Consider the following 57,671-nt stretch of genomic DNA (forward strand, 5'->3'; position numbering starts at 1 on the left):
CCCCGAACATCTCACCCGAGGCCGTGCGCCGCGACGCCCGTCCGGAAACAGTGCGTCGCACGGCACCCCGCACCGGGCACCAGGCTCCGCACTATCAACGCTAACTAGGCTTGCTGGAGTGGCCCCCGAAACTCCACACCGTCCACCCACCGCAGTCATCACCGGCCCCACGTCGGGACTCGGAGAGGGTTACGCACGCCGCTTTGCGGCCGACGGCTACGACCTCGTCCTGGTGGCGCGCGATGTCGATCGACTGACGGCGCTGGCCACCGAGCTGACTGATCGATTCGGTCGCGATGTCGAGATACTGCCGGCCGACCTGGCCGTCGCCGCGGACCGGGCCGCTGTCGCACAACGGGTGTCCGCCGGCGTCCGGGTGCTGGTCAACAACGCCGGTTTCGGCACGTCGGGGGAGTTCTGGTCTGCCGACCCCGCGGTGCTCCGATCACAGCTGGACGTCAACGTCACCGCCGTGATGGAACTGACCCGGGCCGCACTGCCGGCAATGCTGGACAACGGCGCCGGCACCGTCATCAACATCGCCAGCGTCGCGGGCCTGGTACCCGGCCGGGGGTCGACCTACTCGGCATCGAAGGCCTGGGTGGTGTCGTTCACGGAGGGCCTCGCCGGTGCTCTGACGGGCACCGGCGTCAGTGTGCACGCCGTCTGTCCCGGCTTCGTCCGGACCGAGTTCCATCAACGCGCCGGGATCGACATGTCCGGCACCTCGTCACTGTGGTGGCTCGAGGTAGACGATGTGGTGCACAACAGCCTCGCCGCCGTCGCCAAGGGGGCGGTGGTGATCGTGCCGGGCTGGCAGTACAAGCTACTGACCGGCGGCGGCCGGCTGATACCCCGGAACCTGGTCCGGGCGCTCGCCAACCGAGTGGGAAACGGCCGTGGGCGAACCTGAGACACCAACGAACCAAGACACCGACAAACGTGAAGCACCGACCAACGTGAAGCACCGACCAACGTGAGGCACAGGTAATGGCAGCACCCGAAATGACCGAAACCGACCGCGCGGAACTCGCCGCCCTGGTGCGCGAGCTGGCCGTGGTGCGAGGCCACGTCGTGCTGTCCTCCGGCAAGGAATCCGACTACTACGTCGACCTGCGCCGGGCCACCTTGCAACATCGGGCATCGCGCCTGATCGGATCGCTGCTGCGTGAGCTCACCAGCGACTGGGACTACGCGGGCGTGGGCGGGTTGACGCTCGGCGCCGACCCGGTGGCCACGTCGATCATGCATGCGCCAGGCCGGCCGATCGACGCGTTTGTGGTGCGTAAGGCTGCGAAGACCCACGGCATGCAGAAGCTCATCGAAGGGTTCGACGTCGCCGGTCAGCGGGTGCTGGTCGTCGAGGACACCAGCACCACCGGCGCGTCTCCACTGACAGCGGTCCGCGCCGTGCGCGACGCCGGGGGCGTGGTGGTCGGAGTGGCCACCGTCGTGGACCGGGCCACCGGCGCCGCCGAGATCATCGAAGCCGAAGGGGTTCCGTACCGCAGTGCACTGGGGCTCGGGGACCTGGGGCTGGAATGAGTGCAGGCAGGGCCGCGCGTAGCCGGACACACCGCAAACACGACGCGCGCACCTCCTCGACCGGGGACCGGCATACCGCGTCCGCTCCCGAGGATGCGGACGCCGACTGGGACGCAGCCGATGGCGTCGACAGCTGGGACTGGGACGACGATGTGGACATCGTCTGTGTGGGCCACGGCAGGCTCCGCACCGCGGTTGCCCTGGCAGCGACGCGGGCCGGTCTCGACGTCCTGCTGGCCGAACCCGCCGCACCCGCCGCACCCGCCGAATCGGCGGAAGCGGCCGTACCCGCCGAACCCGCGGAACCGGACAATCCGTTGGTAGCTGCGCTCGGTAGCACCGATGAGGCCACCGCCACCTACCTGCGTGCACTGAGCGAGGACTTCGAGCCGCAGCCCGCCCCTGCCGTCGAGGTACGCCACGTCGAGGGGCCGTTGCGCCGGGAGTTGGCGAAGAGCCGGATCGCCACATTCCACGGTGTCGCCCTACGGGATTGGGGGAGGTCCTGCGTGTCGTCCCCGTACGGATCGCTCTATACCCGGGCCACCGATCACCAGCTGAAGGCGTCGTACACGTCGGCGGCGGGCCCGGTCGAGATCACCATCGTGGACACCGTTGACATCGATCCGCTACACCCCGCCGACAGCCTGGAACGCTGGCTGGCCACCCTGGAGCCGGACCAGGAGCCGGGTTCCTTCCAGCGGTTGGTCTTCGACAACGCCGGCGCGGTGGTCGGAGCGGTTGTGGAATGGGCCGACGGCCCCCGCACCGTTCGCGTGCGCCACGGGGTGATGTTTGCGCTCACCGATGACAGCAACCCCGGTGTCGCCGGAGCCGACCTCAACCTTTGCGAAACCGGTGAAGTGGCCCTGGTGTCGTGCCCGGCGAGCCGGTTCGGTCGGCTGGAGTTGCTGGTCCGCGAGTCGCGCTGATCAGTGCGACAGGATGGGGGCCACGATTCGCTTCTTGGCGAACATGGCCTCCATGGCCGAGCCCACCAACGGGCGGGACAACAGGTAGCCCTGGGCCCGATTGCAACCGTGCTGTACCAGCGTCCGGGCGGCCATTTCCGTTTCCACACCTTCGGCCACCAACTCCAGGTCGAAGGCCTCCGCCAGGGCGATGACGGCACGTACGATCGCCAGATCGCCTGCGCTGCTTCCTAAATCGCGGACAAAGCTCTTGTCGATCTTGAGGGTGTCGACCGGCAGGGACTTCAGGTGCGACAGCACGCTGTAACCGGTGCCGAAGTCGTCTATCGCGATCTGCACTCCGACCGCCTTCAATGCCGCCAGCGTGATACGGGTGGTCTCGATGTCCTGCACGACAACGCTTTCGGTGATCTCCAGGCACACCGATTCGCCGGCCAAGTCGAACTCGGTGAGGATGCCGGCGACCGTTTCGGCGAAGCCGTCGGCGACCAGCTGCACCGGTGAGACATTGAGGCGCAGTACCGCATCCAGCGCCACGCCGCGCGAGTGCCACTGGCTGAACTCGGCGCAGGCGGTCCGCATCACCCAGCGGCCGAGCTCGCCGGCCAGGTTGATGGACTCCGCGACGCCGATGAACGAATCGGGGTACAGCAGGCCGCGGGTGGGATGTTGCCAGCGCACCAGCGCCTCGGCGGCCAGCACTTCGCCGGTCCGCATGTCGATCTCCGGAAGATAATGCAGTACCAGTGAATCGTTGTCGATGACGCCCTGCAGATGGAGTTCGATATCGTTTCGGAACGCCGTCTTGAGCGACATGTCCTCCGAGAAGACGCTGATCCTGTTGCCGCCGGCACTCTTGGCGTTGAGCACGGACTGGTCGGCTTTGCGTAGCAGATCGGATGCAGAGTCGTGACCCGGTTCGCCCAGCGCCACACCGACACTGACGGTGCGGGTCAGCATCTCACCGTCGATCGCGACACGCTCGCGCAGCGCGGACTGCAGCTGGTGAGCGAGTTCCTCAGCGGCACACACCCCCATCGGTTCGTGGGGAACGACCACGAATTCGTCGCCGCCCAGCCGGGCGATGAGGCTGTCGCCACCGGCTTTGGCGCGCAGCCGCTCGGCGAAGATCCGAATGAACCAGTCGCCGGCGCTGTGACCGAGATAGTCGTTGACGGCCTTGAGCCGGTCCAGGTCCAGGAACAACACTGCCACCGGCCCCGGTCGGCCCGCCTCCAGCCGCCGCTCCAGATGTGCGATCAGCGCACGGCGGTTGAAAGCGCCGGTCAGATCGTCATGATCGGCCAGGTAACGCAATTGGTCCTCGGCCAGGATGCGCGCCTGCACCTGAGCGAACAGCGACGCGATGGCCTTGACGGCGTTGAGTTCCTCGGTGCTCCATTCGCGATCGCCGATTTTGATGAAACCCATTGTGCCGGTGGTTATATCGCCAGAAAGTAGCGGAACGAATGCCCCCGAGGTGGCGACGATGCCGCTGCCCTCTTCGATGGTCTTCTGATAATCCGGCGTCGAGGGTGGCCGGATCACCAACGGTTCCTTGGCGGTCTCGGCGAGCGCAAACACCGGGTCCGCATCGGCGAAATACACCAGGCCGATGGGGTCCGGATCGGGAATCGAGGGCCGGGGTGGCCACTCGGCGATCAACTTGGTGGCGCGGATCTCGTGATCGTTGTAGCGCAGGAAACTGATGTCGACACCGAGGTACTCGACCAAGTGAGCCAGGACCTGGGTGCTGATCTCCGCGGAGGTTTCAGCGTTGGCCCCCATCAGTCGCGTCGCGACGGAAGTCACCAAGAGGTCTAAGCGTCTGGACATATTCGTTACGCCTCGACCATTTTCCTAGTGTAGGCCTCCCGGCGACTGCGGAATGGCGCACGTGGGGTGTCGGAGAGCCGCAACACCAGCGCGCTACGGCTACCGGTGGTGCCGGCGACGGTCTGAAACGCCGTTTGGAGGTGACCCAGTTGCTCGGCGAATTGTGGTGACAGCGTGGTCAGATCGCTGTTGTCGTGGGCATACAGGAACACCGGGGACACCGGCTGCACGCCGAAGCCGAGTTGTTGCGCGGCGATCCAGACTGCTTCGACGGCCGCGCCGCCACGGGCGTAGTCGGTGAGACTGTCCCCGTCGATGGTGACCACGGCCAGTGCTGAACTCGACGTCACCCGGTCGAAGGTGTCGTCGCCCAACGACGAACCACCCTCCCAGGCGGCCAGCCAGTCCATCACATCGTGGCGGCGCAGGATATCCAGCATCACCAGGTCATTGCGGTCCAGGCCGAGGCTGATCACCTCGATACCCCGGTTCGGATCCGGATCGTCGGGCCAGCGCAGTTCGGAGATCATGTCGCGGTGCAGATTACCGGTCAGATAGCGAATCCGGTCGGCTGCGGCCAGGATTCTGGCGGCATCGGTGATGGTGTCGCGGTCGGTGAGCAACCGTAACGCGGCTCCTTCGCCGGTGGCCGCTGCCGCCAGCAACTCGGCGGTGCCGGCGGACGGTTTGCGGGGCGTGCCGAGATGCCGGTTGGTGCTCCGCGCCAGCATCGGTTCGTACAGCGCTGCCAGCCCGGTGTCGGCACTGGTGGACAACCGGACGGTGGCCGACAGCGGCCACCTGTCGTCGTCCTGTGAGGGTTCTGTGAATTCGACTGTCGCAGTGCGCTGCAGAGCTGCGGCAGCGACGCGCGCATTGAACACCGATGCACCCAGTGCCACCGCGCTGGCGCGGTATTCGACGTCCATCAGCGACGTGCGCTCGGGTGCGATTGCCACGGTGAGCGTGCCCGGGGAGGCCGTGATGCGCCAGGGCTGGGTATTGCCGCCCGAGGGGGCCCGGACCGCGGCGTCTGCCAGGACCCCTACAACGTCGTTGCTGTCGGGGTCGCCTGCCTCGTTGCCACCGGCGCCGCCGGGTTCCGAGACCGGCTCGGCAGCGGGGAAATCGACCGGCATCTCGGGTTGCTCGAGGTTATCGAGTGCCGCCCCGATATCGATGCGAATCCGGCCGGATCGCAGGTCTTCGCCGAGCCCGATCCGCCGGACACCCTCGACAACCGAGGTGGCGCCGAGAATCACTTCGCCCGCCAGCTGAGGCCATGTGGTCAAGGTCGAGTTCACCTCGAGCATGGATGCCGCCCCGCGTGCCGATGAGCGCGATACCTCGAGGAAGCGGAGCAAGTGTGGGATTTTGTCACGGGTGGACAGCCCGGCCAGGTGGGCCGACTCGAGTCCCCGCAACAGATCGTGCAGGATCGGGCGTTCTGGCTCGAGGTCGAACCGTTCCACGTCGAGGAGTCCACGGTCGCCGGTGGACATCAACACCGGAATACGACGGGCCCGGGCGGCTTCGCGGACGACAAGCTTCATGTCCAGTGAGTCGCACTCTTCGATCACCACGTCGAGACCGTCGAGAAAGTCGTCCACGGTGTCCGCTGACAGTCCGCCGGTGGAAGCTTCCACCGGTAGATACGGGTTCAGCTCGGCGATCCGCCGAGCCGCGATGATCGCCTTGTTGACGCCCAGGTCGAAGACCGTAGCCGGAACCCGATTCAGATTCGACAGCTCCAACTCATCGAAGTCGGCCAGACGCAGCCGGCCGGCCACTCCCTGTAGGGCGATGGTGTGCGCGATGGCATGGCCGACGCTGAGTCCGACGACTCCAACTCGCAGCTGCCCGAGACGGTCCTGTTCGGCGGCCGTGATCAGATTGCGGTTTCGGTCGAGCCGTAACAGGGCGAACGAGGCCGGCCCCAGGATGCTCACGACGGTGCGCCGCCACGGATAGTAGGCCCATCGGTGTGGTTCGTCTCGGAGCTGCTCGGACACCGCGGGGCGTAACCGGGCCAGGGATTCCCGTTGCTGTTCCAGGGTGTCGATGAATTCGATTCCGGCGTCGGCGCGCAGCTTCTCGAGCAGCTGCCGGTCCTCTTGATCGCGCTCGTCGAGAAGTGTTGCCGTATGCGGCTGTTCGTGGATGTCGATGGTGCCTGGGCTTCGGCTCACTGGCGAGATCCGGCGGAGGTTGTTGGGACCGAGTGCAGTCGATGGCTCACGGGAGCAAGGTACGCGGCCTCGGTGAGCACCTTGGCCACCTGGTGCGGTTCGGCGTGGTTGGCATACGTGCGGCGATCCCAGAACATGATCTTGGTGCGGTACCGCGCATCGGGATAAGGGGTCGCCGGGATGCGGGACACCACAACGCCTCCAGAGGACTGCCAACGCTCGAGGACATGGGCCGCTGCTGTCGCCATGATGAACTGGATGTCGAGAATGGACATGGTGTGCATAGCCGTGCGGGCCAGCGTGGTGGTCAGTGCGCGACTGCGGCCCGGGTCGTCGGACACCCATGCCGTCTTCATCTCGGAAAGGCCGAAAGGGATCCGGTCGCCGATCATTTTGCATACAGTGCTGTGGCCGGGCTGGCCCTCCCATTCCAGAACAGCGTGGGATTGGTCGGCGGTGTAGTACGGGTCTTTGGCTCGGGTGCCGCCGACAACTTTGCCGGATTTGTCAATTGCGGCAAAGAACAAGGCGGTGTCGCCGCCATCGGCGATCTCGTCCCAGTCCAATGCCGCCTCCACGCCGTATTTCTGGTAGCTACGTTCTGCACCGAGCAGGTACTCGGCCCACAGTTCACGTTCCACGTGGGGCTCTGAGACCACAATCGTGCAGTCGGTTTCATCGTCGTACCAACTCGGACTCGTCGGCATGCGGAGCGACTCGGTGTTGACAACATCGTACTGAATGGTCACGGTGAAATCCGTTTCGTTTGGGCTGCGGCCAGGGGTTTGCCGAAGCTGTATGGGGTTTGCGCGTACTTTCGGTACGTCAATGTGCTGAATCAATTATTGCCCGGGTGGTGTCTGATATCCGAGTGTTAGTGCAGTTCAAGCCACTTTGTGCATGTCCGGCGGTATTTCATCCAAAGGATTTGCGTTCATTCTTGTGTGTTTGCCATCTGAAGTAGTGGGTAGGCGATGCCAAGGCCGGTGGACCGGCAACTTGCAAGACGCGAATTCGTAATTTGCGGGAGCGTCAACAAATGGATCGTCGGGACCGGCGCGCGGACGCTTCGGCGCATCCGCAATCCCTGTCCGGCCGACGCAGTTCCGTCGGTTGTGCGATACGGCGCATTCGCTGCACGAGCGCGCGGCGAGTCCGTTCCCTAGGGTGGTACCGGTGGTATCGGCGCGGCTGAGCCGTGGCGTGCCGGACAGTGGGCTCGGTACGGGCTAGAGTTTGCTGTTTTGGGTATGAGCGCAGCGGCTCTCGAGTTCGGCTCGGCGCCGAAACGTGACGTGGTCGCCTGCATCTAGCGAATTACCTGCCTGCCGGGCGCGAGATCGGTCGATCGGCGAGCACCGTACAGTGCAACGGGGATCTCGTCCACCAGACCAACGAGCCCGACCAACCCATCTGCAGCTGGAGGACTGTGCACGCTTTCCGAGTACTGCATCGCCGCTTCCTGCCGGTGCTGCTCAGCCTGGTGGTCGCGGTGCTCACAGTGGCCGGGTGCAGCGGCGATGCCGCGCCGCGACCGTATGGTGCCGGTGAAGTCCGACTCGGGGAATCACAGACCCTGCTGGGCTGGAATGTCTCCGTGGCCAACTTGCGCTTCGAAGCCGACCACGTGCTGGTCGACATCGATGCCGCTCCAACTGATGACGCGGAACCCCACGCGGCGCCGCCGGACTTTCGGTTCGGCCTCTACGGTGCGCTCGTCCACCCGATCGAGAGAACCGGACTCGGCAGCTGTGACGGGGTGCTCGGTGCCGCCATCACGCCGCTGGCAACGCGCACACCCGAAGGCCTGACCGGAACGGTATGCCTGGGTCCGATCCGTGATCAATCGCAGGTCCGCGGGGTATACGCCTACTCACCCGCCGAACGGCTATCCGGCACGGCCGCGGCCTACGCGGCTGCGTTCCCGGTGGGACTGCCGCCGACGAACAGCAACGACACGGGGTTGAAGATCAGCACCACCAGCGTCGAGGCGTGGCGGGCCGACGGTGCCGCGCTCACCGCGCAGTCGCTGGGCGACCCGACAGCCTTTGTCGGCAACGGCTACATGCTGTTGGGGTTGCAGATCGATGCGGTGGCCGCCGCGTACCGCGACGAATCCGCGAGCCGAGAGGGCCCGATGATGATTGTTGTCTCCCCGACGCTGCCGCCGCCCGGAATCAACCCGGCCTGCTCGACCTACGGGTCGTCGGTGTTGGTGCTGCCCGACGCCTCGCTGAACTCGGTGCACATGAATGTCTCGTTGTGCACCCAGGGGGAGATCAACGCCGCCCTGCTCTACTCGACCGTCACAGTGGTCGGCACTCGCGCCGCGGTGTGGACAAAATGACCGAACCCGGCCCCACCGAATGGGGCATTTCACCCGGCGGCGTCGGCCCCTGGGAGGGGCCATGGCCCGTCGACGCCCGCTACGACGACGATCTGCTGCGTAACGGAGACACCCGCAACGTCGTCGACACCTACCGCTACTGGACGCGGGAAGCCATCGTCGCCGATATCGATCGTCGTCGACACCCGCTGCACATCGCGATCGAGAACTTCGGCAACGACTCGAACATCGGCGGGGTGGTGCGCACCGCCAATGCGTTTGCGGTCGACACCGTGCACATCGTCGGCCGCCGCCGCTGGAATCGGCGAGGTGCCATGGTGACCGATCGCTACCAACGACTGCAACACCACGACAGCACCGCCGACCTGCTGGAATTCGCCGCAGCCGCCGAGTTGACCGTCGTCGCCGTCGACAACGTGCCCGGCGCCACCCGGCTGGAGGAGACCGACCTGCCGCAGCGGTCACTGATGATCTTCGGCCAGGAGGGGCCCGGGATCACCGAGGCTGCGAGCGACGGCGCCGCGCTTGTCGTCTCCATTGCGCAGTTCGGTTCGACGCGCAGCATCAATGCGTCGGTCGCCGCCGGTATCGCCATGCACTCCTGGATCCGGCGTTGGGGTGACATCGAACGCGCTTGGTAGGGGAAGATGCCAGGTATGGACCAGGTATGGGCCAACCGCGCGGCGTCCGCGGAAGCCGCTGTCACCACCCGCCACCTCGAGAAGCTCCTGCGCCTGCCGGGCACTCAGCTCGGTGTTGTCGCCTGGCCGCCGACAGCACGCGACAAACGCTTCCTCACCTGGCACTACTGGTGGCAGGCGCACCTGCTGGACTGTCTGGTCGACGCGCACGTCCGCAACCCGGGCCCGGAGCGCGTGACCAGGATCGCCCGCCAGGTCCGGAGCCACCACCTCCGCAACATCCTGCGGTGGACCAATGACTACTACGACGACATGGCGTGGCTGGCGCTGGCGCTCGAACGCGCGGGACGACTCGTCGGAGTCTCCAAACCCAAAGCGCTGGAAACACTTTCGCGGCAGTTGGTGAATGCCTGGGTGCCCGAGGATGGCGGCGGTATCCCGTGGCGAAAACAAGACCAGTTCTTCAACGCCCCCGCCAACGGGCCGGCCGGAATCTTCCTGGCCCGCTACGCGGACCGGCTACGTCGCGCCCAACAGATGGCGGACTGGATCGACCAGACGCTCATCGATCCCGAGTCCCACCTGGTGTTCGACGGCATCAAAGCCGGCTCTCTGGTCCGCGCCCAGTACACCTATTGCCAGGGTGTTGTCGTCGGCCTCGAGACCGAGCTCGCAGTGCGCACCCGAGATGACCGGCACGCGGCCCGGGTGCGCCGACTGGTCGCGGCGATTGCCGCCGAGATGGCACCGGCCGGGATCCTCAAAGGTGCCGGCGGCGGCGACGGTGGCCTGTTCCACGGGGTGACGGCGCGATACCTGGCCTTGGCGGCGACCACACTGCCCGGAGATACCGACGCCGACCAGGCGACCCGCGAACTGGCCGGGTCATTGGTGCTGCGCTCGGCGGAATCGGCATGGGAATATCGACAGACGGTCGACGGGTTGCCGTTGTTCGGCCCGTCCTGGGATCGGGCCGCAGTGATTCCGACCGAAGGCGGCAAAGAAGCCGAGTTCGTCGAAGGTGCGGTAAATCCTTCGGAGCAGCCCGAGCGAGATCTGTCGGTGCAACTGTCGGGCTGGATGTTGATGGAAGCCGCGCACACCCTCACGGCTGAGACGGAGAGCGAGATCGATGGCTGAAACCGGGAGCTGGATCCAGTCGCGTCGAGCGCCCGCGTGACCGATACCACCGATCAGTCCGACTCGTCAGGCGGCTCCCGATTCATCCGGTTGCTTCCGCGCCGCTTCGGCCAGGACCCGACAGCGCCGCGAAATGGTGAGAACACCGCTGCGGCAATGCTCCTGGTGTTCACCGTCGCAGCCATCGTGTGGGCCAACTCGCCGTGGGCCGACTCCTACACCGCGTTCTGGGACATCGACGTCGGGTTGAACTTCGGTGACGCCCACGTCGAACTCACCATGAAACATCTTGTCAACGACGGCCTGATGGCGTTCTTCTTCTTCATCGTCGGGCTCGAGGTGACCAGCCAGTTCAAGATCGGCGAACTGACCGATCGGGCCCGGGCCGTGGTGCCGGTGGTGGCCGCACTCGCGGGGCTGGTCCTGCCCGCCGTGGTGTTCCTGGCCTTCAACCCCAGTGGCGACGACGCACTGGCCTGGGGGGTGGTGATCTCCACCGATACCGCATTCCTGGTCGGTGCGCTGGCCATCATCGGCCCCAAGTTCCCGGCCCGATTGCGGACCTTCCTGTTGACGCTGGCCGTTGTCGACGACGTGGGCGCGTTGTTGGTGATCGCGTTCTTCTACTCGGATGAGGTCAGGGTGGTGCCGTTGGTGATCGCGGTACTGCTGCTCGGGGCGATCGCACTGGTGCGACACCTGCCCAAGGGGCGGGGGCCGGTCTACCTGGTGCTGGCCTTCGCGCTGTGGGTGGCGCTTTTCAACGGGGGAGTGCACCCCACCCTCGCCGGAGTGGGTGTGGCACTGCTGATCCCGGTGTTCACCCCGCAGCGGCAACGGGTCGAGGCCGCCGTCGACGTGATCCGCGCGTTCCGGCAGTCACCCAATTCGGAGTACGCCCGCGAGGCCAGTCGCAGTCTGCGCGAGTCCATCTCCATCAACGAGCGGCTCCAGACCGGCTTCGGACCGTACGTGTCCTTCCTGGTGTTGCCGTTGTTCGCATTGGCCAATGCCGGGGTTCGGCTGGACGGGCAGACCATGTCGGCGGCACTGGGCTCCTCGCTGACCTGGGGCATCATCGTCGGTCTGGTGCTCGGCAAGCTCGTCGGTATCACCGCTGCCACCGCCGCGGTCCGCTCCCTGGGCGTCGGAGAGCTGGCACCGGGTCTGACGTTGCGGCGGGTCGCCGGCGGTGCCGCACTGTCCGGTATCGGGTTCACCATCTCCCTGTTCATCATCGACCTGGCGATCGAGGACCCCGTCAAACAGGACGAGGCCCGGGTCGGGGTGCTGGCGGCCTCGCTCACGGCATTTGCCCTGGGTTGGGCGATCTTCCGGGTCACCGACCGGCTCAGCCCACCGAAGGCCGTGGGCGCCACCCTGATCCGTCCTGTCCAGGCCTCCCGCGACCACATCCGGGGAAACCCGGACGCACCGCTGACACTGGTCGAGTACGGCGACTACGAGTGTCCCTTCTGTAGCCGCGCCACCGGAGCCATCGACGAAGTACGGGAGTACTTCGGCGATCGACTCTGCTACGTGTGGCGGCACCTGCCGTTGGAAAAGACCCATCCCCGCGCGATGGACGCTGCGCTGGCCGCCGAAGCAGTCGGGCTACAAGGCAAGTACTTCGAGATGGGCGCGATGATGTTCGAGTTCCAGGACTACCTGGAATGGGAACACCTGTACCGCTACGCCGACAGCGTCGGTTGTGACATCCGGCAGTTCGACGAGGACCTGCAGTCGTCGAAGGTGCTGCACCGGGTCGAAGACGACGCACAGGACGCCGAGTTGATGGACCTGCAGTCGGTGCCGACATTTTTTGTCAACGGGCGACGGCACAAGGGGCCGTGGGACGCCGCCAGCCTGATCCGGGCCCTGGAGAAAGACCTTTGAGAGCTTGGCTCAACTCCACAGTGTTACATGCACTTTCGGGCGGAATCGGGCCACTCCCACGCCGGATCCACGGATCATCGCCTGTGTGCAGCGCGGAGTGGTGATGAACCGGATCAGCTCAGAGACCGCGGGTTGCCGCGAGGCCGGTGGCAGCGTCATGGCCGACCATTCGCCGGGCAGCTGCAACCCTGGACCCTTCACCTGAACCAGCCGGCCGGCGGCAAGGTCCTTGGCGACCGTGAAGCCGACGGTCAGGGCGACACCGCCAACACGCTGCAGTTCTTCCAAGGCGGCCGCTTCACTCTGGAAGATCCGCTGGGCAGCCTCGGGGATGGCGAGATTGCGGAGCATCACCGCGATTTCGCCGTCTGCGCTGCCGGCTGACGGTCCCAACATCCACTGCTGCTCACGAAGCTGCGCCACCGTCGGGTTTGCGGTGGCAAGCGGATGGTCCGGTGCGGTGACGGTGATGATCTGATACTTCAGGAATGGTCTGATGGCGATGGTGGCGCCCGCATCTGCCATCCCGTCGGCGACCGGTCCCAAGGCGACGTCGACCGCACGTGACTCGATCAGATAGCGGAATCGGCTCGTGGGATGCACCGACAGCTCGACGGACAGATCGTCGGCCCGTGCCGAGAACAGTTCGATCAGGCCTGGTGCGGCATGCTCGGCGAATGCGCCGGAGGCGGCAATGCGCAACAGTCGCCGACCATGAGCGGCCTCGGTGACCTCTTTTGCCGTCTGTTGCTGAAGCCCCAGGATCTCGATGGCGCGGCTGGCCAGCCTGAGTCCACCGGGCGTGAACGCCAGCCCGGCGGCGGTACGACTGAACAGCGGGTCGTCGAGCTCCTTGCGCAGCGCCGTGACATGCATCGACACCCCGGGGTCGGACATGCCGAGTTCCTCGGCGGCGGCGTGCACCGATCCCAGCCGAACCACCGCCGAGTAGGCACGAAGCTGCGCAGGTGTCACGCCGTCGAGACTACGACGAAGCACGGTCCGGTCTGGATTGAATTGATGTCACGGCCCACGGCAGCCTTGTCCCGCCCGCTCCCTGGATGCGACGGATTTTCACGGCGACCACACAAAACCGGAGTTGGGCTTAGATTGAAATGGTGCGTGAGGTACTCGACGAGCTGATCGCGGTGTGGCGCGCCGGTGCAACCGTCGGCGTGGGCACCGTGGTGCGAACGTTTCGGTCGGCCCCGCGCCCGGCAGGGGCGTCGATGGTCGTCACGCCGGACGGCATTGTCAGTGGGTCGGTGTCCGGCGGGTGTGTCGAGGGTGCGGTCTACGAACTGGCCACCGAGGTGGCCGCCACCGGTGTGCCGGTGCTGCAGCGCTACGGCGTCAGCGATGACGAGGCGTTCGAAGTGGGGCTGACCTGTGGCGGCGTGCTCGACGTGTTCGTGGAGCCGATATCGCAGGTGACCTTCCCCGAATTGGCCTCTCTGGCTGACGATATCGCCGACCATCGCCCGACGGCGGTGGCTACGGTGATTGCACATCCGGACCCCGGACGGCTCGGTCGGCGCCTGATCGTGCGATCAGATGAAGTGCTGGGCAGCCTCGGCTCGGTGCGTGCCGACGACGCGGTGGCCGACGACGCCCGGGGGCTGCTGGCCGCGGGACGCACCGACGTGCTCACGTACGGCCCGGACGGGCAACGCCGCGGCGAGGGCATGGAAGTGTTTGTCGCCAGCTATGCGCCCCGGCCGCGAATGCTGGTGTTCGGTGCGATCGACTTCGCCGCCGCAGTGGCTGCGCAGGGGACGTTCCTGGGTTACCGGGTCACAGTGTGTGACGCTCGCCCAGTCTTCGCGACCGCCGCGCGATTCCCCACCGCCGACGAGGTGGTGGTGGACTGGCCGCACCGTTATCTGGCCGTCCAGGCCGAGTCGGGCGCGATCGACGCCCGCACCGTGATCTGTGTGCTCACCCACGATCCCAAGTTCGACGTCCCGCTGCTCGAGGTGGCGCTGCGTCTCCCGCAGGTGGCCTACATCGGCGCGATGGGGTCCCGGCGCACGCACGTCGACCGACTGGAGCGACTGCGCGCGGCGGGTCTCACCGACGCGGAACTGGCGGGGCTGTCCAGCCCGATCGGACTTGATCTCGGCGGCCGTACCCCAGAAGAGACGGCGGTGTCCATCGCGGCGGAGATCGTCGCCAGGCGGTGGGGTGGCCAAGGCCGCCCACTCGCTGAAACGGACGGCCGAATCCATCATGAGCAGGGCATACCGCGTGAGTTCAGTGATTCCTTAACCCCCTATTGACGGCGCTGTCGCGTGGGCCGACACTGACGTCATCCCGACGATTGTGAGGCCCATCACATGCAGGTTCCCGGCCCCTTCGAGTACGAGCGAGCCACCAGCGTCGACCAGGCGATCGGCCTTCTCGACCGCCTGGGCGACGGGGCGCTGATCGTCGCAGGCGGGCACAGCCTGCTGCCGATGATGAAGCTGCGCATCGCCAACCCCGAGTACCTGGTCGACATCAACGACCTGGCGCCTGAGTTGTCCTACGTGATCACCGGCCCTGCCACGCCGAATTCGCCGGACCGGTCTGCGGGGATTCGGCTCGGTGCGATGACCCGCCACCGGGAAGTGCTCGACTCCGAACCGCTGGCGGCCCGGTGCCCGATCTTCCGGGATGCCGAGCGGGTCATCGCTGACCCGGTGGTGCGAAACCGTGGCACCGTCGGGGGATCGCTGTGTCAGGCAGATCCCGCCGAAGACCTGACGACGGTGTGTACGGTTCTCGACGCCACCGTCCTGGCGCGCGGGCCGGCCGGTGAACGCGAAATCGGGATCGACGATTTCCTGGTCGGTCCCTACGAAACGGCGCTGGCACACAACGAGATGGTGATCGAGGTTCGGATTCCGTTGCGACCGAACACCTCCAGCGCCTACGCCAAGGTGGAACGGCGAGTGGGGGACTGGGCGGTGACCGCCGCCGGGGCGACCGTCACCGTCGAGGACGGTCTCATCACGGCGGCGCGGGTCGGACTGACCGCGGTGGAACCCGACGCCGAAGCGCTGCGAGAACTGGCGGCCGCGCTGATCGGGAAACCCGCCACCGAGGACACTTTCGCCGAGGCTGGCCGCGCCGCCACTGAAGCGTGCACACCGGTGTCCGATATGCGCGGCAGTGCCGACTACAAGCGGCATCTTGCCGGTGAGCTGACCATCCGTACCCTGCGCAGCTCGGTGGATCGGGTGCGCAGCGCCTCGATGCCGAGCGGTAACTGAAGGAGACTGCCCGACCATGCATGTGAAGATGACCGTCAACGGTGACCAGGTCAGCGCCGACGTAGAGCCACGAATGTTGTTGGTGCACTTCCTTCGTGACGAGCTACGGCTCACCGGTACCCACTGGGGCTGCGATACCTCCAACTGCGGGACCTGTGTGGTCGAGGTCGACGGCCAACCGGTCAAGTCCTGCACGATGCTCGCCGCGATGGCTGACGGGCGCTCCGTGGTGACCGTCGAAGGTCTGGAAGTCGACGGCAAGCTGGACCCGGTGCAAGAGGGCTTCATGCAATGCCACGGCCTGCAGTGCGGATTCTGCACCCCCGGCATGATGATCACCGCCCGAGCGTTGTTGCGGGACAACGCCGATCCGACCGAAGCCGAAATCCGCGAAGCGATTTCGGGGCAGATCTGCCGGTGCACCGGCTACACGACCATCGTCCGCTCGGTGCAGTGGGCGGCCAAGCACCAGGACGCCCAGGAGGTGAGCCAGTCGTGACCATCCTGGAATCCCCGGAGGACCTGGCCGACAACAACAAGAAGCCGTGTGGCTACGGCCGGATGCTGCGCAAGGAGGATCCCCGCTTCATCCGGGGCCGCGGCACCTACGTCGACGACGTGAACCTGCACGGCATGCTGCACCTGGCGATTCTGCGATCGCCTTATGCGCATGCCCGGATCACCTCCATCGACACCTCCGCGGCGCTGGCACACCCGAAGGTCAGGGCCGTGGTGACCGGCGCCGACCTGGCGGCCAAGGGGCTGGCGTGGATGCCGACCCTGTCCAACGATGTGCAGGCGGTGCTGGCCACCGACAAGGTGCGCTTCCAGGGACAAGAGGTGGCCTTTGTGGTCGCCGAGGACCGATACTCGGCGCGAGATGCACTGGAGCTCATCGACGTCGACTACGACCCGCTGGATCCGGTGATCGACGTCCGGCGCGCCCTGGACCCGTCGGCCGAAGTGATCCGCACGGACCTCGAGGGTAAAACCGACAATCACTGCTTCGACTGGGAGACCGGCGACGCGGCGGCCACCGAGGCGGCCTTCGCCAAAGCCGACATCGTGGTAAAACAGGAGATGGTGTATCCGCGGGTGCACCCCGCCCCGATGGAGACCTGCGGTGCCGTCGCGGATCTGGATCCGGTGAGCGGCAAGCTGACACTGTGGTCCACCACCCAGGCCCCGCACGCACACCGCACGCTCTACGCATTGGTGGCGGGCCTGCCCGAACACAAGATCCGGGTCATCGCCCCCGACATCGGCGGCGGGTTCGGCAACAAGGTGCCCATCTACCCCGGCTATGTGTGTGCCATCGTCGGCTCCCTGCTGTTGGGCAAGCCGGTCAAGTGGATGGAAGACCGCAGCGAGAACCTGACATCGACCGGATTTGCCCGCGACTACATCATGGTCGGCGAGATAGCCGCCACCTCCGAGGGCAAGATCCTGGCGATCCGGTCGCACGTGCTGGCCGATCACGGGGCGTTCAACGGGACGGCGGCCCCGGTGAAGTACCCGGCCGGATTCTTCGGTGTGTTCACCGGAAGCTACGACATCGAGGCCGCGTACTGCCACATGACGGCGGTGTACACCAACAAGGCGCCGGGTGGTGTCGCGTACGCCTGTTCGTTCCGGATCACCGAGGCGGTGTATTTCGTCGAGCGGTTGGTCGACTGCCTGGCCTACGAGATGAAGCTCGACCCGGCAGCGCTGCGGCTGCAGAATCTGTTGAGACCAGAGCAGTTCCCCTACCACTCCAAGACCGGGTGGACCTACGACTCGGGTGACTACGAGACCACCATGCGGCTGGCGATGGACATGATCGGCTACGAGGAGCTGCGAGCCGAGCAGGCCCGCAAGCGAGCCGACGGTCAGCTGATGGGAATCGGCATGTCGTTCTTCACCGAGGCGGTGGGCGCCGGACCTCGCAAGGACATGGACATCCTGGGGCTGGGCATGGCCGACGGCTGTGAGCTGCGGGTACATCCCACCGGCAAGGCCGTTGTCCGATTGTCGGTACAGACGCAGGGGCAGGGGCACGAGACGACGTTCGCTCAGATCGTTGCCGAGGAGCTCGGCATTGCCCCCGACGACATCGACGTGGTGCACGGCGATACCGATCAGACGCCGTTCGGGCTGGGCACCTACGGAAGCCGGTCCACACCGGTGTCCGGTGCCGCCGCAGCGTTGGTGGCGCGCAAGGTCCGGGACAAAGCGAAGATCATCGCCTCCGGCATGCTCGAGGTGTCGGTCGCCGATCTGGAATGGGAGAAGGGCAGCTTCCACGTCAAAGGTGATCCGACGGCCTCGGTGACGATCGCCGATATCGCGATGCGCGCCCACGGCGCGGGTGATCTCCCGGACGGCATCGAAGGCGGCCTCGACGCCCAGATCTGTTACAACCCCGAGAATCTGACGTACCCGTACGGTGCCTACTTCTGCGTGGTGGACATCGACCCCGGGACCGCTGTGGTCAAGGTGCGGCGGTTCCTGGCCGTCGACGACTGCGGCACCCGGATCAACCCGATGATCATCGAGGGCCAAGTGCACGGCGGGCTCGTCGACGGTATCGGCATGGCGTTGATGGAGATGATCGGCTTCGACGAGGACGGCAACTGTCTCGGCGGATCGCTGATGGACTATCTGATCCCCACCGCGATGGAGGTGCCCCATTTCGAGACGGGCCACACGGTCACACCGTCGCCGCACCATCCGATCGGCGCCAAGGGAATCGGCGAATCGGCCACGGTGGGATCCCCGCCGGCAGTGGTCAATGCGGTGGTGGATGCCCTGGCGCCCTTTGGTGTCAGACACGCCGACATGCCGTTGACCCCGTCGCGGGTGTGGGAGGCCATGCAGGGCCGAGCCACCCCGCCGATCTGAACGGGCAGGGCTGCGATGAGATCCGTGCTTGCCATGAGAGAGCGTGCCCAGCAGTTGCGCCGGGACCGGACGCCCTTTGTCCACGCCACCGTGGTGCGGGCGGAGCAGCCCACCTCGGCACATGCCGGCGATGAAGCGATCCTGTTGCCCGACGGGACAATCGAAGGGTTTGTCGGCGGTCAGTGCGCCCAGACTTCGGTGCGCCGCGCCGCGATGGGAGCGCTGCAGGCCGGGGAGAGTGTGCTGCTGCGGGTGCTGCCCGACGGTGACGTGCACTTCCCGGAGGCGGCCGGCGCTTGCGTTGTGGTGAACCCCTGCCTCTCGGGTGGTGCACTGGAGATCTTCCTGGTTCCGGAGATGCCGGCTCCGCTGGTGCGGATCTGCGGCGCGACGCCGATCGCCGATGCGCTGGTGGAACTGTGCAACACGTTGGGATATGCCGTGACTCGTGACAGCGACCCGGAATGCGACCGGTTCGCCGATGCGACTGCGGTTGTCATCGCCAGCCACGGAGGTGCCGAGGCCGAGACCATCGCCACGGCGTTGAACGCGGGAGTCGGCTATATCGGACTGGTGGCCAGCCGGGTTCGCGGCGCGGCGGTACTGGCCGGGATGGCGCTGACGGAGGAGCAGCGGGCTCGGGTGCACACTCCGGTCGGGTTGTCGATCGGAGCCAGGACGCCGGCCGAGATCGCGGTGTCGATTGTGGCAGAGGTGATTCGCGGTATCCGGGTGGAGGGTCTGTCCGGCGCCACTGCCCACCCGGCGGCGGTGGAGACGACAGATCCGGTGTGCGGCATGACCGTCGTCATCGGTCCCGCCACCCCCTACCTGCTGGTGGCCGGCGTCGAACACTGGTTCTGTGGCGTGGGCTGCCGTGAGGCGTTTGCGGCCGCGAGTGTGGACATATGACTGTATTCGCCGACGTTCAGGATGTGGTGCGGCGCTTCGACTCCCGTGACTACCTGATCGACGACGGCACCGCGGCGGCGTTCTATCTGGCGGCCACGATGGGTCGCCCGCTGCTGTTGGAGGGGGAGCCGGGGGTGGGTAAGACCACGGCGGCCAAAACTCTTGCTGCCGTGATTGGTTCGCCGTTGATACGGCTGCAGTGTTACGAGGGTTTGACCGCTGCGGAGGCGCTCTACGACTGGAACTACCAGCGCCAGTTGCTGTCGATCCGGCTGGCTGAGGCCCGTGGCACCGGGATCACGGAGGAGGATCTGTACACCGAGACCTACCTGGTGGACCGGCCGATCCTGAAATGTGTCCGAGCCGTCGGCCCCGCACCGCCGGTGCTGCTCATCGATGAGATCGACCGCGCGGACGACGAATTCGAGGCGCTGCTGCTGGAGTTCCTTGCCGAGTCCGCGATCACCATCCCGGAACTCGGCACCCTGGTGGCACAGCAACCACCGATCGCCGTGCTGACCTCCAACCGTTCCCGCGACCTGCATGACGCGCTGCGCCGCCGCTGCCTGTACCACTGGATCGACTACCCGGACCCGGCTCGGGCGGCGGCGATCGTGCGGCGCACGGTGCCGGGTGCGACCACCGCGCTGATCGAGCGCGCCACCCAGTTCGTGGGTGGGGTCCGCGACCTGGATCTCGACAAGGCGCCAGGAGTGGCCGAGACCATCGACTGGGTGGCGGCACTGGTGGTGCTCGGAGTCGCCGACCTCGTTCCCGAGACCGCACCCGCGGCACTGGTGAGCCTCGGCGCGCTGGCCAAGACCCCGGATGACCGTGACCTCATCGCTGACGCGTTCGCCCAGTTCTGACCCAGAGCGACCCGAGCTCTGACCTATGAAAGGACCACCTGCAGATGAAGATCGCCAACGAGTTCACCGTCAGCGCACCGATCGATCAGGCCTGGGATGTGCTCAACGATCTCGACCAGGTGATCCCGCTGATGCCGGGTGCGCAACTGGTCGGGCACGAAGGTGAGGACGTGCTGGGTCGGGTCAAGGTCAAGGTCGGCCCGGTCACCAGCGAGTTCAGCGGCAAGGTGCGGTTCGTCGAACGGGATCGTGCCGGCTACCGCGCGGTCATCGACGCCAAGGGCAAGGAGGCCCGTGGCACCGGCAACGCGGCCGCAACGGTGACCGCGCAGCTGTACGCGACCGGTGAGGCCACCCGCGTTGTTGTCGACACCGACCTGAAGATCGTCGGAAAACTCGCTCAGTTCGGCAGCGGGATGCTCCAGCAGGTCTCGGAGAAGCTGCTCGGTCAGTTCGTCGATTCGCTGGAGGCCAAGCTGGCTGCCGACCACGCGCCGGACCCCGAACCCGAATCCGAGCCCGCTGCCGTATCCCTGGCTCCGGTACCTCCGGCGGCCGAGCCCGCGCCGATCGACTTGCTGGACCTGGCGGGCGGCACCGCGCTGCGGAAGTATCTGCCCCCGGTATTGGCTGCTTTTGCCGCGGCCGCCGCGCTGTTCCTCGTCGGCCGGCGGGTGGTGGCCCGCAAGGGCTGCCGCAGATGACCGGCGCGGTGCTGCTGCGCGGAGTGGACCGCGCCGCCTTCGCCGTGGGGCTGGTGGCGCGGTTGCGATCCGAGGGCGTTGTGGTGTCACCCAGTGGCTCCGCGGCGTTCGTCGAGTCGCTGAGCCGGCTGGCACCGCGCACCCGCAGTGAGCTGTACTGGGCGGCCCGTCTCACCCTGGTGAACCGGGCCGACGACCTGGCCCACTTCGATTCGGTTTTTGCCGCGGTGTTCGGCGACGCGGTGCTGGGCCTGGACCCGCCGAACCTGCGATCGTCACTGAAATACACGGTGTCACCCGCTGAGGGGCACGCCGATTCCGGGGCACCCGAGGTCGGCGGCGGCCTCCCGTGGGTGACGCGCTCGGCCGCTGCCGCGGCCGCGGTGTCGGTGCGGTCGGAGTCGGACTCGACGATCACCATTCCCGAGGTCTTGCCGAGCAGGTTACGGGCCCGCGCCGAGGAGCCCTTCGATTCCTTCGACGACGCCGACCTCCGGCTCATCGGCACCTGGCTGGAACGGGCCAGCGTCAACTGGCCGCGGCGACGCAGCCAGCGCTCGATGCGCAGCCGGCACGGTTCGAGGATCGATCTGCGCCGCACCCTGCGGGCGTCGCGTGCCACGGAGTGGGAACCGGTGCAGCTGGCCACCGTTCGGCGGTGCGAGCGGCCGCGCCGGGTGGTGTTCCTGTGCGATGTGAGCAGATCGATGCGTCCCTACGCCACCGTGTACCTGCACCTGATGCGCTCCGCCGTTCTCAATGCCGCGACGCTGCGGCCGGAGGTGTTCGTCTTTGCCACCTCCGTGCACCGCATCACGCCGGTGCTGGCTCATCGTTCGGCCGAGGCGGCACTGGCCCGGGCGAATGCGACAGTCGTCGACCGGTACGGCGGCACCCACCTCGGGGCGAGCGTCGCCGAGATGCTGACGTCGACCCACGGTCAGGCGGTGCGCGGCGCGGTTGTGGTGATCGCTTCCGACGGCTGGGATTCCGACCCGCCGGAGGTGCTCGAGAAAGCGATGGCCAGATTGGCGCGCCGGGCTCACACCGTGGTGTGGCTGAATCCGAGGGTTGCCGCCGCCGGATTCGCTCCATTGGCCGGATCGATGGCGGCCGCACTGCCGTACTGCGATGTGTTTCTGCCGGCCAATTCGATCGAGGGACTGCGTGAATTCCTGGTTGCGATCACCGGGACGCCGTCAGGGCGGACCCGCGTCGGGCCATGTGTGAGCTAGGGCTGCTCGGGCAGCGCGGTCGGGTTCACGGCGGTGTCGGTAGGTGCCTGGCTTCGGCCGCGGGACCGCTTCACCACCTCGAGGACGATCGGGATGATCGACACCAGCACGATCCCGATGAAGATGTAGTCGACGTTGTTCCTGATGACACTGATCTGGCCCAGCAGGTAACCGAGTGCGGTCAGCCCCGCGCCCCAGACGATGCCGCCCAGGATGTTCCACTTGATGAAGGTGCGGTAGCGCATGTTGGCGGCACCCGCGACCAGCGGGGCATAGGTGCGCACGATCGGGACGAAGCGGGCCAGGAAGATCATGGCCGGACCGTGGCGGTCGAAGAACGCGTGGGCCTCGTCGAGGTAGCTCTGTTTGAAGACCTTGGCGTCCTCTTTGAAGAGTCGTTCGCCGCCCGATTTCCCGATCCAATAGCCCACCTGATCACCGAAGATCGCGGCGACCGGGATGGTCAGCATCAGCACCCACAGCGGTGCGAAGGCCGGAACCTCTTCAGAACCGCCCGCCGCCACCAGACCCGCGGTGAACAGCAGCGAATCGCCCGGCAGCAGCGGGAACAGCAGGCCGGATTCGATGAAGACCACCAGCAGCAACCCGGCCAGAGTCCAGCTGCCGAACGAGTTGAGCAGCGTCACCGGCTCCAAGAACCCCGGTAAAAGGGCCAGATTGGTCACGGTTTCGGTCGAAGCCAACACTGTCACGGCGACCAGAGTACCGGCGAGACACCCTTGACCCGGTCCAAGCTGGTACCTGCAGGAGCTCCTTGAGATACTGCTGGGGCAGACAGGTAAGCCGCCGCAAGCAGCAAGAAGGAGTTTTTCATGCCTATCGCCACACCCGAGGTATACGCCGAGATGTTGGGCCGTGCCAAGGAACAGTCCTACGCGTTCCCGGCCATCAACTGCACGTCCTCGGAGTCCATCAACGCCGCGCTCAAGGGCTTCGCCGACGCGGGTAGCGACGGCATCATCCAGTTCTCCACCGGTGGCGCCGAGTTCGGATCCGGCCTGGGCGTCAAGGACATGGTGACGGGCGCGGTGGCATTGGCGGAGTTTGCCCATGTCGTCGCCGACAGGTACCCGATCACCGTCGCGCTGCACACCGACCACTGCCCCAAGGACAAGCTGGACACCTACGTTCGTCCGCTGTTGGCCATCTCGGCCGAGCGGGTGGCCAAGGGTGCCAACCCGCTGTTCCAGTCGCACATGTGGGACGGCTCGGCGGTGCCCATCGACGAGAACCTCACCATCGCCCAGGAGCTGCTGAAGCTGTCGGCAGCAGCCAAGATCATCCTGGAGATCGAGATCGGTGTGGTCGGCGGCGAAGAAGACGGTGTGGAAGCCGAGATCAACGACAAGCTGTACACCTCGCCTGAGGATTTCGAGAAGACCGTCGAGGCGCTGGGAGCCGGCGAACGCGGCCGGTACCTACTGGCAGCGACCTTCGGCAACGTGCACGGCGTCTACAAGCCGGGCAATGTGGTGCTGCGCCCCGACATCCTGGCCGAGGGCCAGAAGGTGGCGGCGGCCAAGCTCGGTCTCGCCGAGGGCTCGAAGCCGTTCGATTTTGTGTTCCACGGCGGCTCGGGCTCACTGAAGTCGGAGATCGAGGACTCGCTGAAGTTCGGCGTGGTCAAGATGAACGTCGACACCGACACCCAGTACGCCTTCACCCGGCCCATTGCCGCGCACATGTTCTCCAACTACGACGGCGTGTTGAAGGTCGACGGCGAAGTCGGCAGCAAGAAGGTCTACGACCCCCGCAGCTACATGAAGAAGGCGGAGGCGTCGATGGCCGAGCGGATCATCGAGGCCTGTAACGACCTGCACAGCGCGGGCCGCAGCGTCACCGCCGGCTGACCCCAGGCAGTTTGCTCACGATTTCGGCGCGCTCACAGCCGTTTCCAGCCGGCTGAGCGCGCCGAAATCGTCACTGCGCGGCTTGGCAGATCTTCCACTGCTGGTCGCGGAACTCCAGGTCGAGGCTGCGCGTCGAGCGGGTCGCCGGATCGAAGGCCATGAAGGTCGTCACGTTGGCCTCGGCATGTTCGCCGTTGACGACCACCTGGTCGATGCTGGCGACGACCGGGTACTGCTTGGCGGCAGCCACCTTGGTGTGGGTGTCCGTCCACCGACGATCGTCGTACTTGACGTAGCTGTCGGCCGTCTGGCCGCAGGTGATGCTGCGCAAGGTCGCGATATCACCGCTCTGGATGGCGGTGTCGAAGTTCTCGATGGTCTGCCGTACCAGGTCCTCTTGGCTGGCGGCAGTGTCCTCGCCCCGGGTCAGCAGGATGGTGCCGAGGACGGCCACCGCCGCCAGGGCCGCGATCACCAGGATTGCCGCCACCAACCAGCCCCAGCTGCGTTTCTTGCCGGGCAGCTTGGGCACATCGGAGCGGGGCGGGATCGATTGCGGGGCGGCCGGCCGCGGCGGTACCCCGGGCGTCTGGGCAAAGGCCGGGTCGGTGGCACCTGCGCCGCCGGGAGGCACCGCGAAGATCTCGGTGGCCGGCTCGGGGGTGCGGCCGATGATCTGCGTGGAGCCCGCATCCATGCCCGACGGCGCGGTGAAGCGCCGTTCACCCGGGTTGATCGCGGGTTCGGTCTGCTGTGTAGCGGTGTCGTCGGTGGTGGCGAACACCTCGGTGGCGGGCTCGTCGTGAGCCTGGTTGACCTCGGTGTCCGGATCGGGTGCGGCGCCGGTGGGGACGGTCGGATTGGCGTCCTGGTCGGGCCCTGTGGGGTCTGCCATGGATCTGCGGTCCTCCCGTGCTGCGTACCTACTGATGAGTGGTTTCTTGATGCGGATCGAGTGCATTCGAGACTAGTGCTCGGGCCGGCCACCGGCCCGCACATCCTGCCCACTCCCCGCACGGCACAATAGTCGCCATGACTCGCATGGGTGATCTTCTGGGACCGGATCCGGTGTTCCTGCCGGCTGACGACGAGGCCGAGGGCGATCTGGCGGCCGGAGAGAACCCGGCGATCGTCGCCGCCGCACATCCGTCGGCGTCGGCGGCGTGGGCGGCGCTTGCCGAGCAGGCGCTCGACGATGACAAGGCGATCACCGCTTATGCCTACGCCCGCACCGGTTACCACCGCGGTCTGGACAAGTTGCGTCGCAACGGATGGAAGGGCTTCGGGCCGGTGCCGTTCGCGCATGAGCCGAATCAGGGGTTCCTGCGGTGCGTGGCGGCGCTGGCACGGGCTGCTGACGCGATCGGGGAGACACCCGAGTACGCGCGGTGCCTCGATCTGCTCGACGACTGCGACCCCACGGCCCGCGGGCAGCTCGGTCTGGCCTGACCTCGGTCTCAGTGCTTGTGGCCGGGCTTGTGCTCGGTCACGGTGTCGGGCGGGGACTGGCAGTCCGCGGTGCAGCCGGGTGGTTCCACCTGGACGGTGGCGTGGGCCAGGCCCCGCGCGGCCAGTACGGCTCGCGCATCGTCGAGCACCCGCGCTGAATCTGCGCTGCTGGTCAAGTGGGTGGTGGCCATGTCCTTGCCGGGGACCAGCGTCCACACGTGCAGGTCGTGCACCTCGGTGACATCGGGGATGGCGGCCAGCGCCTGCCGTAGTTCGTCGACATCGATGTGCGCGGGTGAGGACTCCGACAGGATTCGCAGCGCGGACCGGGCGAGGGAGAAGGCCCGGGGCAGGACCCAGATGGCCACGAAGACTGCAACGACCACGTCGGCGTAGGGCCAGCCGGTCGTCACGGTGACGATGCCCGCGATGAGGACGCCGACACTGCCCACCGTGTCGGCGAGGACCTCCATGTACGCACCCTTGACGGCCAGGCTGTTCTTCGAGTCCCCGCGCAGCAACATCACCACCGCGAGGTTGGCCAGCAGGCCGACCAACGCCACCACGATCAGCGGTACACCGGGGACTTCCGGGGCGTCACCGAGACGTTCGAACGCCTCGAAGAGGATGAATCCGGCGACGCCCAGTAGTAGCACCGCGTTGGCCACGGCCGTGAAGACCTCGGCGCGGTGCCAGCCGTACGTACGGGCTGCCGACGCCGATCCGCGCCGGGCCATCAGTACCGCGGTCAGCCCCATGAACATCGCCACCAGATCGGTGAGCATGTGGCCGGCGTCGGCCAGCAGGGCGATGGAGTTGATCGTCAGGGCCGTGACGAGCTCGACGATGAAGAAGACGGTGAGGATCGCTGCGCCGATCAGCATGCGGCTGACGCGGGTGTCGGCGTGACTGTGATTGTGTCCGGCACTCATTGCAGCAATATATGCGCATTACCGCATGTATCGCAACGGGTGGTCTGCGGCGCCGAAGTTGCATACGCGTCGGAATGTAATGTGGGATCTGTGATCCGGCAGAAGGTGCGGCGGCGCAGCCAGGAGGAGCGCAGCGCCGAGACCCGCACCCGCCTGCTCGATGCGACCATCGAGTGTCTGCTGCGCTACGGCTATGCGGGTACCACCACGCCACGGGTTGCCGAACTGGCCGGGGTGACGCGGGGGGCCCAGGTTCATCACTTCGGCACCAAGAACGACCTGATGCTCGCCGCGCTGCAGCACCTCACGGCCAAGCGGATCTCCACCGAGGTCGCCCGGTTCACGCTGGACTTCGGCTCGGCCGATGACCCGATCGACGCCATTCTGCAGCTGGTCTGGGATATTCACAGCGCACCGATCTTTGTCCCCATCGTCGAGCTGTGGGTGGCGGGCCGAACCGATGCCGCCCTGGGCCGCGAGGTCGCCAAGTTCGAATCGGTGGCCAACAGCACGCTGATGGCGGTGGTCGCGGAGTTTGCGCCCGAGGGTATCCACCATGCGATGGCCGACTTCGTGTACACCGCGATGGACGCACTGCGCGGCATCCTCATCTCGAGCTTCGTCGACAGTGACTCGACCCGGGCCCGGCGCCGCTGGGAGCGGGCCGCGACCAACCTGCGGCGGATCGTCGCCCCGGAGATCGCCGAGTGGGCTGTTGTCCAAGCTGGTGCCCAGCGTACGAGTTAAGCGGGACTGGACCACTTACATGCAGGACTGTATGTTTGTGTGCGCCTGTGGCGGTGTACGAGGTGACATCTGTGAGGGCGGCACGATGGAGGGGGTCGTGTGTGCCGGCGAGGGGTCCGATGACACTTCTGGCGCACCGTCACAGGCGCCACGCATCGCTTCCGGGTAACGGCCTAGCGCTGAAAACGGATCAGAGCCACGGCGACCAGAACCTGGTGAGCTGTCCGCCGACGGCGGACAGGTAGTTCGACACCCCGGACAACTCGTACACCCAGTACACCGCGCCGAAGAACCACTGGTTGAGCGCCGGGGCCAGCAGCAACAGCACCAGCACCAGGAAACCCCACGGCTTGAACCTGTCCAGCGCGCGCTGGCTATCGGGACTCAGATGAGGTTCCAGCGCCCCGTACCCGTCGAGACCCGGCACCGGGAGCAGGTTCAACAGCAGCGCTGTCACCTGCAGGAAAGCCAGAAACGCCACACCGGACCAGAACACGCCGTGTGCGTCGTCGTAGAACAGCCGGATTGCCGTCAGCAGCCCCACGGCCAACAGCAGGTTGGCCAGCGGGCCGGCCAGACTCACCACGCTGCGCTGGCGCGGGGTCATCGACGAGGTGCGGACGTACACCGCGCCGCCCGGCAGGCCGATCCCGCCCAGGGCGATGAACAGCAGCGGCAGCCCCAGGGACAGCAGCGGGCTGGAGTACTTGAGTGGATTCAGGGTCAGATAGCCGCGGACAGCCACGTCATGATCGCCGTACCGCCAGGCGGTGAATGCGTGGCCGAACTCGTGCAGGCACAGCGAGACCACCCAACCGGCGATCACAAAGAGGAAAACCCCGACATAGGCGAGCGTGGACACCGTCCCGGCGGCCAGCCACGCCAGTACCCCGCCCACCGCGGTGACCGCGAGGATGGCCAGGAACACCGGGCTGGGCCGAACGGACTGGCCCACGAGGCGTCTGCTCACGTCAACCGAGACTACTGGTCCCCAGCTCCGGCTCCTCGATCTAGCCGACTCGCAACCAGCCCTCGATGTGGCGGTAGAACGTCGACCGCCGCACCGGCCGAGAGGCCGCCACGCCGTCGCGCACCACGATCGCACCCGGCGTGCCCAACTGGGCGGCGCGCCCGCTCACCCACGGACCGGAGCGCCAGCCGGTGCCCACCACCCGGGCCCGCAGGCCGGGCATCTCGGGCAGTGCCTCGATCTGGACCCCGGTGACGGCGCCGTCGAACAGCACCGTGTCATCGACGATGCCTTCCCCTTCGAGTTGCTCGCCCTCGACAGCTGCCTGCCAGCGGGCACGCCCGACGAGCACCCGGCCGGTCTCGTCCCTGATCAGCGGAATGCGTTGTGTCCCAGCCGATAACGCGCGTCGGGCGGCGCCCCGGCCGCTGGGGTGGGCCACTTCGACGCCGAGTCGGTCAAGGCGCAGCAGCCGGGTCAGGACGGTCGCCAGATCGATATCGGAGCCCAGCACCACCACCCGGGATGCGCTCTGCACCACCTCGTCCAGCAGCGCCGGATCGGTCACCTCGACCGTCGGCTGGGAGGCCAGTGACCGCGGTATCGGCCCGTTGCCGAAGCGCAGCACGACGGCGCCGACGGGTGTCAAGTCAACTCCTCGCAAACATCGACGGTCCATCTCCGATAGGGTGATCTCCCGGCTTGACACGTCATCAGGCAAGTACGCAAAAGATGCGAAGGATTCTGCCATGCCGGCAATCGTCCTGATCGGCGCCCAGTGGGGCGACGAAGGTAAAGGTAAGGCCACCGATCTACTCGGTGGTCGCGTGCAGTGGGTTGTGCGCTATCAAGGAGGGAACAACGCCGGGCACACGGTGGTGTTGCCGACGGGCGAGAATTTTGCCCTGCACCTGATCCCGTCGGGGATCCTCACACCGGGGGTCACCAACGTGATCGGCAACGGTGTGGTGGTCGACCCGGGGGTGCTGCTCACGGAGCTGTCCGGGCTCGAAGAGCGCAAGGTCGACACCTCGCGGCTGCTGATCTCGGCGGACGCGCACTTGCTGATGCCCTATCACGTGGCCATCGACAAGGTGACCGAGCGGTACATGGGGAGCCGGAAGATCGGCACCACCGGCCGCGGAATCGGCCCGTGCTACCAGGACAAGATCGCCCGGATCGGCATCCGGGCGGCCGACGTGCTCGACGAGACGCTGCTGGCGCAGAAGATCGAAGCGGCCCTGGAGCTGAAGAACCAGATCCTGGTCAAGATCTACAACCGCAAGGCGCTGGATCCGGACGAAGTGGTGCAGGCGCTGCTCACCCAGGCCGAGGGTTTCAAGCACCGCATCGCCGACGCCCGGCTGCTGCTCAACCAGGCCCTCGAACGAGGCGAGACGGTGCTGCTGGAGGGGTCGCAGGGCACCCTGCTCGACGTCGACCACGGAACTTATCCGTTTGTCACGTCCTCGAACCCGACCTCCGGTGGCGCGGCCGTCGGCTCCGGTATCGGCCCCACCCGGATCACCACGGTCCTCGGCATCCTGAAGGCCTACACCACCCGCGTCGGCTCGGGCCCGTTTCCGACGGAGCTGTTCGACGAGTACGGCGCGTACCTGAGCAAGACCGGCGGCGAGGTCGGTGTCACCACCGGACGGGCTCGGCGCTGCGGTTGGTTCGACGTCGTCATCGCCCGCTATGCCACCCGGGTCAACGGCATCACCGACTACTTCCTGACCAAGCTCGACGTGCTCTCCAGCCTGGAGACCGTGCCGATCTGTGTCGGCTACTCCGTCGACGGCAAGCGCACCGACGAGATGCCGATGACGCAGAGCGACATCGCCAAGGCAGAGCCGATCTACGAAGAGATGCCCGGCTGGTGGGAAGACATCAGCTCGTGCCGATCCTTCGACGACCTGCCCGCCAAGGCGCGTGACTACGTGCTGCGTCTGGAAGAGCTTGCCGGAGCCCATGTTTCGTGTATCGGTGTGGGTCCGGGGCGGGACCAGACCATTGTGCGGCGCGACATCCTGGCGCCGCGTTCGTGACAGACCGGACGCCGCTTGACCTGGACAGCCACGGCGGCTTCCCGGTCTTCGAGCCGGCGCATCCAGGGCCCGGCTTCGGCCGCTTCCTGGCGGCGGCGCGCCGGCTGCAGGACCTGGCGGTCAGCGCCGACCCCGGCAGCGATACCTGGGATGACGCCGCCGAGCGGGCCGAGGCCTTGGTGGCTCTGCTGGCCCCGTTCGAGGCGGCCGAGGGAGTGGGGCCGGCCAACCGGGTCCCAGAACTGCCCGGTGGCGGCAGTCTGCTGATGCCGCCGTTCCAGATCACCACCTTCGAACCCGCCGGGGTGGAGCTGGCCGTGCAGTTCAGCCGCTTCCACGTCGGCGGTAACTACGCGGTGCACGGCGGGGTGCTGCCACTGCTGTTCGACTCGGTGTTCGGCATGGTCATCCACGCCGCGGGCAGGCCGATCAGCCGTACCGCATTCCTGCATGTCGACTACCGCTCCGTCACGCCGATCGACGCCCCGTTGACCGCCCGCGGCTGGATCCGTGAAGCGCAGGGACGTAAAGCGTTTGTCAACGCCGAGCTGCACGACTCCGAGGGCACCTTGCTTGCCGAAGCCCACGGTCTGATGGTGCGGCTGCTCGCCGGGCAGCCCTGACCGGTGATTCAGCGCCCCGACGGGCGCAACCTCTGTCACCATGACCCGGTGAGTTCTCGACCTGCACCACGGTCTTTGCGACGGCTGTCGACTCCGCGCGCCGCGGGCTTGGCCGGTGTGCTGTTTGCGGTGCTGTTCGGCACCGCGATCTCGCTGATCCACACCGCGCTTCCCGAAGGCGCCCGACCTGGTACGCAGTGGGTGGACGGGTCGGCTGATCAATTGCGGATCGCTGCCATTCTGATGCCGTTTGCCGGCATCTGCTTCTTGTGGTTCATCGGTGTGGTGCGCGACGGGCTGGGCCGGTTCGAGGACAAGTTCTTCGGGTCGGTGTTCCTGGGCAGCGGGCTGCTGTTCCTGGGGATGATCTTCGTGGCCTCGGCGGTAGGGGTGGCACTGGTGGCCAGCCGTGGCGCCGGTGTTGACGACACCGCGGTGCGCACCTTCGGTCAGGCGTTGATGATCACGCTGTCGAAGACTTACGCCTTGCGGATGGGCGCGGTGTTCATGATCTCGTTGGCCACCATCTGGCTCAAGACCGGGCTGGTGGCCCGCTGGCTGGTGATTCTCACCTACGGGTTGGCGGTGATACTGCTGGTGGCCGGCGACGTGTCGATGTGGATGACACTGGCGTTCCCGTCCTGGGTGCTGGTCGTCAGCCTGATGGCACTGAACAAGGCCGGGGTCATCGATCTGCATCGCGACGACGACTGACCCTCGCCGAGTTCGACGAAATGGCGCGTCGCACTCGCACAATGTCGCCCAAACGTGAGTTTGGGCGTTTCTTCAGTCCACGCTCAGTCCACGAGCTGCAGTGCGCCCGACGGGCACAGCTGCACCGCCCGACGGGCATTGTCCTGCTCGTCGACGGGAACCTCGTCAACCACGACGAGCACGATGCCGTCGTCGTCTTGATCGAACACCGCCTCGGTCTGCATGACACACATCCCGGCGCCGATGCAGACGTCGCGGTCCGCGGAGACCTTCACCAGGACACCTGCAGCGACTGCAGGCCGTAGATGAAGTGGAAGGACCGGAACGCCACGTCGTCGAACGGCTCGGCCAGCTGCAAGGACGGGAACCGGCGCAGCAGGGCGGGGAAGGCGATCCGCATCTCCATGCGGGCCAGCGGTGCGCCCAGACAGTGATGCACACCGTGACCGAACGCCAGATGCCCCATCGCCCCGCGGCTGATGTCGAGATCCTCAGGGTTGTCGATGGATGCCGGGTCGCGGTTGGCTGACGGGAGTGACACGAACACCAGCTGGTGCGCGGGAATCGGCACCCCGGCGACCTCGGTGTCGACGGTGGTGATCCGTGGAATTCCGGAGTGGACGATCGACAGCCACCGCAGCAGTTCCTCGACCGCCGGGCCCACCGAATCGGGATCGTCGCGGACGGCGGCCAGTTGATCGGGATGCCGCAGCAGCGCCAGCGTGCCCAGACTCAGCATGTTGGAGGTGGTTTCGTGGCCGGCCACCAGCAGCAGGTTGGCCACGCCCACCAGCTCGTCGTCGGTGAGCTCGTCGCCGTGCTCACGCACCAGCATCCCGAGCATGTCCTCGCCGGGGTCGCGACGGGTCTGGGTGACCAGCGCAGCCATGTACTCGCGGCCCTCACGCTGCAGTGCAAACCGCTCTTCGATGGGGATCGACAGATCGAGCTGGCGTGCCGTGCGGTGCTGGAAGCCGTCCCGGTCGTCGTACGGCACGCCGAGTAGCTCGCAGATCACCAGCGACGGGATGGGCAGGGCGAAGTCGGTCACCAGGTCGCTCGGCGGCCCGGCTTTCTGCATCGCATCCAGATGGGTGTCGACGATCTGCTGGATCCGCGGCTCCAGCCGTTTCATCCGGCGGCCGGTGAACTCGCCGGTGAGCATGCGGCGCAGCCGGGTGTGCCGGGGTGGATCCAGACCCAGCAGGTTTCCGGACTGGGCCGCGCGCTGCTCTTCTTCGGTCATCGGCGGGGCCCCGGGTAAGACAAAGCCGGGGGGACGTTCGTTGGAGAAGACCTGCGGGTCGGCGAGGACGGCTTTGACATCCTCGTGACGGGTCACCAGGTACACCGGCATTCCGAAGGCGTTGATGACGGTGCGGACCCCGGTGCTCTCGCGGATCTCCCGCAACTCGGGGACGGGGTTGAAGTCGGTGCGACGCATGTGCAGGGGCGGCAGGGTGGGAGCGGGGCTGGTGCCGGCTGTCATGTCATCGACGCTACGCGCGCCGGTGCTGGGCGCGCCCGCGCCGAGCTACGGGTTCGATGCGCGCCGGCCACCACACCCGCGGACCGATGAGTGTGAACAGGGCCGGAATGACCACGGTGCGGACCAGGAAGGCATCCAACAGGATGCCCAGACCGACGATGATGCCCAGCTGGGTCAGCACGATCAGCGGCAGAACGCCGAGCACACAGAACACCGCGGCCAGCACGATTCCGGCGCTGGTGATGACGGCGCCGGTCGCCGACACCGCACGGACGATGCCGGCCCGGGTGCCGTGGTCGTGGGTTTCCTCACGGGCGCGGGTGACCAGAAAGATCGTGTAGTCCACGCCCAGGGCGACCAGGAACAGGAACGCAAACAGCGGGGTGCTGTTGTCCAGGCCGGGGAAGCCGAACACGTGCACGCTCAACCAGCCACCGAGCCCGAGCGCCGACAGTGAGCTGAGCACCGTGACGCCTACCAGGAGCAGCGGCGCCACCACCGATCTCAGCAGCAGTACGAGCACGGCCAGCACGACGGCCAGGATGGCGGGGATGATCAGCAGCCGGTCATGGGCGGCGGCATCGCGTGCGTCCAGCGCCTGGGCGTCGGACCCGCCGACCAGGGCCGCGGGGTCGGCAGTGCGTACCGAATCGCGAAGGGCGGCAACGGTATCGAAGGCATCGTCGGTGGCGGGTGCGGCCTCGAGGACAACTGACCATCGGGTGAGTCCGGCCGGGGATCGGCCGGCCGGGGCGGCCGACACCACGCCGGGGGTGTTGTCGATCGCCCGTTGCATCTCGGCGGCGCGGCTGGTGGCGCCGACGACGGAGGTGGGGTCGGTCAGCCCGCTGGGAAAGTGGGCGGCCAGCGTCTCGAACCCGGTGACGGACTCGGCTTTCACGCGGAACTGTTCGGTCTGCGACAGTCCGACGTGCAGACCGAACAGGCCGCAGGCCAGTACCGAGAGCACAGCCAGTGCGGCGACCAGGATCTGTGTGGGCCGGCGCGCAACGCCGGTGGCAATGCGGTGCCACACCCCGGCGTCGGTGAGGTCCGGGCCGCCCTGGCGGGGGAGGAACGGCCAGAACAATCGGACCCCGCACACTGCCAGCAGTGGCGGTAGCACGAACAGCGAGAACACCGCGGCGACAACAAGTCCCGATGCCGCTTGGAGGCCGAGGCTGCGGGTGCTCGGTGAGGATGCCAACACCAGGGTGAGCAGAGCCAGGACCACGGTTGCATTGCTGGCGACAATCGCCGGACCGGCGGTGCGTACCGCGGTGTGCAGTGCGCTGCGGTGGTCGGGGTTGCGATGTAACTCCTCGCGGTAGCGGGAGATGAGCAGCAGTGCGTAGTTGGTGCCGGCACCGAACACCAGAACGCTGGTGATGCCACCGGTTGAGCCGTCGGCGGTCAGCCCTGCCAGGGAGGTGATCCAGCCTCCCGCAACGGATCCCAGGCGATCGGCAAGACCGATCACCAACAGCGGCACCAGGAACAGCACGGGGGAGCGGTAGGTCAGGATCAGCAGCAGCGCAACCACGGACGCGGTCACGGCGAGCAGCGTGATGTTGGCGCCGGCGAAGGCGTTGGCGATATCGGCGCCGAAGGCGGGTCCTCCGGTGATCTGGGCACGCAGGGCCGGGGGCAGGTCGGTGCCGGCTTGGGTCCGCAGCGAGGCGACGGCGTCATCGAGCGCAAACCCCGAGAGCTCGGTGCTCAGCGGTATCGCCGCCAGCGCGGCGCGACCGTCCTCGGACACCGCCAGCGGCGCGCCGTTGTCGCCGGCGAGCGCGCGAGTGCGGGCGTCGTCGGCCGCGATCCGGTCACTGGGGCTCAGCGGTCCGCCGTCGGTGCGGGTCACCACCAGGATGGCGGGAGCCTGGTCGCCGCCGGGGAATTCGGTCAGCAGCTGCTTCACTTCGGCCGACTCGGCGGTGCTCGGCAGCGTCACCGGTGATTGTCCGGCCGTGTCGCTGGTGCCGGCCAGGACCAGCAGTGTTCCGGAGGCAACGGCGATCAGAAGGGCCAGCGCCCACGAACGTGGTGCGGTGACCAGGCTCGCCAACCGATTCCAGCTCATACTGTCGAATATTTCAGTAACTGAATTATTAATCAAGTGAACTAGTTGGGATAAGCTCACAGCTGTGACGGACCGCGCCCATCTCGAAGGCCTGATCGCCGCGGATGTCCGCGCGCTGTCGGCGGAGTCGGAACAGGTCGGGCGGTCGTTCGCCGGGTTGCACGATCTGACCGCCACCGACTTCCGGGCACTGCTGCACATCCTGGTCGCCGACGACGGCGGCACGCCGTTGACGGCGGGGGACCTGCGTAACCGGATGGGTCTCTCGGGGGCGGCGATCACCTACCTCGTCGAGCGGATGATCGAATCCGGGCACATCCGCCGAGAATCCGATCCGGCCGACCGGCGCAAGGTGATCCTGCGCTACGACGAGCCCGGGATGAGCGTTGCGCGCGCCTTCTTCACCCCGCTGGCGCACCATACGCACACGGCGCTGGCCGAGCTGCACGACGACGATCTGGAGGCCGCCCACCGGGTCTTCGCCGCCCTCATCGATGCCATGCGGGCCTTTCAGGGCGGACTGGTCAATCCCGGTTGAGCGTCGCCTCTTCCAGATCGAGACCGTGCAACATCGAACGAAGCACCTCGTCGTCGATGCGTTCCTCATCGCGCTCGGTGATCAGCGCGGCCCGTTCGGCGGCCAGCATCTCCAGCCGCAGCCGGCGGAACGCGGCCGCGGGACTCTCGCCCAACCCCTCGGTGTCGCTGCCCAACCCGTCCCAGCCGGCATCACCACGATTGGCGTTCCAGCGCCGCAGCACCTCGGCGGCCCGTTCCTGCACGTACGAAGTCTCGCCGGACTCGCGCTCCTCGGCGATCAACTGATCGAGGCGTTCGGCGGCAGCGGCGGTGGCGCGGGTCTGGGCGGCGGCAGCGCGTATCGCATCGGTCTGCACTTCGTCGCTCTGCACGCCGAGCCGGCGGATCAGCCAGGGCAAGGTCAACCCGTGCAGCAGCAAGGTGCCGATCACCACCACAAACGTCAGGAACACCAGTTGTGGCCGTCCGGGCAGCGCGTCGCCGGCCAGCGTGCTCATCGGCACCGCAAACGCCGCCGCCAGCGACACCACGCCGCGCATCCCCGCCCAGGCGACGATGAACACCTGTGCGGGCCGCGGGCTCGGCCCATTCCGGGCACCGGAAACGCGTGGCAGGTAGGCGACCAGGAACACCCACACGATCCGGACCCCGATCACCGTCGCCAGCACCCCCAAGGAAGCCACCGCCAGCGTTGCCGCGGAAATCCCGGCCAGCTCACCGACGACCTTCGGCAACTGCAAACCGATCAGCAGGAACGCAAACGACTCCAGCAGCAGCTGCAGCGCGCGCCACACCGCGTCGTCCTGCAGCCGGGTCGCGTAGCTGGCGCGGGTGGCGCGCTGACCGACAACCAGCGCCGCCGAAACGACTGCCAGCACTCCGGAACCCTGCAGCTCCTCGGCGATCAAATAGATCAGGAACGGTGCGACCAGGCCGATCGCGCTCTCGACCAGCGGGTCCTCCAACCGCGCGCGGGCGTAGACGATCAGCTGGCCCAGCACGATGCCGATCACCACTCCACACGCGACCGCCAGGGCGAAGGTGCCGACCGCGCTCTCCCAGCTGGTTGCGGCTCCGATCGTCGCGGCCAACGCCACCTTGTAGGCAGTCAGCGCGGTGGCGTCGTTGAGCAGCGATTCGCCGCCCAGCAGGGTCATCATCCGCCGCGGCAACCCCAAGCGGCGCCCGATCGCCGTCGCCGACACCGCATCCGGTGGTGCGACGATCGCGCCCAGGGTGAGGGCGGCGGCCAGTGTGAGATCGGGCACCAGCTGGTAGGCGACGATGCCGACGGCGGCCGTCGTCGCCAACGGCAACCCGACCGCCAGCATGCCGATGTTGCGCCGGTTGCGGCGCAGGTTCACATAGGAGCTCTCCAGCCCGGCCGACCACAACAGCGGCGGCAGCAGGACAAACAGCACCACGTCCGGCTCGAGGCTGATCACCGGCACTCCGGGAATGAGCCCGATGGCCAGACCCGCGATCACCAGGAGCAGCGGAGAGGACAGGTTGAACCGCCGTGCCAGCGCAGCTACCAGCACGGCACTCACCAGCACCGCCAACGTCTGGGTACCCATGTCCGTCGGACCTCCTCACTCCGCAACCTATCCTTGGACAGCAGAATGCAGGATCACAGCCAGGAGGTGCTCGAGGTGCGGTTCTCCCGGCAGCAGCTTGCGCGCCGGCCCATCCGGACATGCGGGGCCGAAGCCGGCTGTGTGCACCTGCGGGCGGCCGCAGGTGTCGAGCACCCGTCGCTGGAGCTATGTCGACCTGGAGTTGATGGCATGACCGACAAGCGAGTGGTGCGTGGATGAGCGTGGGAGTGGATCGCCGGTGACTGACGAGCCGGCACCGGATGTGACGAGCGGGGACGTGACAGCAGAGGACGTGACGGTGGTAGCTGCCGAGGGCGACGACCCTGAACAGTCCGAAGACACGGAGCCTTCCGAGCTGTCCGGAGACAGCGAGCCACCCCAAACCGGCGAGTCCTCGGAAACCACTGGGTCCTTTGAAACCACGGAGCCCTCGAAAGAGGTCGTGCTCTTGCCCGAGGCGGCGTGGCCTGCGCGCCGATCGCCCACCGTGCTGCTGCTCGGGGCCGGCGAGTACGGCCGCGACCTGGTGAGCGCCTTCCAGCAGCTTGCGGCAGTGGTGGTGGCCGCCGACAGCTACGCCGACGCCCCGGGGCATTCCGTCGCCGACGAGGCTGCGGTGGTCGAGCTGACCGATTTCGAGCAGCTCTCGGCGCTGATCGAACGGGTGCAGGCCGACTTCGTGGTGACGGCAACAGACGCGGTGGCTGCCGACGCACTGGCCGCCGCGGCCGACGGCGGACTCGCCGACGTGGTGCCCAACGCGCGCAGTGCTCGGCTGTCGCTGGACCGCGAGGGCCTGCGCCGGTTGGCCGCCGACGACCTCGGCCTGCCGACGGCGCCCTTCTGGTTCGCGGGCTCGGCCGAGGAACTCATCGCGATCGCCGACCACGCCGGCTTCCCGCTGGTGGTCAAGCCGCTGGTCGCCCTGCCGGGCGAGGGACAGTCGGTGCTGCTGCGGCCCGACGACGTCGAACCGGCCTGGGACCGCGCCATCTCGGCCGGTGGCAGCTTTCCCCACAACAGGGTGCTCGCCGAGACCGTCGTCGAGATCGACTACGAGGTCACCCTGCTGACGGTGCGCACCGGGGATGCCCCGGGCACCCTGCACTTCTGTGAGCCGATCGGGCACCGGCAGGTCGACGGCTTCTCCGGTGAACTGGTGCTGGAATCCTGGCAGCCGCAACCGATGACCGCGGCCTCGCTGGATGCCGCGACGTCGATCGCCGCCCGGGTTGTGAACGCACTCGGCGGTCGTGGAGTGTTTGCCGTCGAACTGCTGGTCCGCGGTGACGAGGTGTACTTCTCCGATGTGACGGCCCGGCCCACCGACAGTGGCGTGGTGACGCTGCGTTCGCAACGGCTCAGCGTGTACGAGTTGCATGCGCGTGCGGTGCTGGGACTGCCGGTGGACACCATCATGATCTCGCCCGGGGCCGCCGAGCTGGTGTACGGCACCACCCCGACAACACTCGACGGCGCCGGGCTGATCACCGGCCTGGGCGGCGCGTTGCGCACCCCCGAGAGTGACGCCCGGGTGTACACCCGCCGCGACGGGTATCCGGCCTCGGCCCGGCGTCGTCTGGGGTTGGCGCTGTCCACCGCCTCCGATGTCACCACCGCCCGGGACCGGGTCCGTCAGGTGTCCACCGCGCTACGTGAGCTGTGGCAAGAATGAGCAGGCATCTTCTGTGAAAGACAATTCCGACGAGTCCACCGAGTCCACCCCGTGGCCCTTCATAGGCGCTCTGGTGATCATCGTGCTGGTGATCGGCTACATCGGGTGGGCCACGCTGCTCGACAAGGACGAGGTTCCCGAGGTCGACGTGGTGGCCCAGGCCGCGATCGGGCAGAACGACGCGCTGCAGCGGGCCGACTACACCGATTTTCGCGCCTTCACCTGTGCCGAACACGCCGGTGAAGAAGCCGATGTGCTGAGCCGGCAACAGGATTCGGTCAACCAGCGGGGTGCCCGCTATGTCGACGGGGTGTCGGGAGTGGCGATCGACGGTGACCGGGCGACCGGCACCGTGATCTACCACTTCGACAACACCCCTGATGACTCGGTCGACACCGCGACGTCGTTCCTGCGTGAGGACGGCGTCTGGAAGGTGTGTTCGCCCGGGCCCTGATCAACGGGCACCACCGCCTCATGATGCTGCGTGGTGTGGAAAACTCGCCTTCGTGAGCTATGCAGGCGACATCACTCCCGAAGAGGCGTGGAAGATATTGAGCGACAATCCCGACGCTGTCCTCGTCGACTGTCGCACCGACGCCGAATGGAAATTCGTGGGTGTACCCGACCTGTCCGAACTCGGGCGGCAGGCGATCCTGATCGAATGGAACCGGGTCGACGGCACCCGCAATGAGCACTTCGCCGCTGACCTGACCGCCGCGGGGCTGGCTCCCGGTGAGCGCCCGGTGATCTTCCTGTGCCGCTCCGGCAACCGTTCGATCGGTGCCGCAGAGGCCGCCACCGCGGTGGGTATCGGGCCGTCGTACAACGTACTCGACGGTTTCGAAGGCCATCTCGACGGCAACGGGCATCGCGGCGGCAGCGGATGGCGAGCCATCGGTCTGCCGTGGGTGCAGTCATGACCCAGGTGCCCAGCGTCCGGATCCCGGCTCCGCTGCCCGACGGTGTCAGCCAGGCCACCATCGGGGTGCGCGGTGGCCTGCTGCGATCGGGATTCGAGGAGACCGCCGAGGCGATGTACCTGACCTCGGGGTACGTCTACGGTTCGGCGGCCGAGGCGGAGAAGGCATTCACCGGGGAGATCGACCGCTACGTCTACTCCCGTTACGGCAACCCCACCATTTCGATGTTCGAGGAGCGGTTGCGCCTCATCGAAGGTGCCCCGGCGGCGTTTGCGACGGCCACCGGTATGGCGGCGGTGTTCACTGCCCTGGGCGCGTTGTTGGGTGCCGGTGACCGGCTGGTGGCCGCGCGGAGCTTGTTCGGCTCGTGTTTTGTGGTGTGCAGCGAGATCCTGCCGCGGTGGGGTGTGGAGACGGTGTTCGTCGACGGTGAAGACCTCTCGCAGTGGGAGCAGGCCCTGTCGACACCCACCCAGGCGGTGTTCTTCGAAACCCCGTCCAATCCCATGCAGTCGCTGGTCGACATTGCCGCGGTCAGCGAGATGGCGCACGCTGCTGGTGCAAAAGTGGTGCTGGACAACGTTTTTGCCACTCCGTTGCTGCAGCAGGGGATGACGCTGGGTGCCGATGTGGTGGTGTACTCCGGTACCAAACACATCGACGGCCAGGGCCGGGTGCTCGGCGGTGCGATCCTGGGAGACCAGGAATACATCGACGGTCCGGTGCAGAAGCTGATGCGCCACACCGGTCCGGCGCTGAGCGCCTTCAATGCTTGGACCCTGCTCAAGGGGCTGGAGACTTTGGGGGTGCGTGTCGGCTACAGCAACACCTCGGCGCACCGGATCGCGGAGTTCCTCGAGGGTCACTCCCGGGTGTGCTGGGTCCGGTACCCGTTCCTGGACTCGCATCCTCAACACGATCTGGCCAAACGCCAGATGTCCGGCGGTGGCACCGTGGTCACCTTCGAGCTGGAGGGCGGCACCAAGGAGCGCGCGTTCGAGGTGCTCGACCGGTTGCAGATCATCGACATTTCCAACAACCTCGGTGATGCCAAGTCGTTGATCACGCATCCGGCGACCACTACTCACCGGGCGATGGGACCGGAGGGCCGCGCGGCCATCGGGCTCGGTGACGGCGTGGTGCGCATCTCGGTGGGGCTGGAGGGTACCGACGACCTGATCTCCGACCTGGAGCAGGCGCTGCGCTAGCTTCTCCCGATCCGGTCCAGATCGGATTTCCCGGGTCTATGCTGGGCCCGTGATCAGCGGTGACGCGCTGACCGGGCGGGACGCTGAACTGGCCGAGATGCGCCGTGTACTGAGCGGGGTGGGGAACTACGCCGGTGTGGTGATCGCTGGCGCTGCGGGTGTCGGCAAGACGCGGCTGGCGCGTGAACAACTGTTGTTGGCCACCGCTTCCGGGGTACGGACCAACTGGGTCGTCGGTACCGCGTCGGCGCGCCCGATACCGTTGGGTGCCTTCAGTATCACCCTGGGCGACACGGCCGCCGAGGCGGCCCCCAGCGTCCGTCGGGTCATCAATTCGCTTGTCGCCAGCCAACGTCGGGGCCGGGTTCTCATCGGTGTCGACGACGCTCATCTGCTCGACGGGTTCTCGGCCCATGTGGTGCACCAGTTGGCCCAAAGTGGCGAGGCCCGTCTGATTGTCACCGTCCGCACCGGGGCCGAAGCGCCCGATGCCATCAAGGCTCTGTGGAAGGACGGGCTGTTGGCGCGGTTCGATCTGGAGCCGTTGTCATCCGAGGACACCCGCTCGATGGTGGAGTCGGTTTTGTCCGGGCCTGTCGATTCCCTTAGCGCACACCGATTCTGGAGACTCACCGGCGGCAATGCCTTGTTCCTGCGGCAGCTGGTCAAGGATCAGGTGGCGGCGGGCAATCTTCGACAGGTGGCCGGGGTGTGGAGCTGGGACGGCGGGGTCGCGGTGTCGCAGAGCATGAGCGATCTTGTCGGAAGCCAATTGGGCCAACTGCCCGCAGGTCTTGCCCTGGTGGTCGACTTTCTGTCGCAGTGTGAACCACTCGACGTCGAACTGCTTGCAGATCTTGTTGGGCTGGAGCAGTTGGAAACCGCGGAACAGCTGCATCTGATCACGGTCGAGCGCACCAGCGACAGCCTGATCGCTCGATTGGCTCACCCACTGTTCGGCGAGTTGCGGCGAGCCGGCGCCGGCGAGATGTACCTGTCGAAATTGCGTGGTGCACTGGCCACTCGGATGTCCGAGTATGCCGACGACGACCCGCAGCGGACGGTCCGCCGGGCGTTGCTGGCGTTGGAGTCGGATCTGCCCCGGGACGGGGAGCTCTACTTGGCCGCGGCCCGGCACGCGATGCGCCTGCTGGACCTGGATCTGGCGCAGCGCCTGGCCGAGGCAGCCGGACCGGAATCAGAGGAGGCGGCAAAGCTGTTGGCCGTCAACAGATTCCTGGCAGGCAGCGGAGCGGAAGCCGAAGCCCATCTGGTTGGGCTCGCTGCAGCTGAGCGCGGTGATCGCTATCGCTGGGCGACGCTGCGCGCCGCAAACCAGGTGTGGATGCTCGGCAGCCCCGCCGACGCCGCGGGCGGCCTCGCGGCGCTGGCCCGCAACGGCGAGACGCCCACCGAGCGGGCGGCTCGCCTGGCGGTGGAGGCTTGTGTGGACGCAGTGTTCGCGCGGTGTGTGGATGCCGACGCCAAGGCGCGGGAAGCGCTGGATTCTGGCCTGCTGTCCGATCTCAACGCGATGATGGCCTCGGTGGCGCTGGTGATGGCGTGTGGCGCGTTGGGCCATGCCGAGGACATCACTCCGGTGGCCCGCGCCGCGCTGGACCGGGCGGCGCAGTCCTACGAGACGTCGCATCTGCGGTTCTGGTTCGGGGGTGTGTACGCGCGGGCGTGCCGGCTCACCGGCGCGATCGACGCGTGTCACCGAGCAGCCGAGCACCTGTATGGCTTGGCCAAGGAGATGCCGTCGCTGGCTTATGCGAACCTGGCGTTCCTGATGGGCCACGCCGAGTTGATGCGCGGTGAGCTGCGGTCGGCCGAGCGGCTGCTCCACGAGGCGCTGGCCGGCGTCGAGCGCCACGGTGTCACCACCGGATTGCGACCCGCATGCACGTTTGCCCTGGCCGAGACCCATGCCAAACTCGGGGAGCCCGCCGCTGCGGCAGATATGCTGGCTCAGGCGCGGCGGGCGGTCAGGCCGGAGTTCTTGTTCATGCAAACGGGTTTCGCGTTGGCCACCGGCTGGGCCTTGGCTGCCGCCGGGTCCCTGACAGCAGCGATCGGCACCGTTCTTGCCGAGGCGGACATGGCGGCCGAGCGGGGGCAGCCGACGCATGAGCTGGCCTGCCTGCAGGCCGCGATCCAGTGGGGTGCCACCGAAGAGCTGGGTGAAGTTGTCTGCCGCACCAGGAAGCTGGCCGACCGGCTGAACCTGCCGTTGGCCGATGCCGTTGCGCTGCACGCGGAATCGCTGGAGGGCCGCGACGGTGAAGGTCTGCTGGCGGCGTCGGCGGCGTATCAGGCGCTGGGGGACCGGGCAACGGCCGCCGACGCTGCCGCCCAGGCTGCCGTCACGCTGACCGGTGCGCAGCTGCGCAGTCGAGGTTTGTTCGCGGCCGCGATCGCCCAACAACTGGCGCAGGACTGTGGTGGCCTGTCCACCCCGGCTACCCGGACCCCGGTGACACCGACGCCGTTGACCGGCCGACAGCGTGAAATCGCGGAGATGGTGGCGGCCGGGCTGTCCAACCGGCAGATCGCCGATCGGTTGGTCAGCTCGGTGCGCACGGTGGAGGGGCACATCTACCGAGCCTGCCAGCGGGTCGGAGCGTCATCGAGGGAGGAACTCGCCAGCATCCTGCGCCGTGGCGGAATGACCTGAGGCGGTGCAGGTTCGGCGACTCAGCTGTTGTTGTTGTCGACGACACCGACGGCGGTTTGTGCTCGCTGGTCATAGGTTGCCCGCGCTCCGGCGTCGAAGTTCAGGAAAACCGTGTCGTTGCCGAGCTTCTTGGTGAGCCAGCGCCGGGTCCGGGGTGAGAGCAGCGCGGTCAAGATACCGACGTAGCGCAGGGGACCCGGTACCGAGAGATGGGTGATGTCGGGGTGGTCCAACACCTTGATGACCCCCGCGGCGATCTCCTCGGGCTGCACCGGTTTTTGTGCACCCGTTCCTTTTGTGCCGGAGATGAGTTCGGTGTTGGTGAAGGTGGGCATCACGACGCTGACGTTGACGCCCTGGGGTGCAAATTCGTCCGCCAGGGCGGTGGTCAGGCCGACGACGGCGAACTTGGTGCCGGCGTAGACAGCTTGTCCGGGGACGGCGACAACACCGGCCAGTGACGCGATGTTGACAACGTGGCCCCGGCGGCGCTTGACCATCTCGGGCAGGACCAGTTGGCTGCCGGTCAGCACCCCGTAGAAGTTGACCTCTATCGAGGTGCGGATGGCCTGTTCGGAGGCGTCCAGGAACGGCCCGATGGGCATCACGCCCGCGTTGTTGACGAGGACGTCGATGTGGCCACCGCCGTCGGCGCGGGCCTTGTCGAGGAAGGTCTTGAACGACTCGCGGTCGGTGACGTCGACGGGGTAGCCGCTGATCTGTCCTCGGCGGTTGAGGTCGGTGACCGCCCTGTCGAGCACGGCGACGTCGCGGTCGCCGATGACAACTCGAGCGCCCCGCGCCAGGAGTGCCTTCGCGGTGGCCAGGCCGATGCCGCGGGCGGCGCCGGTGATCACGATCGTCTTGCCGCTGATGTTGTCCATGAGCGAAAACTTTACACCTGTCAAGTTTTGGTCGACAAGGGCGGCTGGGCGCGGCGACCACCGCGGATTTTTGCTCACGGCGAGCAAAAGTCCAGGTCAGGAATGCGCAACCCGATCCGACGTTGGATCCTGGAGTGATGACCGCAAAATTGCCGCGATGAGTGTCCGACTGCCGCGCACCACGACGGGGGCTGTCCCGCTCGCGGTGCTCGATCTGGCGCCGGTCAGCGCGGGCTCGGATGTGCCGACCGCGCTGCGCAACACCGTGGACCTGGCCCGGCGGGCCGAGGAGTGGGGCTTCTCGCGCTATTGGGTCGCCGAGCATCACTTCGCCGCCGTGGCCAGCTCGTCGCCCGCGGTGCTGATCGGTCAGATCGCGGCCGCGACCACCACCATCGCGGTCGGCGCCGCGGCAGTTCAACTGGGTTTCACCACTGCCTCGGCGGTGGTCGAGAGCTTCGGCATGCTCGAGGCCTTCTATCCGGGCCGTATCGACCTCGGCGTCGGCCGCTCGGGTCAGCGGCGGGCCGAGGCGCGCCGCCGGGCGCCGCACGATCCGGAGAACCAGCCGCAGTGGCGGGAGATCGACGGTGTGGTGGTGCCGGCACCCTTCGATGTGAGCGTGCTGATGGGCAGCGAGCGCCTCCGGGTGACTACGTCGTTGTTGCAGCCCGGTGCGGTGGTCCCCGACTTCGCCGACCAGGTGCGCGATATCGTCGCGATGTTCGACGGAACGTTCAGCACCGCAGGCTTGCCCGTGCACGCGGTTCCCGGCGACCGCAGCTCGCTGACCCCATGGGTGTTCGGCAGCAGCGCCGGGCAGAGCGCTCAGGTCGCCGGGCGGTTAGGGCTGCCGTTCGTGGCCAGCTACCACATCACGCCGGCTTCCGCCCTGGACGCGATCAGTAGCTACCGCACTGCGTTCTGTCCATCGGAACGGCTGTCGTCGCCGTATGTGGTGGTGTCCGCGGATGTGTTGGCCGCCGATGACGGCGCCACGGCGCGCCGGCTGGCGTCGAGTTACGGGCACTGGGTCTACGCCATCCGCGACAGTGGTGCGGCAGTGCCGTATCCGGACCCGGACACCGTCGCACCACTGACGGACCAGCAGCAGGCGATCGTCGCCGACCGCACCGCCACTCAGTTCGTCGGTGACGCTGCGGAGGTTGCGGCACGGTTGGCGGCGCTGCAACGCGTCACCGGTGCAGACGAACTGGTGATCACCTCGGTGGCGCACGACCATCAGGACCGGCTGCGAAGCCACGAGCTGATCGCCAGGCAATGGGGTCTGACCGGCTGACCCGGTCAGACCTGGGGCATCGCCTGTTGTGTCATCTCGCCGATCGGTCCCCGCCAGATGTCGCCGTGACCGGGGACCAGGACGTCGGTCTCCAGCGTGGCGAGCGCGGCCAGGCTACGCACGCAGTCGGTTTGGTCGTGGTTGAACACCTTGTGTAGCAACTGTGGTCCGCGCCGCGCAGACGTCGGGTGTCCGGTTACCAGCGCATCCCCGCTGAGCAGCACCCCGTCGACCAGATAGGAACAGTGTCCGCCGGTGTGTCCTGGAGTCGGTATCGGGATCGGATGACCGGGCAGCCCCGCCGCAACTTCTTCGGTGAGTGCCTGCGTAGCCGGGATCCCGTCGTGGACAAACGCGCCCTTGCCGATGATGTCCCAGGACCACCGCAGCCATCGTGGCTGCCAGGCGTGCCTGGCGACATCCAGCGGGGAGGCCTGCTCCAGATAATCGCGTCTCGCGTGGCCGACTTCACCTGCGTGGCAGTACACCGGCGTGCCGTATTCGTCGGCCAGCTCGATCGCGGTACCGAGATGATCGATATGTGCGTGCGTCAACAGAACTGCGCGCACGTCTTCGGCGCCATAACCCAATTGCCGGATCGAGGCCAGCACCTCGGCGCGCTGTCCGGGAAACCCGGCGTCGACCAGGATGAGGCCGGTGCTGTCGACGACAAGTGTCCAGTTCACCAGTGGGGTCCGGGCGAGATGCACACTGTCGGTCACCGGAAGGAGATCGAAGGCGGCGGTTGCCATGCTTGGAGAGTCTAGAGCCGGGCGACGATGCGGGTGCGAGGGACGAGTGCCCGGGGAGGAGAGCCGGCGTGGGTGGGTCTAGAGCCGGGCGGCGATGCGGGTGCGAGGACGAAACCGAGGTTTGGCGCGGGCGGTGGTGACCTGCGCCATGGTGGGGAGTACAAAAGAGTTGTGGCTGAACTGAGACTTGGGTACAAGGCGTCGGCGGAGCAATTTGCACCACGTGAGTTGGTGGAACTGGCGGTCGCGGCCGAGGCACACGGGATGGACAGTGCGACGGTCAGTGATCATTTTCAGCCGTGGCGTCATGAAGGTGGACATGCACCGTTCTCGCTGGCGTGGATGACGGCGGTCGGGGAGCGCACCGAGAGACTGATTTTGGGGACGTCGGTGTTGACGCCGACGTTCCGTTACAACCCGGCGGTGATCGCCCAGGCGTTTGCGACCATGGGGTGTCTGTACCCGGACCGGATCTTCCTCGGGGTGGGCACCGGCGAGGCGCTCAATGAGATCGCCACCGGTTATGAGGGGGAGTGGCCGGAGTTCAAGGAGCGCTACGCGCGCCTGCGTGAGTCGGTCCGCTTGATGCGTGAGCTGTGGCTTGGCGACCGTGTCGACTTCGACGGCGACTACTACAAGACCAAGGGCGCCTCCATCTACGACGTGCCCGAGGGCGGTATCCCGATTTACATCGCCGCGGGCGGGCCACAGGTGGCCAAGTACGCCGGCCGTGCCGGCGACGGTTTCATCTGCACCTCCGGCAAGGGGGCAGAGCTCTACCAGGACAAGCTGATCCCGGCGATGCGCGAGGGTGCCGAGGCTGCGGGCAAGAACCCGCAAGACGTGGACCGGATGATCGAGATCAAGATCTCCTACGACACCGATCCGGAACTGGCGCTGGAGAACACCCGGTTCTGGGCACCGTTGTCGCTGACCGCCGAGCAGAAGCACTCCATCGACGATCCGATCGAGATGGAGAAGGCCGCCGATGCGCTGCCCATCGAGCAGGTGGCCAAGCGCTGGATCGTCGCCTCGGATCCGGACGAGGCCGTCGCCAAGGTCAAGGACTACGTGGACTGGGGCTTGAACCACCTGGTGTTCCATGCCCCAGGCCACGATCAGCGACGCTTCCTGGAGCTGTTCCAGCGGGATCTGGAACCCCGGTTGCGGAAGCTGGCCTAGCTGTACTGACTTGAGAGGTTAGGTACACAGCTAGCGGGTGTTTTGCCTCCGAGTGCGGTGTGGCCGCGGTGGTGATTGTAGGTGTGCAGCCAGATCGGGTACTCGGCGCAGCGTTCGGCGTCGCTGGTGTAGAGCCGCGCGTAGGCCCATTCGTCGGCCAGGGTGCGGTGGAACCGCTCGATCTTGCCGTTGGTCTGGGGACGGTAGGGCCTGGTTCGGCGATGCTCGATACCGTCGAGCGCGTCGCGGAAGGCAAACGATCTATAGCAGGAACCGTTGTCGGTCAACACTTTTCGTACGATGATGCCGCGGTCAGTGAACCAGGCGTTGGCCCGAATCCAGAAGTCCGAAGCGGTGTCTTTGCGTTCGTCGGCCAGGATCTCGCTGTAGACCAGCCGGGAGTGCGCATCGATGGCCGAGTGCAAGAAGTGATGCCCTCGCAGCGGATCGCCGTGCCTGCCGCGACGTCCTGAACTCTTATCGGCCCTGGAGTTGTGGTTGCCTTGGGTGCGGCCCAGCATCCGCCATCCGCCGCCGGCGGGGATCTTGCCGAGCTTCTTGATATCGACATGGACCAGCTCGCCGCAGGCAGTGGTCCTAATCCGTCGGATGATGCGCCCGGTCGCACGGTCGAGCCAGCGCAGCTTGGCCAGACCGTAGCGGGTCAGGACGCGGTGGACAGTGGAGACGTTGAGGCCCAGTAGGTAGGCAATGCGCGCAGGTCCCCAGCGACGGAGGACGCGCACCTTGATGATGCGGCGCTCAGTGCGCGTGGGCGTTCGGTTCGGGCTGCGATGGGGCCGTGAGCTGCGGTCGACCATCCCGGCCTCGCCCAATTCGCGGTAGCGCCCGGCCCAGCGTGCCGCGGTGGTCACGGCGACCTGGAACCGTTCGGCAGCTCGCCGAAGCGACCAGCCGTCCTCGACCACACAACGAGCCAGACGCAGGCGTCCGGTTTCAGACAAGGGGGCATTACGGTGGGACACGAAGACCTCCGAGATCGGTGAGCGTTCCTAGACAGCTCGCACTCCACTCGGAGGTCTTCTTCATGTCACCACGCCACGCCGTACCTAACGTCCGTGGTCAGTACACCTAGCCGCCGCCGGCTGCGGGTTGCCGCTCCGCCGGCTTGCCGGTGAAGCGGTACACCCGGAGTCTCTCGTCGCCGGTGGCGCCGTAGATCGAGAGTTCCAGTCTGCCCATGCCGGCACCGTCATCCCACAGCGTCGGGTAGCGCACGTTGAGTGCGTCGGCGCTGCTGATGTGGGGGTTGCTCGCGACGATGTAGCGGATGCCGAAGTCCCAGGGCCGGTTCATCACCGCGTTGAAGTCGTAGTCGCTGGTGATGACAAATTGCTTGGGATTGTCGGAGGCCAGCCAGACACCCCAGGTGTTGAAGGTGTCCATCAGCACCGATCCCTCTGGCAGGTTTCGGCGGTCGAAGTAGTCGGCCAGGGTGCGGTCGTTGACCATCAGCCGTCGATACCACTCCTCTTCCGGAGGGTACTGCTGCGGATAGAACAGTGACCGGAACCCGAACTGCAATTGCTGGTTACCGATTCGGGGATCGGTCGCGGCCACGGCGGTGACCGGCACGCCGATCAGCAGGGACGCCGACAAGATGACGGCGCCGATGCGGCTCAAGGTGGTGTCGGCGCGCCAGCGCGTCGGTCGGGTTCCCCCGTTGGGCTCCCACAGTGCCAGGGCGACACAGACCACCAACGGAATGGCCAGCAGGTAGAACCGGAACCAGCCGAAGGTCATCGAGGTGAACTGACTCCAGGCTGAGAACACCAGGACGGTGCCGAACACTGCCACCGGAGCCATGGCAACGATGTTCTTGCGCAACACCGCAAGCGCCACTGCGCCCGCGACGGTCAACAGGGCCAGCGGTTGCATGCCCAGTAGCCGCGCCGAGATCACCACCCAGTCATCTGAGGCAGCCTGAACCAACGGACCACCGCGGTCCATCGCTGCGGTGACCTGACTTTCGTTGCCGTACTGCGAGGACAGTGTGGCGAACAGCTCACCGGAGACCACCCACCCGCTCATCGCCCAGATCACGAACACCGATGCCAGCGGGAACAGCAGGATGAGCATCGCCAGCATCGTCGGGTTCAGCGTCGAGGCCAATGTCGAGTCGGCGTGTGCCCGCCGGGCACGCCGGAACGCGACGAAGGCGACCAGGACGGTGGCGCCGCAGGCTGCCGGGATCACCTCGTACCGAGTGAGATATCCCAGTCCCAAAGCGATTCCAGCCCAAGCCAGATCGCCGACCCGGTCATACTGCAGCCACTGCATCAGGTGGCGGACACACCAGATCAGGAAGAAGGCCTGGGCGGCTTCACTCATCCCGGAGGCGCCGTAGACGATGATCATCGGTTGCAGGGCGAAGACTCCGACGGCGAGCCACCGCCACCCGGTACCGACACCCCGGTCCAGCGCGATACGCCGGACCATCAGCGCGGCCGCGGCCATGAACAGGGCGCTCTGCACCACTGCTGCCAGGCCGTAGGTCTTGAGTTCGGGCCACCAATGGCTGAGCTGCAGCACCGGAATCTGCACCAGGCTGGGTAGCGGGTTCCAGACGAAGCCGATCGCCGACAGGTGCGGATGCCTGCTCATCACGACGTAGCCGGCGTTGGCCACCCGGCTCGGGGCGTCCGGGTCGAACATGTTGTACCGCAACACCAGTACTGCGCCGACCGCGAAGTAGAAGCAGGTCAGCGAGAAGAAGAGCGCCAGCCCCCAGCGTCGCCGCGGCACCCAGGGTTTGGGCGCCGTGGCGACGACGGGTGTCCGTGGCACCGGGGCCGGTGCGGTGAGCAGGTCAGCGGGCAGCACGCCGGCGCACGATCACCCAGGCCACTGCACCCAGGACCGCGGCGGCTCCGAGGGACAGCGACACCCACGCCCACCATTTCCAGCCGTCACCGGGATACTCGTTGACCATTGCACCGCCTTCTCGGACGGTGAGGTTCATCGAATCGCCTGCGGGGCCGGTGGCCACCACGTCGCCGGTGAGTGAGGCCCATCGGCCGGGGAGGCCACGGATGTGGTTGAAGCTGTCATTGACCAGGGACCAGTCACCGGTGCCCGAGACGGCGAGCACGGTGCGGTTGTTGTGGGTGAACGCCTGCACCACGCCGACAGCGCCACCCAGGTCGACGTTGGTCTCCGGGCTCCCCTGGACATCCACTTCATTTTCCGAGGTCGGGGTCATCGGTGGATTCATGCCGGCTTCGGTGAGCCGAGGCCCGGCCGAGACCGCGAGCAAGCCGATACCGGACTGGGCGGCCTCATCGAAGGAGGTCACCCGCGGTTGTAGGGCAACGGTGCTCTGCTGACCCATCAGGTTGATCGCCTGTGCGGCGAAATCGAGATGGCTGGGATCGTCCACCACCACCTCGAAGTCGGGATTGAAAGCCATGGGCAGCGCCGGGAATCCGCCGCGGTTGCGGTTGCCGGGGGTGACGGTGACCGTCGACTGTGGATCGAGGGTGAACGTGATGCGGTCGTTCAGCGGCGCGCACTCCTGCCGGGGCACGTAGCGGAGTTCGATCGCCATTCCGACATTGGTGGTGATCGATTCGGCCGGGATGGTCCCGGTGATGTCCAGGACGCCGGACTCGTCGAGTTTCTGGGTTGCCAGGACCGCGGATCCGGACCGGATCACCACGGTCGCCTCACCGCCGACCACCGGCGTGTAACGGGCCTTGAGATGCACTATGGCCTCGGTGATCGATCCGACGCCGAAGGCGCTGACATCGAAGCCGGCGTACATCGTCGCGGCCCCCAGAACTGAGGTCTGGCCCGTCATTCCGAGCTGCTCGAAGGTCTTGATGTTGGTCAGCTGCGCCCGCTGCTCGGTGGCGGTGAGCACTGCTGCCGACGGGGTTTGCGCCAGCCCGAAGCGGCGGTCGGCGAACAGTTCCACCTGCTGCTGCAGTTCGGGTCCGGTACCGGAGACCACCAGCACCGCATCCCGGGTGCCGGGGCGCTCCACCGTCAGACCGGGAGTATCGGTTTCCCGGATCACGATCGTGCGTTCGGATCCCGTGCCGTTGGACGGCGGTGCCGCCGAGGTGTCGATGTCGATGCGGACCGGCATCGGCCGGTACAGCTGGGTCAGCTTGGCCACCAGGTCCAGGGCCGCTTGCTGCTGATCGAGGCTGGGTTCGGGGCCGACGTGGACGGTCACCCGATCGAGATAGCCGGGCAGGAAGTCGGCGATCGTTGCCGGGTCGGGTGACTCGCCGGAATATGTTGCGGCCAGCTGTCCCAGGGTGACGGCGGCGGCCTGGACACAACTGTCCACCCGCGCGTTGTTGTAGTCCCGGATCCGGAAACTCAGGCGGGCCACACCGTTGACCACCTCGGCCTTGGAGATGTCCACATTGAACGGTGCCGTCTGGAGGTCCGCGGGAATCGGGACGTTGGCGATCACGATGCCGCGGCTGTCCACGATGTCGATCCGGCCGGCGGTGTTGACCACCGAGCCGATCTGGCCGGTCAGCCGTGCCGGGGTGACTTCCTGGGGCACAGGTAGCGACACATCGTAGGCCTGGTTGGCTCCGACCAATTCGAGCTGATTGGACAGGCCGAGTTGGGTCCAGCCGATCGCCGGGGAGGTGCCGGGCGCCGCGTAGGCAGCGGGTAGGTGGGGAAGCGTCAGGCTGGTTGTCAGTGCCAGCGCAGCGAGCAGTGAGCTCGATCGACGCACGATTGGTTTCACGGTTTTTGGTCTCCGTCGGGGATGGCGGGTGTTGCGGGGCTCGAGCTTTGATGAGTCGGGACAAAATGATTCGAGGCCAGGCCGTGGACCGTCTTCTCCCAGAAGAAGGGACGGAACACCAGCTGGTAGATGGCTTTGATGGCGGCGACGGCTTGCAGGACCCAGTAGAACGGGACCAGCAACGCGGCCCACCACAGGTAGGGCTTGCCTTGGGCGTGACTGACCACCAGGCCGACAAAAACCGCCATCGGCGCGACCACGATGAACAGCAGCAGGCACAGGTAGTAGGTGGTCGGCGGGAACAGGAAGGTGATCAGCGGCGGCCGGCCGGCGACCCAGCACAGCAATGCAAACCAGAACAACAGATTGAAGGCGTTGCCCAGCGGAACGGCGCCGGTCATCGTGATGAGTCGCAGGATCGCCTTTGTCCCGATCTCGCGGCGCAGCTGTAGTGGGTGCCGCAGATGGACCAGCATCGTCTGCAGATAGCCCTTGTACCAACGGGATCGCTGTCGGACCCAGTTGATGACGTCGGAGTTGGCTTCCTCGAGGGTGACCGAATCGAGGATGATGGTGCGGTAGCCGTACCGGGCGAGGCGCACCCCGAGATCGGCGTCCTCGGTGACGTTGAATTCGTCCCAGCCACCGACTTCCCGCCACACCGCGGTGGGGATGTGGTTGGAGGTGCCGCCGAGCGGAACGACGCATCGGGCGTCCTGTACTGCGGGTAGGACCACACCGAACCACTGGTCATATTCGAGGGCAAACCATCGGGTCAGCAGGTTCTGCTTTTCGTTGAAGTAGCCGAGACGGCATTGCGCGCAGGCCACATCGGACGGCGCCTGCCGCATGGCGACCACTGCCCGCCGCAGTTGCAGTGGTTCTGGGATGTCCTCGGCGTCGTAGATGGTCATCATCTCGCTGCGCGGGTCGGCGACCGACATCCCGTAGTTACACGCCTTGGGCTTGGTTCGGGGCAGGCTCGGCGGCACCAGCACCACCCGGACAGCCGGCAGCGACATGTCGACGACTGCCTGCTGGGTGGGGAGGTCGTCCTCCTCGATCAGCAGCAACACTTCGAGTTTGTCCACGGGATAGTCCAGGCGGCCGACCCCGGCGTTCAGATAGTCCATGATCGTCGGCTCGCCGAAGACGGGCACCAGCACCGTGTAGAAGGGCAGCTCGTCGTCGGGCACGGCGAGTGCTTCCTCGTCACTGATCTGGATCAGTGACGGGGATCGGAAACCGCGTACCAGTAACCAGTTTCGGTCCAGCGAGATCGCGAGATAACAGATTGCGATCACCGTTGTGAGGGCGGCAACCGTGTCGGAGGGAACCGCTGCAAACACCGCCACCACCGCGGCAAAGACCAAGACGACGCGCAGAATCGAGAGTCGACTCAGAACGGATCGTGCAGACAGGTGGTGTGGAAGCTGCGGCAGGTGTGTATCACTCCTCATGGAGTGAGATCACCCGACATCATCGGTTCACCTGCATTGAGGACTCGATGCACAACAACTTTTGTGCTGGCTTCGACGATCGGATCCACCACGCCGGTCTCCGACGGTTGCTGGCGGGCGAGCCACAGTGCGGGCTCCACCAGGCTGTTGTACAGGTTCAGCGCTCTGGGCTCCGGTGGCGTGAGATCTCTGGACTGGCTGGTGATGACCGTGACCCGCTGGTATTCGGCACCGCTGCGCCACGTCCAGGTGACCGCATTCCAGTTCGCCACGTCGTGGGTGGTCGCAGTGTCGGCATCGGTGTGCGCAACCTTGATGCCCGCGGGAGCATCCGGTTCGGCGAGGTACGGGGTGTAGTTCACCGGCGCGGTCGACGGGTACCACACCGCATTGGAGAAGTCCTGCAGCCGTGCCAGATCGGGCGAGGTCATGACGTCGACCACGGTCTGGAACTCTCCGGCCCCACCGGGCGCGCGATACCGGGTCAGGGTGGCGTCCGGCCCGAGGAAGTTGGTGATGAAGGGGTAGTCGGCGATCGAATCCAGTGCCGAGGCGGTGATCCAGTCGCTGCGCACCTCTTCCACCGGAGCGGGCCGCTGGAACGGCAGGTGCAGGCAGAGCATGCCGATCGCGGCGACCAGCACCACCGCGTACGACCGGGCTTGGGTCTTCGGCAACGTCACCCCGATGGAGGGTTCGGTGGCTGCCGCCGCGGCGCGCGATCCCGACGTCAGGCGATGCAGCGTCAGCACCACGAGCAGCGGGATGACTGCGGAGCCCACGATGACGCGCAGGTAGAGGCTCAGGTCAGAGAGCAGCAGCACCGAACCGGTGGACAGCACCAGGTTGGCCGTCGCGGCCAGCAGCCGTACCCGCACCGACACGAAACGTGCCGCCAGGTACACGGCAAGGGTGGCGATCATGGTCGAGACCAGCGCGATGGCGGTGTCCGAACCGCCGACGGCCGAGGTCATCAGCATGAAGGGCATCACGGGTGCGAGGACCAAACCAGGCAGCCAGACCTGCCACATCCGCAGCACGTGGCGCGCGGAGAACACGACCATGCCACATGCGGCGACCCAGATCAGCAAGCCGACGTTGTCGAGGTGCCACAGTGCGGCCATGGTCGGCAGGCGGTCTTGCACCAGCCAGATTGCGGCAAATCCCGCCACACACAACAGGACAGCGCCGATCCAGTCGGATTCGGCGTCGGTGACGCCGCGCGGCACCCGGCTGTAGCCGGCGGCGACCAGGCCCGCCAACACCGGGGCGACGACCAGGTATACCGACTGTGAGCCGGCGACGGCGCTGCGACCGACTTCGCTGAGCTGCACGACATACGCCAGCGACCCGGCGAACAGCACAAACCAGATTCGTGCCCACAGTTCCGGGTTGATCCGCGTGGCGGAGGCCACAGCAATGTTCGGCGAGTGACCTAGGTTTGCGCTGGCTGTGTCGGCTACGGCTGAACGTGCACTGTATATGGGCATATCGATCGACTTTTTCTCTGTTCTGTATATAAGCCACGGTCGGCCGTGGCAAAGGCACACAATACGCGATTGGCTGAGGCGTCAGTGGTCCAGCGAAGCGGAACCGGATGTCGATATGACATCGATTTCGAACGTTGCGGTGACTGAGCTCCACGTTGGCGGAGTGGTACCTCGACCGGTGGTGTGACGTGAGTTGATCTGCCGGTATTGGCGACGTCCGCTGTTGCTTGGCGCTGCCGAGCTGGGCTTTTTCACAGCGAGGCGATGAAGCGGCGTGTCTTACGGTTCGGCGGGCATGTCCGGGCTGTCTGCGATGTCCTGCGGGGGAACGTCGTCGATCTCGGGCATAAGCGGTTCCTGTGGATAGGTTGGCGAGCGAACTTCTGACGACATGCTGTGGGTTCAGCACCGCCGCAGTTTCGATCCAAGATATTTACGAACTGGCAAAAAGGCTATCCCAGGCGATTACAGCAAACAAATACAAAGACATGTGAGCTCGATCACATTTTGATGCTTTCGGCGATTCGCCCGGCGTACTGGATCGGGCTGCCCGGATGGGGAAGGGTGTAGGCCGTGCGCCAAGGCCCCGGAATTGCGTCCAGCATTTACGTCGCCTCACCCGAGGGCGACACCGGTAAGTCGACGATCGCGCTCGGCATCCTCAACCGTCTGACAGCAACGGTGCCCACGGTCGGGGTGTTTCGCCCGATCACCCGGCTGGGCGAAGACCGCGACTACATCCTCGAACTGCTGCTGGCCCAGACCTCGGCAGGCCTGTCCTACGAGGACTGCGTGGGCGTCGGCTATCAGGAACTGCACGAGGATCCCGATGCCGCGATCGCGAAGATCGTCGACCGGTTCCATCACGTCGCGGACCGCTGTGATGCCGTGCTCATCGTCGGCAGCGACTACACCGATGTCGCCAGCCCCAGCGAGCTCAGCGTCAACGCCCGCATCGCGGTCAACCTGGGAGCTCCCGTTGTGCTCGCTGTCCGTGCCAAGGGACGCACTCCCGCCGAGGTGGCTCAGGTGGTGGAGCTGTGCCTGGGCGAACTGCGTATCCAGCACGCTCACGCCGCAGCGGTGGTGGCCAACCGGTGCGATCCAGCCGAGATGGCTGCCGTCGCGGACGCCCTGAGCCGGTTCGAACCGAAGTCATATGTGTTACCCGAAGAGCCGCTACTGGTCGCCCCGTCGGTCGAAGACCTGCTCGATGCCGTCAATGGGACATTGATCAAGGGTGACGAGGAGCTCCTCGGTCGCGAGGTGCTCGATGTCCTGGTCGCCGGAATGACGGCCGAGCATGTTGTCGAGCGACTGACCGAAGGGGTCGCCGTGATCACTCCCGGTGACCGTTCCGATGTGGTGCTCGCGGTGATGAGCGCCCACGCTGCCGAAGGGTTCCCGTCGCTGTCGGGGGTGATCCTCAACGGAGGGCTGGCTCTGCACACCTCGATCGCTGCCCTGGTCGACGGGCTGCGCCTGCGGCTGCCGATCATCGCAACCGATTTGGGCACCTTCGCCACCGCCAGTGCGGTGGCGGGGGCCCGGGGCCGGGTCACGGTCAACTCGGCCCGCAAGATCGACACGGCACTGGAACTGATGGATCGCCATGTCGATACCGCCGACCTGCTGCACCAGCTGGCGATCGAGATCCCCGCCGTGACCACGCCGCAGATGTTCGAGTATCAGTTGCTGGAACGGGCCCGTTCCGACCGGAAGCGCATCGTGTTGCCCGAAGGCGACGACGACCGCATCCTCAAAGCCGCCGGCCGGTTGCTGGACCGTGGCGTGGTGGAGCTGACGATCCTGGGCGACGAAGCAGAGGTGCGGGGCCGAGCCGCCGAACTCGGTGTGGACCTGGCAGCCGCTCGGGTGCTGAACCCGCGCACCAGCAAGCACTGCGACGAGTTCGCGCAGCAGTACGCCGAGATCCGCAAG

At 66.6% G+C, this 57,671-nt stretch carries 51 protein-coding genes (1 of these 51 running past the window's edge); 31 read left to right on the forward strand and 20 right to left on the reverse strand.

The genetic code is table 11. The annotated features are described in order from the left end of the window. Positions 1-118 precede the first annotated feature (118 nt). The 3 genes from WBB07_RS03055 (at position 119) to WBB07_RS03065 (ending at position 2,477) form a co-directional block, all read left to right on the forward strand. A complete protein-coding gene (locus WBB07_RS03055; protein WP_526304634.1) occupies positions 119-913 on the forward strand; it encodes an SDR family NAD(P)-dependent oxidoreductase in 795 nt (264 codons plus the stop codon). Positions 914-1,005: 92 nt separating this feature from the next. Then, entirely contained in the window at positions 1,006-1,545 is a 540-nt protein-coding gene (pyrE, locus tag WBB07_RS03060; protein WP_526304733.1) for an orotate phosphoribosyltransferase, read from the forward strand. Then, complete coding sequence (locus WBB07_RS03065) at positions 1,542-2,477, forward strand: hypothetical protein (protein ID WP_526304636.1); 936 nt, start codon at positions 1,542-1,544, stop codon at positions 2,475-2,477. Before pyrE ends, WBB07_RS03065 begins: the two co-directional genes overlap by 4 nt. Here the strand turns inward: WBB07_RS03065 and WBB07_RS03070 are convergent, their stop codons facing one another. The 3 genes from WBB07_RS03070 to WBB07_RS03080 are packed head-to-tail and all read right to left on the reverse strand — an operon-like array spanning position 2,478 to position 7,209. Further along, a complete protein-coding gene (locus WBB07_RS03070) occupies positions 2,478-4,313 on the reverse strand; it encodes a bifunctional diguanylate cyclase/phosphodiesterase (RefSeq protein ID WP_526304638.1) in 1,836 nt (611 codons plus the stop codon). Positions 4,314-4,318: 5 nt separating this feature from the next. After that, the gene (locus tag WBB07_RS03075) at positions 4,319-6,502 is read right to left on the reverse strand and encodes an Rv1355c family protein (protein ID WP_526304640.1); all 2,184 of its coding nucleotides are present in this window, start codon (positions 6,500-6,502) and stop codon (positions 4,319-4,321) included. After that, a complete protein-coding gene (locus WBB07_RS03080; RefSeq protein ID WP_526304735.1) occupies positions 6,499-7,209 on the reverse strand; it encodes a hypothetical protein in 711 nt (236 codons plus the stop codon). The genes WBB07_RS03075 and WBB07_RS03080 overlap by 4 nt, the downstream gene beginning before the upstream one ends. 755 nt (positions 7,210-7,964) lie before the next feature. On the opposite strand from WBB07_RS03080, the gene WBB07_RS03085 reads away from it, so the two are divergent. The 4 genes from WBB07_RS03085 to nhaA all read left to right on the forward strand — a co-directional run bounded on the left by WBB07_RS03085 (position 7,965) and on the right by nhaA (position 12,526). Further along, entirely contained in the window at positions 7,965-8,849 is an 885-nt protein-coding gene (locus WBB07_RS03085) for a hypothetical protein (protein WP_526304737.1), read from the forward strand. Further along, positions 8,846-9,490 (forward strand): TrmH family RNA methyltransferase, encoded by a 645-nt coding sequence (locus WBB07_RS03090; RefSeq protein WP_526304642.1) that lies wholly within the window; start codon positions 8,846-8,848, stop codon positions 9,488-9,490. Before WBB07_RS03085 ends, WBB07_RS03090 begins: the two co-directional genes overlap by 4 nt. Before the next feature lie 15 nt (positions 9,491-9,505). Beyond that, a complete protein-coding gene (locus WBB07_RS03095) occupies positions 9,506-10,630 on the forward strand; it encodes a glycoside hydrolase family 76 protein (RefSeq protein WP_526304644.1) in 1,125 nt (374 codons plus the stop codon). 84 nt (positions 10,631-10,714) lie between these two features. After that, positions 10,715-12,526: a Na+/H+ antiporter NhaA gene (nhaA, locus tag WBB07_RS03100; RefSeq protein WP_526304739.1), complete on the forward strand. Its 1,812-nt coding sequence runs from the start codon at positions 10,715-10,717 to the stop codon at positions 12,524-12,526. A 9-nt stretch (positions 12,527-12,535) separates the two neighbouring features. On the opposite strand, the gene WBB07_RS03105 is transcribed toward nhaA, so the two are convergent. After that, positions 12,536-13,501, reverse strand: coding sequence for a LysR family transcriptional regulator (locus WBB07_RS03105; RefSeq protein WP_526304646.1), 966 nt, complete (start codon positions 13,499-13,501; stop codon positions 12,536-12,538). Between the two features lie 143 nt (positions 13,502-13,644). Between WBB07_RS03105 and WBB07_RS03110 the strand changes: the two genes are divergently transcribed. From WBB07_RS03110 to WBB07_RS03145, 8 genes are read left to right on the forward strand one after another with little or no spacing between them, the layout of a single operon-like run. Next, positions 13,645-14,805, forward strand: a complete 1,161-nt coding sequence (locus WBB07_RS03110; protein ID WP_526304648.1) for an XdhC family protein — start codon at positions 13,645-13,647, stop codon at positions 14,803-14,805. 57 nt (positions 14,806-14,862) lie between these two features. Further along, entirely contained in the window at positions 14,863-15,780 is a 918-nt protein-coding gene (locus WBB07_RS03115) for an FAD binding domain-containing protein (protein ID WP_526304650.1), read from the forward strand. A 16-nt stretch (positions 15,781-15,796) separates the two neighbouring features. Then, positions 15,797-16,279 (forward strand): (2Fe-2S)-binding protein, encoded by a 483-nt coding sequence (locus tag WBB07_RS03120; protein WP_526304652.1) that lies wholly within the window; start codon positions 15,797-15,799, stop codon positions 16,277-16,279. Next, on the forward strand, positions 16,276-18,663 hold the full coding sequence (locus WBB07_RS03125) for an aerobic carbon-monoxide dehydrogenase large subunit (protein WP_526304654.1): 2,388 nt from the start codon (positions 16,276-16,278) through the stop codon (positions 18,661-18,663). Before WBB07_RS03120 ends, WBB07_RS03125 begins: the two co-directional genes overlap by 4 nt. 15 nt (positions 18,664-18,678) lie before the next feature. Next, complete coding sequence (locus tag WBB07_RS03130; RefSeq protein WP_526304656.1) at positions 18,679-19,575, forward strand: XdhC family protein; 897 nt, start codon at positions 18,679-18,681, stop codon at positions 19,573-19,575. Continuing rightward, positions 19,572-20,444: an ATP-binding protein gene (locus WBB07_RS03135; RefSeq protein ID WP_526304658.1), complete on the forward strand. Its 873-nt coding sequence runs from the start codon at positions 19,572-19,574 to the stop codon at positions 20,442-20,444. Before WBB07_RS03130 ends, WBB07_RS03135 begins: the two co-directional genes overlap by 4 nt. 44 nt (positions 20,445-20,488) lie before the next feature. After that, positions 20,489-21,148 (forward strand): SRPBCC family protein, encoded by a 660-nt coding sequence (locus WBB07_RS03140; protein WP_526304660.1) that lies wholly within the window; start codon positions 20,489-20,491, stop codon positions 21,146-21,148. Then, a complete protein-coding gene (locus WBB07_RS03145) occupies positions 21,145-22,383 on the forward strand; it encodes a vWA domain-containing protein (RefSeq protein ID WP_526304661.1) in 1,239 nt (412 codons plus the stop codon). Before WBB07_RS03140 ends, WBB07_RS03145 begins: the two co-directional genes overlap by 4 nt. On the opposite strand, the gene WBB07_RS03150 is transcribed toward WBB07_RS03145, so the two are convergent. Further along, entirely contained in the window at positions 22,380-23,096 is a 717-nt protein-coding gene (locus WBB07_RS03150; RefSeq protein ID WP_526304663.1) for a VTT domain-containing protein, read from the reverse strand. The genes WBB07_RS03145 and WBB07_RS03150 overlap by 4 nt on opposite strands. A gap of 120 nt (positions 23,097-23,216) precedes the next feature. On the opposite strand from WBB07_RS03150, the gene fbaA reads away from it, so the two are divergent. After that, positions 23,217-24,254, forward strand: coding sequence for a class II fructose-bisphosphate aldolase (gene fbaA / locus WBB07_RS03155; RefSeq protein ID WP_526304665.1), 1,038 nt, complete (start codon positions 23,217-23,219; stop codon positions 24,252-24,254). A gap of 70 nt (positions 24,255-24,324) precedes the next feature. Here fbaA and WBB07_RS03160 read toward each other — a convergent pair whose 3' ends face one another. Further along, positions 24,325-25,149, reverse strand: a complete 825-nt coding sequence (locus WBB07_RS03160) for an Rv0361 family membrane protein (RefSeq protein ID WP_526304667.1) — start codon at positions 25,147-25,149, stop codon at positions 24,325-24,327. Between the two features lie 137 nt (positions 25,150-25,286). On the opposite strand from WBB07_RS03160, the gene WBB07_RS03165 reads away from it, so the two are divergent. Continuing rightward, positions 25,287-25,703, forward strand: coding sequence for a DUF3151 family protein (locus WBB07_RS03165; protein ID WP_526304669.1), 417 nt, complete (start codon positions 25,287-25,289; stop codon positions 25,701-25,703). A gap of 8 nt (positions 25,704-25,711) precedes the next feature. On the opposite strand, the gene WBB07_RS03170 is transcribed toward WBB07_RS03165, so the two are convergent. Beyond that, a complete protein-coding gene (locus WBB07_RS03170) occupies positions 25,712-26,635 on the reverse strand; it encodes a cation diffusion facilitator family transporter (protein WP_526304671.1) in 924 nt (307 codons plus the stop codon). Between the two features lie 90 nt (positions 26,636-26,725). Between WBB07_RS03170 and WBB07_RS03175 the strand changes: the two genes are divergently transcribed. Further along, positions 26,726-27,382, forward strand: coding sequence for a TetR/AcrR family transcriptional regulator (locus WBB07_RS03175; RefSeq protein ID WP_526304673.1), 657 nt, complete (start codon positions 26,726-26,728; stop codon positions 27,380-27,382). Between the two features lie 190 nt (positions 27,383-27,572). On the opposite strand, the gene WBB07_RS03180 is transcribed toward WBB07_RS03175, so the two are convergent. Together WBB07_RS03180 and WBB07_RS03185 are read right to left on the reverse strand one after the other, a co-directional pair. After that, entirely contained in the window at positions 27,573-28,352 is a 780-nt protein-coding gene (locus WBB07_RS03180) for a site-2 protease family protein (protein WP_526304675.1), read from the reverse strand. A gap of 40 nt (positions 28,353-28,392) precedes the next feature. Continuing rightward, positions 28,393-29,031 (reverse strand): peptidase M50, encoded by a 639-nt coding sequence (locus WBB07_RS03185; protein ID WP_526304677.1) that lies wholly within the window; start codon positions 29,029-29,031, stop codon positions 28,393-28,395. Positions 29,032-29,101: 70 nt separating this feature from the next. On the opposite strand from WBB07_RS03185, the gene WBB07_RS03190 reads away from it, so the two are divergent. From WBB07_RS03190 to WBB07_RS03200, 3 genes are all read left to right on the forward strand, one after another. After that, the gene (locus WBB07_RS03190; protein ID WP_526304679.1) at positions 29,102-30,400 is read left to right on the forward strand and encodes an adenylosuccinate synthase; all 1,299 of its coding nucleotides are present in this window, start codon (positions 29,102-29,104) and stop codon (positions 30,398-30,400) included. Continuing rightward, positions 30,397-31,023, forward strand: a complete 627-nt coding sequence (locus WBB07_RS03195; protein ID WP_526304681.1) for a PaaI family thioesterase — start codon at positions 30,397-30,399, stop codon at positions 31,021-31,023. Before WBB07_RS03190 ends, WBB07_RS03195 begins: the two co-directional genes overlap by 4 nt. An 84-nt stretch (positions 31,024-31,107) precedes the next feature. Beyond that, positions 31,108-31,737, forward strand: coding sequence for a hypothetical protein (locus WBB07_RS03200; protein WP_526304741.1), 630 nt, complete (start codon positions 31,108-31,110; stop codon positions 31,735-31,737). A gap of 83 nt (positions 31,738-31,820) precedes the next feature. On the opposite strand, the gene WBB07_RS03205 is transcribed toward WBB07_RS03200, so the two are convergent. Genes WBB07_RS03205 through WBB07_RS03215 form a run of 3 tightly spaced genes read right to left on the reverse strand, consistent with a single transcriptional unit; the run spans position 31,821 to position 35,309 of the window. Further along, the gene (locus WBB07_RS03205; protein ID WP_526304683.1) at positions 31,821-32,012 is read right to left on the reverse strand and encodes a ferredoxin; all 192 of its coding nucleotides are present in this window, start codon (positions 32,010-32,012) and stop codon (positions 31,821-31,823) included. After that, the gene (locus WBB07_RS03210; protein ID WP_526304685.1) at positions 32,009-33,226 is read right to left on the reverse strand and encodes a cytochrome P450; all 1,218 of its coding nucleotides are present in this window, start codon (positions 33,224-33,226) and stop codon (positions 32,009-32,011) included. The genes WBB07_RS03205 and WBB07_RS03210 overlap by 4 nt, the downstream gene beginning before the upstream one ends. Before the next feature lie 10 nt (positions 33,227-33,236). Continuing rightward, positions 33,237-35,309, reverse strand: a complete 2,073-nt coding sequence (locus WBB07_RS03215) for an MMPL family transporter (protein ID WP_526304687.1) — start codon at positions 35,307-35,309, stop codon at positions 33,237-33,239. A 64-nt stretch (positions 35,310-35,373) separates the two neighbouring features. Here WBB07_RS03215 and WBB07_RS03220 point away from each other — a divergent pair, with 64 nt between their 5' ends. Next, positions 35,374-35,847 (forward strand): MarR family winged helix-turn-helix transcriptional regulator, encoded by a 474-nt coding sequence (locus WBB07_RS03220; protein WP_526304689.1) that lies wholly within the window; start codon positions 35,374-35,376, stop codon positions 35,845-35,847. Here the strand turns inward: WBB07_RS03220 and WBB07_RS03225 are convergent. After that, a complete protein-coding gene (locus WBB07_RS03225; protein WP_526304691.1) occupies positions 35,834-37,426 on the reverse strand; it encodes a Na+/H+ antiporter in 1,593 nt (530 codons plus the stop codon). The genes WBB07_RS03220 and WBB07_RS03225 overlap by 14 nt on opposite strands. A gap of 45 nt (positions 37,427-37,471) precedes the next feature. Here WBB07_RS03225 and WBB07_RS03230 point away from each other — a divergent pair, with 45 nt between their 5' ends. From WBB07_RS03230 to WBB07_RS03255, 6 genes are all read left to right on the forward strand, one after another. Then, a complete protein-coding gene (locus WBB07_RS03230; RefSeq protein WP_526304693.1) occupies positions 37,472-37,666 on the forward strand; it encodes a hypothetical protein in 195 nt (64 codons plus the stop codon). Positions 37,667-37,889: 223 nt separating this feature from the next. Then, a complete protein-coding gene (gene purT / locus WBB07_RS03235) occupies positions 37,890-39,122 on the forward strand; it encodes a formate-dependent phosphoribosylglycinamide formyltransferase (RefSeq protein ID WP_526304743.1) in 1,233 nt (410 codons plus the stop codon). A 13-nt stretch (positions 39,123-39,135) separates the two neighbouring features. Further along, positions 39,136-39,576, forward strand: coding sequence for an Rv0361 family membrane protein (locus tag WBB07_RS03240; RefSeq protein WP_526304695.1), 441 nt, complete (start codon positions 39,136-39,138; stop codon positions 39,574-39,576). A gap of 52 nt (positions 39,577-39,628) precedes the next feature. After that, positions 39,629-40,042 (forward strand): rhodanese-like domain-containing protein, encoded by a 414-nt coding sequence (locus WBB07_RS03245; protein WP_526304697.1) that lies wholly within the window; start codon positions 39,629-39,631, stop codon positions 40,040-40,042. Next, complete coding sequence (locus WBB07_RS03250; protein ID WP_526304699.1) at positions 40,039-41,250, forward strand: O-succinylhomoserine sulfhydrylase; 1,212 nt, start codon at positions 40,039-40,041, stop codon at positions 41,248-41,250. The genes WBB07_RS03245 and WBB07_RS03250 overlap by 4 nt, the downstream gene beginning before the upstream one ends. 49 nt (positions 41,251-41,299) lie before the next feature. Next, a complete protein-coding gene (locus WBB07_RS03255; RefSeq protein ID WP_526304701.1) occupies positions 41,300-43,927 on the forward strand; it encodes a helix-turn-helix transcriptional regulator in 2,628 nt (875 codons plus the stop codon). 20 nt (positions 43,928-43,947) lie between these two features. Here the strand turns inward: WBB07_RS03255 and WBB07_RS03260 are convergent, their stop codons facing one another. Continuing rightward, positions 43,948-44,811 carry an SDR family NAD(P)-dependent oxidoreductase gene (locus WBB07_RS03260; RefSeq protein ID WP_526304703.1) on the reverse strand — a complete coding sequence of 288 codons (864 nt, stop codon included), beginning with the start codon at positions 44,809-44,811 and terminating at the stop codon, positions 43,948-43,950. Positions 44,812-44,968: 157 nt separating this feature from the next. Between WBB07_RS03260 and WBB07_RS03265 the strand changes: the two genes are divergently transcribed. Next, the gene (locus WBB07_RS03265; RefSeq protein ID WP_526304705.1) at positions 44,969-46,111 is read left to right on the forward strand and encodes an LLM class flavin-dependent oxidoreductase; all 1,143 of its coding nucleotides are present in this window, start codon (positions 44,969-44,971) and stop codon (positions 46,109-46,111) included. Positions 46,112-46,116: 5 nt separating this feature from the next. Here the strand turns inward: WBB07_RS03265 and WBB07_RS03270 are convergent, their stop codons facing one another. After that, positions 46,117-46,863, reverse strand: a complete 747-nt coding sequence (locus WBB07_RS03270; RefSeq protein WP_526304707.1) for an MBL fold metallo-hydrolase — start codon at positions 46,861-46,863, stop codon at positions 46,117-46,119. Between the two features lie 171 nt (positions 46,864-47,034). On the opposite strand from WBB07_RS03270, the gene fgd reads away from it, so the two are divergent. Further along, the gene (fgd, locus tag WBB07_RS03275) at positions 47,035-48,045 is read left to right on the forward strand and encodes a glucose-6-phosphate dehydrogenase (coenzyme-F420) (RefSeq protein WP_526304709.1); all 1,011 of its coding nucleotides are present in this window, start codon (positions 47,035-47,037) and stop codon (positions 48,043-48,045) included. Here the strand turns inward: fgd and WBB07_RS03280 are convergent. The 5 genes from WBB07_RS03280 to WBB07_RS03300 form a co-directional block, all read right to left on the reverse strand. After that, a complete protein-coding gene (locus tag WBB07_RS03280; RefSeq protein ID WP_526304711.1) occupies positions 48,042-49,031 on the reverse strand; it encodes an IS481 family transposase in 990 nt (329 codons plus the stop codon). The genes fgd and WBB07_RS03280 overlap by 4 nt on opposite strands. Positions 49,032-49,137: 106 nt before the next feature. Then, entirely contained in the window at positions 49,138-50,889 is a 1,752-nt protein-coding gene (locus WBB07_RS03285; protein WP_526304713.1) for a hypothetical protein, read from the reverse strand. Then, entirely contained in the window at positions 50,876-52,780 is a 1,905-nt protein-coding gene (locus WBB07_RS03290; protein ID WP_526304715.1) for a hypothetical protein, read from the reverse strand. Before WBB07_RS03290 ends, WBB07_RS03285 begins: the two co-directional genes overlap by 14 nt. Further along, positions 52,777-54,240, reverse strand: a complete 1,464-nt coding sequence (locus tag WBB07_RS03295) for a glycosyltransferase family 2 protein (RefSeq protein WP_526304717.1) — start codon at positions 54,238-54,240, stop codon at positions 52,777-52,779. The genes WBB07_RS03290 and WBB07_RS03295 overlap by 4 nt, the downstream gene beginning before the upstream one ends. Then, positions 54,237-55,655 carry a hypothetical protein gene (locus tag WBB07_RS03300; protein ID WP_526304719.1) on the reverse strand — a complete coding sequence of 473 codons (1,419 nt, stop codon included), beginning with the start codon at positions 55,653-55,655 and terminating at the stop codon, positions 54,237-54,239. Before WBB07_RS03300 ends, WBB07_RS03295 begins: the two co-directional genes overlap by 4 nt. Before the next feature lie 666 nt (positions 55,656-56,321). Here WBB07_RS03300 and pta point away from each other — a divergent pair. Next, on the forward strand, positions 56,322-57,671 hold the 5' portion of the coding sequence (gene pta / locus WBB07_RS03305) for a phosphate acetyltransferase (RefSeq protein WP_526304745.1). 711 nt of this gene lie beyond the right edge of the window; only the first 1,350 of its 2,061 coding nucleotides appear in the window; the start codon lies at positions 56,322-56,324; its stop codon lies beyond the right edge, outside the window.

This window comes from Mycobacterium sp. (assembly GCF_049647605.1).
Lineage (GTDB): Bacteria > Actinomycetota > Actinomycetes > Mycobacteriales > Mycobacteriaceae > Mycobacterium.

Excerpts from the sequence above, each read along its gene's own strand:
- WBB07_RS03215 (WP_526304687.1), bottom strand. The coding sequence starts at position 35,309 with ATGAGCTGGAATCGGTTGGCGAGCCTGGTCACCGCACCACGTTCGTGG.
- WBB07_RS03190 (WP_526304679.1), top strand. The coding sequence starts at position 29,102 with ATGCCGGCAATCGTCCTGATCGGCGCCCAGTGGGGCGACGAAGGTAAA.
- WBB07_RS03295 (WP_526304717.1), bottom strand. The coding sequence starts at position 54,240 with ATGAGGAGTGATACACACCTGCCGCAGCTTCCACACCACCTGTCTGCA.
- pyrE (WP_526304733.1), top strand. The coding sequence starts at position 1,006 with ATGACCGAAACCGACCGCGCGGAACTCGCCGCCCTGGTGCGCGAGCTG.
- WBB07_RS03185 (WP_526304677.1), bottom strand. The coding sequence starts at position 29,031 with ATGGACCGTCGATGTTTGCGAGGAGTTGACTTGACACCCGTCGGCGCC.
- WBB07_RS03145 (WP_526304661.1), top strand. The coding sequence starts at position 21,145 with ATGACCGGCGCGGTGCTGCTGCGCGGAGTGGACCGCGCCGCCTTCGCC.
- WBB07_RS03065 (WP_526304636.1), top strand. The coding sequence starts at position 1,542 with ATGAGTGCAGGCAGGGCCGCGCGTAGCCGGACACACCGCAAACACGAC.
- WBB07_RS03140 (WP_526304660.1), top strand. The coding sequence starts at position 20,489 with ATGAAGATCGCCAACGAGTTCACCGTCAGCGCACCGATCGATCAGGCC.
- WBB07_RS03080 (WP_526304735.1), bottom strand. The coding sequence starts at position 7,209 with ATGCCGACGAGTCCGAGTTGGTACGACGATGAAACCGACTGCACGATT.
- WBB07_RS03230 (WP_526304693.1), top strand. The coding sequence starts at position 37,472 with ATGCAGGATCACAGCCAGGAGGTGCTCGAGGTGCGGTTCTCCCGGCAG.
- WBB07_RS03165 (WP_526304669.1), top strand. The coding sequence starts at position 25,287 with ATGACTCGCATGGGTGATCTTCTGGGACCGGATCCGGTGTTCCTGCCG.
- WBB07_RS03260 (WP_526304703.1), bottom strand. The coding sequence starts at position 44,811 with ATGGACAACATCAGCGGCAAGACGATCGTGATCACCGGCGCCGCCCGC.
- WBB07_RS03160 (WP_526304667.1), bottom strand. The coding sequence starts at position 25,149 with ATGGCAGACCCCACAGGGCCCGACCAGGACGCCAATCCGACCGTCCCC.
- WBB07_RS03090 (WP_526304642.1), top strand. The coding sequence starts at position 8,846 with ATGACCGAACCCGGCCCCACCGAATGGGGCATTTCACCCGGCGGCGTC.
- WBB07_RS03210 (WP_526304685.1), bottom strand. The coding sequence starts at position 33,226 with ATGACAGCCGGCACCAGCCCCGCTCCCACCCTGCCGCCCCTGCACATG.
- WBB07_RS03170 (WP_526304671.1), bottom strand. The coding sequence starts at position 26,635 with ATGAGTGCCGGACACAATCACAGTCACGCCGACACCCGCGTCAGCCGC.
- fbaA (WP_526304665.1), top strand. The coding sequence starts at position 23,217 with ATGCCTATCGCCACACCCGAGGTATACGCCGAGATGTTGGGCCGTGCC.
- WBB07_RS03270 (WP_526304707.1), bottom strand. The coding sequence starts at position 46,863 with ATGGCAACCGCCGCCTTCGATCTCCTTCCGGTGACCGACAGTGTGCAT.
- WBB07_RS03120 (WP_526304652.1), top strand. The coding sequence starts at position 15,797 with ATGCATGTGAAGATGACCGTCAACGGTGACCAGGTCAGCGCCGACGTA.
- WBB07_RS03265 (WP_526304705.1), top strand. The coding sequence starts at position 44,969 with ATGAGTGTCCGACTGCCGCGCACCACGACGGGGGCTGTCCCGCTCGCG.
- WBB07_RS03070 (WP_526304638.1), bottom strand. The coding sequence starts at position 4,313 with ATGTCCAGACGCTTAGACCTCTTGGTGACTTCCGTCGCGACGCGACTG.
- WBB07_RS03130 (WP_526304656.1), top strand. The coding sequence starts at position 18,679 with ATGAGATCCGTGCTTGCCATGAGAGAGCGTGCCCAGCAGTTGCGCCGG.
- WBB07_RS03095 (WP_526304644.1), top strand. The coding sequence starts at position 9,506 with ATGGACCAGGTATGGGCCAACCGCGCGGCGTCCGCGGAAGCCGCTGTC.
- WBB07_RS03225 (WP_526304691.1), bottom strand. The coding sequence starts at position 37,426 with ATGGGTACCCAGACGTTGGCGGTGCTGGTGAGTGCCGTGCTGGTAGCT.
- WBB07_RS03250 (WP_526304699.1), top strand. The coding sequence starts at position 40,039 with ATGACCCAGGTGCCCAGCGTCCGGATCCCGGCTCCGCTGCCCGACGGT.
- WBB07_RS03135 (WP_526304658.1), top strand. The coding sequence starts at position 19,572 with ATGACTGTATTCGCCGACGTTCAGGATGTGGTGCGGCGCTTCGACTCC.
- WBB07_RS03115 (WP_526304650.1), top strand. The coding sequence starts at position 14,863 with ATGCAGGTTCCCGGCCCCTTCGAGTACGAGCGAGCCACCAGCGTCGAC.